General features: G+C 66.5%; 44 protein-coding genes, 5 tRNA genes and 1 pseudogene (1 of these 50 running past the window's edge). 34 read left to right on the forward strand and 16 right to left on the reverse strand.

Features of this window, described 5'->3' with window-relative positions; translation table 11 throughout:
* Positions 1-702: 702 nt before the first annotated feature.
* The 4 genes from IB230_RS00005 to IB230_RS00030 all read right to left on the reverse strand — a co-directional run bounded on the left by IB230_RS00005 (position 703) and on the right by IB230_RS00030 (position 3,680).
* Complete coding sequence (locus tag IB230_RS00005; protein WP_192267567.1) at positions 703-1,137, reverse strand: hypothetical protein; 435 nt, start codon at positions 1,135-1,137, stop codon at positions 703-705.
* Positions 1,138-1,231: 94 nt separating this feature from the next.
* Positions 1,232-1,591 (reverse strand): hypothetical protein, encoded by a 360-nt coding sequence (locus tag IB230_RS00010; protein WP_192267568.1) that lies wholly within the window; start codon positions 1,589-1,591, stop codon positions 1,232-1,234.
* Positions 1,592-2,960: 1,369 nt separating this feature from the next.
* The gene (locus IB230_RS00025; RefSeq protein WP_192267571.1) at positions 2,961-3,197 is read right to left on the reverse strand and encodes a hypothetical protein; all 237 of its coding nucleotides are present in this window, start codon (positions 3,195-3,197) and stop codon (positions 2,961-2,963) included.
* A gap of 75 nt (positions 3,198-3,272) precedes the next feature.
* The gene (locus IB230_RS00030; RefSeq protein WP_192267574.1) at positions 3,273-3,680 is read right to left on the reverse strand and encodes a hypothetical protein; all 408 of its coding nucleotides are present in this window, start codon (positions 3,678-3,680) and stop codon (positions 3,273-3,275) included.
* Between the two features lie 183 nt (positions 3,681-3,863).
* Here IB230_RS00030 and IB230_RS00035 point away from each other — a divergent pair, with 183 nt between their 5' ends.
* The 15 genes from IB230_RS00035 to IB230_RS00105 all read left to right on the forward strand — a co-directional run bounded on the left by IB230_RS00035 (position 3,864) and on the right by IB230_RS00105 (position 16,875).
* Complete coding sequence (locus tag IB230_RS00035) at positions 3,864-4,871, forward strand: integron integrase (RefSeq protein ID WP_192267575.1); 1,008 nt, start codon at positions 3,864-3,866, stop codon at positions 4,869-4,871.
* A gap of 1 nt (position 4,872) precedes the next feature.
* Complete coding sequence (locus tag IB230_RS00040) at positions 4,873-7,263, forward strand: DNA internalization-related competence protein ComEC/Rec2 (RefSeq protein WP_225589094.1); 2,391 nt, start codon at positions 4,873-4,875, stop codon at positions 7,261-7,263.
* Between the two features lie 2 nt (positions 7,264-7,265).
* Entirely contained in the window at positions 7,266-7,931 is a 666-nt protein-coding gene (locus IB230_RS00045) for a MotA/TolQ/ExbB proton channel family protein (protein WP_192267576.1), read from the forward strand.
* A 9-nt stretch (positions 7,932-7,940) separates the two neighbouring features.
* A complete protein-coding gene (locus IB230_RS00050; RefSeq protein WP_192267577.1) occupies positions 7,941-8,363 on the forward strand; it encodes a biopolymer transporter ExbD in 423 nt (140 codons plus the stop codon).
* Positions 8,360-10,108, forward strand: coding sequence for a lipid A export permease/ATP-binding protein MsbA (gene msbA, locus IB230_RS00055; RefSeq protein ID WP_192267578.1), 1,749 nt, complete (start codon positions 8,360-8,362; stop codon positions 10,106-10,108). The genes IB230_RS00050 and msbA overlap by 4 nt, the downstream gene beginning before the upstream one ends.
* Positions 10,105-11,121 carry a tetraacyldisaccharide 4'-kinase gene (gene lpxK, locus IB230_RS00060; protein WP_192267581.1) on the forward strand — a complete coding sequence of 339 codons (1,017 nt, stop codon included), beginning with the start codon at positions 10,105-10,107 and terminating at the stop codon, positions 11,119-11,121. Before msbA ends, lpxK begins: the two co-directional genes overlap by 4 nt.
* 31 nt (positions 11,122-11,152) lie before the next feature.
* Positions 11,153-11,914 (forward strand): 3-deoxy-manno-octulosonate cytidylyltransferase, encoded by a 762-nt coding sequence (gene kdsB, locus IB230_RS00065; protein ID WP_192267584.1) that lies wholly within the window; start codon positions 11,153-11,155, stop codon positions 11,912-11,914.
* On the forward strand, positions 11,911-12,375 hold the full coding sequence (locus IB230_RS00070) for a low molecular weight protein-tyrosine-phosphatase (protein WP_192267586.1): 465 nt from the start codon (positions 11,911-11,913) through the stop codon (positions 12,373-12,375). The genes kdsB and IB230_RS00070 overlap by 4 nt, the downstream gene beginning before the upstream one ends.
* Before the next feature lie 31 nt (positions 12,376-12,406).
* Complete coding sequence (locus IB230_RS00075; protein ID WP_192267588.1) at positions 12,407-13,822, forward strand: redoxin domain-containing protein; 1,416 nt, start codon at positions 12,407-12,409, stop codon at positions 13,820-13,822.
* A complete protein-coding gene (uvrC, locus tag IB230_RS00080) occupies positions 13,819-15,666 on the forward strand; it encodes an excinuclease ABC subunit UvrC (RefSeq protein ID WP_192267590.1) in 1,848 nt (615 codons plus the stop codon). The genes IB230_RS00075 and uvrC overlap by 4 nt, the downstream gene beginning before the upstream one ends.
* A gap of 7 nt (positions 15,667-15,673) precedes the next feature.
* On the forward strand, positions 15,674-16,321 hold the full coding sequence (gene pgsA, locus IB230_RS00085) for a CDP-diacylglycerol--glycerol-3-phosphate 3-phosphatidyltransferase (RefSeq protein WP_192267592.1): 648 nt from the start codon (positions 15,674-15,676) through the stop codon (positions 16,319-16,321).
* Positions 16,312-16,387, forward strand: a tRNA-Gly gene (locus tag IB230_RS00090). The genes pgsA and IB230_RS00090 overlap by 10 nt, the downstream gene beginning before the upstream one ends.
* A gap of 109 nt (positions 16,388-16,496) precedes the next feature.
* Positions 16,497-16,570 (forward strand) — tRNA-Cys (locus IB230_RS00095).
* 28 nt (positions 16,571-16,598) lie between these two features.
* A tRNA-Gly gene (locus IB230_RS00100) sits at positions 16,599-16,674 on the forward strand.
* A 114-nt stretch (positions 16,675-16,788) separates the two neighbouring features.
* Positions 16,789-16,875, forward strand: a tRNA-Leu gene (locus tag IB230_RS00105).
* 16 nt (positions 16,876-16,891) lie between these two features.
* On the opposite strand, the gene IB230_RS00110 is transcribed toward IB230_RS00105, so the two are convergent.
* Positions 16,892-17,038, reverse strand: coding sequence for a hypothetical protein (locus tag IB230_RS00110; RefSeq protein WP_192267594.1), 147 nt, complete (start codon positions 17,036-17,038; stop codon positions 16,892-16,894).
* A gap of 155 nt (positions 17,039-17,193) precedes the next feature.
* Between IB230_RS00110 and IB230_RS00115 the strand changes: the two genes are divergently transcribed.
* The 6 genes from IB230_RS00115 to pbpC all read left to right on the forward strand — a co-directional run bounded on the left by IB230_RS00115 (position 17,194) and on the right by pbpC (position 29,866).
* Positions 17,194-18,816: an FMN-binding glutamate synthase family protein gene (locus IB230_RS00115; protein WP_192267596.1), complete on the forward strand. Its 1,623-nt coding sequence runs from the start codon at positions 17,194-17,196 to the stop codon at positions 18,814-18,816.
* A gap of 59 nt (positions 18,817-18,875) precedes the next feature.
* Positions 18,876-18,950: transfer RNA gene (locus IB230_RS00120), tRNA-Val, on the forward strand.
* A 290-nt stretch (positions 18,951-19,240) separates the two neighbouring features.
* Positions 19,241-21,931: a DNA gyrase subunit A gene (gene gyrA, locus IB230_RS00125; RefSeq protein WP_192267598.1), complete on the forward strand. Its 2,691-nt coding sequence runs from the start codon at positions 19,241-19,243 to the stop codon at positions 21,929-21,931.
* Positions 21,932-22,069: 138 nt separating this feature from the next.
* A complete protein-coding gene (locus IB230_RS00130; RefSeq protein WP_192271151.1) occupies positions 22,070-26,965 on the forward strand; it encodes an alpha-2-macroglobulin in 4,896 nt (1,631 codons plus the stop codon).
* On the forward strand, positions 26,962-27,498 hold the full coding sequence (locus IB230_RS00135) for a hypothetical protein (protein WP_192267600.1): 537 nt from the start codon (positions 26,962-26,964) through the stop codon (positions 27,496-27,498). Before IB230_RS00130 ends, IB230_RS00135 begins: the two co-directional genes overlap by 4 nt.
* Positions 27,485-29,866, forward strand: a complete 2,382-nt coding sequence (gene pbpC / locus IB230_RS00140) for a penicillin-binding protein 1C (protein ID WP_192267603.1) — start codon at positions 27,485-27,487, stop codon at positions 29,864-29,866. Before IB230_RS00135 ends, pbpC begins: the two co-directional genes overlap by 14 nt.
* 4 nt (positions 29,867-29,870) lie before the next feature.
* On the opposite strand, the gene IB230_RS00145 is transcribed toward pbpC, so the two are convergent.
* A complete protein-coding gene (locus tag IB230_RS00145; RefSeq protein WP_192267604.1) occupies positions 29,871-30,617 on the reverse strand; it encodes a hypothetical protein in 747 nt (248 codons plus the stop codon).
* A gap of 3 nt (positions 30,618-30,620) precedes the next feature.
* Complete coding sequence (locus tag IB230_RS00150; protein WP_192267605.1) at positions 30,621-31,100, reverse strand: peroxiredoxin; 480 nt, start codon at positions 31,098-31,100, stop codon at positions 30,621-30,623.
* Between the two features lie 153 nt (positions 31,101-31,253).
* Between IB230_RS00150 and IB230_RS00155 the strand changes: the two genes are divergently transcribed.
* Positions 31,254-32,138: a DnaJ C-terminal domain-containing protein gene (locus tag IB230_RS00155; protein WP_192267606.1), complete on the forward strand. Its 885-nt coding sequence runs from the start codon at positions 31,254-31,256 to the stop codon at positions 32,136-32,138.
* 214 nt (positions 32,139-32,352) lie between these two features.
* Here IB230_RS00155 and IB230_RS00160 read toward each other — a convergent pair whose 3' ends face one another.
* Positions 32,353-34,542, reverse strand: a complete 2,190-nt coding sequence (locus IB230_RS00160; protein WP_192267607.1) for a M3 family metallopeptidase — start codon at positions 34,540-34,542, stop codon at positions 32,353-32,355.
* Positions 34,543-34,687: 145 nt separating this feature from the next.
* On the opposite strand from IB230_RS00160, the gene IB230_RS00165 reads away from it, so the two are divergent.
* Positions 34,688-36,721, forward strand: coding sequence for an amidohydrolase family protein (locus IB230_RS00165; RefSeq protein ID WP_343227235.1), 2,034 nt, complete (start codon positions 34,688-34,690; stop codon positions 36,719-36,721).
* A gap of 96 nt (positions 36,722-36,817) precedes the next feature.
* Here the strand turns inward: IB230_RS00165 and IB230_RS00170 are convergent, their stop codons facing one another.
* Positions 36,818-37,414 (reverse strand): hypothetical protein, encoded by a 597-nt coding sequence (locus IB230_RS00170; protein WP_192267609.1) that lies wholly within the window; start codon positions 37,412-37,414, stop codon positions 36,818-36,820.
* A gap of 125 nt (positions 37,415-37,539) precedes the next feature.
* Here IB230_RS00170 and IB230_RS00175 point away from each other — a divergent pair, with 125 nt between their 5' ends.
* Together IB230_RS00175 and IB230_RS00180 are read left to right on the forward strand one after the other, a co-directional pair.
* On the forward strand, positions 37,540-38,022 hold the full coding sequence (locus IB230_RS00175) for a glutathione peroxidase (RefSeq protein ID WP_192267610.1): 483 nt from the start codon (positions 37,540-37,542) through the stop codon (positions 38,020-38,022).
* A 10-nt stretch (positions 38,023-38,032) separates the two neighbouring features.
* Positions 38,033-38,428, forward strand: a complete 396-nt coding sequence (locus tag IB230_RS00180) for a hypothetical protein (RefSeq protein WP_192267612.1) — start codon at positions 38,033-38,035, stop codon at positions 38,426-38,428.
* Here IB230_RS00180 and IB230_RS00185 read toward each other — a convergent pair.
* The 7 genes and pseudogenes from IB230_RS00185 to IB230_RS00215 all read right to left on the reverse strand — a co-directional run bounded on the left by IB230_RS00185 (position 38,413) and on the right by IB230_RS00215 (position 45,428).
* The gene (locus IB230_RS00185) at positions 38,413-39,159 is read right to left on the reverse strand and encodes an alpha/beta hydrolase (RefSeq protein WP_192267614.1); all 747 of its coding nucleotides are present in this window, start codon (positions 39,157-39,159) and stop codon (positions 38,413-38,415) included. The genes IB230_RS00180 and IB230_RS00185 overlap by 16 nt on opposite strands.
* 97 nt (positions 39,160-39,256) lie before the next feature.
* A complete protein-coding gene (locus IB230_RS00190) occupies positions 39,257-39,799 on the reverse strand; it encodes a TlpA disulfide reductase family protein (protein ID WP_192267616.1) in 543 nt (180 codons plus the stop codon).
* A gap of 67 nt (positions 39,800-39,866) precedes the next feature.
* Positions 39,867-40,646 carry a ferredoxin--NADP reductase gene (locus IB230_RS00195; protein ID WP_192267618.1) on the reverse strand — a complete coding sequence of 260 codons (780 nt, stop codon included), beginning with the start codon at positions 40,644-40,646 and terminating at the stop codon, positions 39,867-39,869.
* Between the two features lie 68 nt (positions 40,647-40,714).
* Positions 40,715-41,827: an NAD(P)/FAD-dependent oxidoreductase gene (locus tag IB230_RS00200; RefSeq protein WP_192267620.1), complete on the reverse strand. Its 1,113-nt coding sequence runs from the start codon at positions 41,825-41,827 to the stop codon at positions 40,715-40,717.
* Positions 41,828-41,963: 136 nt separating this feature from the next.
* Entirely contained in the window at positions 41,964-43,652 is a 1,689-nt protein-coding gene (locus tag IB230_RS00205; RefSeq protein WP_192267622.1) for a pseudouridine synthase, read from the reverse strand.
* A gap of 8 nt (positions 43,653-43,660) precedes the next feature.
* Positions 43,661-44,476, reverse strand: a pseudogene (gene scpB, locus IB230_RS00210) (SMC-Scp complex subunit ScpB); the annotation flags it as partial.
* Positions 44,477-44,522: 46 nt separating this feature from the next.
* A complete protein-coding gene (locus IB230_RS00215) occupies positions 44,523-45,428 on the reverse strand; it encodes a ScpA family protein (RefSeq protein ID WP_192267624.1) in 906 nt (301 codons plus the stop codon).
* A gap of 376 nt (positions 45,429-45,804) precedes the next feature.
* Here IB230_RS00215 and IB230_RS00220 point away from each other — a divergent pair, with 376 nt between their 5' ends.
* From IB230_RS00220 to IB230_RS00260, 9 genes are all read left to right on the forward strand, one after another.
* On the forward strand, positions 45,805-46,104 hold the full coding sequence (locus tag IB230_RS00220; protein WP_192267626.1) for a YciI family protein: 300 nt from the start codon (positions 45,805-45,807) through the stop codon (positions 46,102-46,104).
* The gene (locus tag IB230_RS00225; RefSeq protein WP_192267627.1) at positions 46,101-46,370 is read left to right on the forward strand and encodes a BolA family protein; all 270 of its coding nucleotides are present in this window, start codon (positions 46,101-46,103) and stop codon (positions 46,368-46,370) included. Before IB230_RS00220 ends, IB230_RS00225 begins: the two co-directional genes overlap by 4 nt.
* A gap of 87 nt (positions 46,371-46,457) precedes the next feature.
* On the forward strand, positions 46,458-48,722 hold the full coding sequence (locus tag IB230_RS00230; RefSeq protein WP_192267629.1) for a glycoside hydrolase family 3 N-terminal domain-containing protein: 2,265 nt from the start codon (positions 46,458-46,460) through the stop codon (positions 48,720-48,722).
* A gap of 184 nt (positions 48,723-48,906) precedes the next feature.
* The gene (locus tag IB230_RS00235; RefSeq protein WP_192267631.1) at positions 48,907-49,947 is read left to right on the forward strand and encodes a LacI family DNA-binding transcriptional regulator; all 1,041 of its coding nucleotides are present in this window, start codon (positions 48,907-48,909) and stop codon (positions 49,945-49,947) included.
* An 84-nt stretch (positions 49,948-50,031) separates the two neighbouring features.
* Positions 50,032-52,992, forward strand: a complete 2,961-nt coding sequence (locus tag IB230_RS00240; protein ID WP_192267633.1) for a TonB-dependent receptor — start codon at positions 50,032-50,034, stop codon at positions 52,990-52,992.
* Positions 52,993-53,103: 111 nt separating this feature from the next.
* Positions 53,104-54,744, forward strand: a complete 1,641-nt coding sequence (locus IB230_RS00245; protein ID WP_225589097.1) for a glucoamylase family protein — start codon at positions 53,104-53,106, stop codon at positions 54,742-54,744.
* A gap of 81 nt (positions 54,745-54,825) precedes the next feature.
* Entirely contained in the window at positions 54,826-56,109 is a 1,284-nt protein-coding gene (locus IB230_RS00250) for a sugar ABC transporter substrate-binding protein (RefSeq protein WP_192267635.1), read from the forward strand.
* Complete coding sequence (locus tag IB230_RS00255; protein ID WP_192267637.1) at positions 56,106-56,990, forward strand: sugar ABC transporter permease; 885 nt, start codon at positions 56,106-56,108, stop codon at positions 56,988-56,990. Before IB230_RS00250 ends, IB230_RS00255 begins: the two co-directional genes overlap by 4 nt.
* A protein-coding gene (locus tag IB230_RS00260; RefSeq protein ID WP_192267639.1) for a carbohydrate ABC transporter permease crosses the window boundary here: on the forward strand, positions 56,987-57,671 show its 5' portion. 137 nt of this gene lie beyond the right edge of the window; the window shows 685 of its 822 coding nt (coding positions 1-685); its start codon is at positions 56,987-56,989; its stop codon lies beyond the right edge, outside the window. Before IB230_RS00255 ends, IB230_RS00260 begins: the two co-directional genes overlap by 4 nt.

Genomic DNA, 57,671 nt, shown 5'->3' on the forward strand with positions numbered 1-57,671 from the left:
CGAGAAGCGAGTGGGTGCCGGCCAGCCACTGTGCGACTCGCGCCAGAGACGTGCATCCGATAGCGGATTGGGCCTTTGAAAGAGCCACACGCCGTAGTGGTCTTGCACCATGAGCCCTAACGCCTGAGTTAAGCCGACCCGCGAAGCGGGTTCGGCTTGAAGGAATTGTTAGGGCCCATTGCCGCGAACCTTTGCGCGTGATCTCTTGTTCCATGGCAGCGTGCCAGCTTGCCGTGTAGTCTGCCTAATTAGCTCGTCTTCTATGCTGAGTCTTAGATAGTCAGGTTCTATCAGAATGGCCGTGACGCCGAACTCCTGTCCGGCGTTCAGCGCCTCACGGACACGGTGCAGCTTTGACTCGGTCCCGGCGGGGGTGTGGAAGAGGTGTTGGCGGATCCTCTCCCAGCCACTTTTCACTGATCTTTGCCCGATGTATTGGAGGGCCCATGAGTCTGAGCCCTTTTGTCTTGACCATATCGCATACAAGTTGATTGGCAACGTGCCAAGCGTTTCTGGAAGTTTATTCTTGCGCAAATCGTTCAGGTCGGCGTGCACGACAACTGACGGAGTCGTCTCAAGTAGTGCGGCCCTGCAGAGTTCTAGGAGTTGCGTCAAATCTGCCTGGAATTTACCCATTGGCCCTAACGCCTGAATTAAGCCGACTTGGCCGCGCCAGCGGACAAGTTCGGCTTGAATGAATTGTTAGGCGGCAACAAACTGAACTTTGAGTGCCGCCACGAACTTCATGGCCTCATCGGCCATGTGCTGAGCATACCGAGGAGCCGGATCAATGACTTTGCCAAGCTCTACAGCTTTCTCATGTACCAATTCCTTCCGGATACCGCGAAACTCCTTAGCCATGGTGAGCAGCCCGGGATCGGCAACGCCCAGTGCGACCAGGCGCTCTTCATAAAGCATGCGGTCGATCTTCGTTGCCGCGGGCTTGCCGAAGCGTTGAAGCGATATTAGGTAGGTCAGCGCCTCAAAGAACATGGCGGAGAAGGCGATGACGATGCATGCGTGCTTGAAGGCGCTGCGGGTCGCGTCATAAGTGATGATGTAGCCCGAACCATCCGGCTTAGGTGTTCGGCCCGCACTCATTGCCTCCTGCATAGCAGCGTAAGACTCTTCGGCCATCGCTAGGAATACGTCAACGTTGCTGAGGTATGGCATTGCCGCCTAACGCCCGAATTAAGCCGTGCCGTGAAACGGCATCGGCTTGAATGAATTGTTAGGCCGCGGGCCCACGGTATTGGAGCTGCCACAACCTGCCTCTAAGAATCTTGATCGTCAGCCAGCCGAACAAGAGCGATGTTGCAGCATATGGCCAAGCTTGGTGAAGCGAGAAGAAGGCGTGATCTTTGTAAGGTCCGCTGCCGGCAATTGCTTGATAGAGCAAAACAAAGACCCCAAGTACACAGCCGAGCGCTACCAATGACCAAAGGGCTGTCATTGCCCAGTAGCGAATAGGTGCAGTCTTGCGTTTGAGCACGATGCTGCCCATAACCCAGACGCGGCGTGTCTCGATGGCGTCGACGACGAGATCAACGAGGAAAATTGCTAGAAACAGAAGTGAAAGGAAACGAAACATTGTTTTCAGCGGCCTAACGCCTGAATTAAGCCGCGCCGCGAAGCGGCGTCGGCTTGAATGAATTGTTAGGCGGCATGGTTCCCTACTTAGTTGTGAACGAGGTTAAACATCTTCAGGATGATGGTGCCCTCACGGAACAGGCCAAAGAAGGAATAGCCAGGGGCCCCGACATAATTACCGGATGAGCACGAGACCAATCTGTACTGATCACCGATTTGGTAGAGGGCTTTCATCCTAAACCAGTCCTCTTGGGTCTCGGGTTCTTCGACGCCACCGAGGCTGGCGTACATGAGCATTTCATAGCGACGTAACGGGGCTGAAACTCTGCAGCCGTCCTGCAGTCCCATGCCAGTCGACACGCGAGTTGGCTCCATCGGTGGTGCCATTGGTGTGTGGACACATCCCGCTGCCAGTGCGGTTACGATCAGAAGGATCGTGTACTTGACGATGCTCTGTAAGCGCTCAAATCGACGTATCACCTCAGCCTCCCGCGGATGCCGCCTAACGCCAGAATTAAGCCGCGCCGCGAAGAGGCGTCGGCTTGAATGAATTGTTAGGCCGCGGGGCCGGGAGTCCTGCCATCTTGTGAATCGTTGTGCCACGTGATGAATAGTGGTGGCAGGCCTGTTGATCGAAAGTGCTCGATCGCTTGCATGACAAGCGGCAATGGCAGTGCCCATGAAGCTGGGTACTGATCAAGTTGCCCGTTGTCTATGACGTAGTCGACAAACGCATCATCCGGACCAACGTACTCTGGATTGCGAGAACTAAAACCCGCGTCCCCGGGCTCGCGCAAATACATCAGCCAACCAAGGTCCCCGCTTATCATGGCGCTCAACGCTTCGCCATGTGGCCCGTCAAACCATAGATGTTGGTGGAATGGTTGAGACATATCGCCCGAGGCCTAACGCCTGAATTAAGCGGCGCCGCGAAGCGGCGTCGGCTTGAATGAATTGTTAGCTGTCAACTCTGACGGTACCCGTCGAACTCCCACAGCAGCTCGTGATTGAGAGCTTGAGCAACGTCTTGCCAACTTGGGCGGGAAGCGTGCGCAAGGAGGCGATTGACCGAGTGCTCCACCTGATACCAAGAGAACGAATCAATGATCAGTGTGCCACGCCTCCAGCCGAATCTCCCCGACTCAGCTAAGGCGCTTGGCGTGACAACAGTAAAGGAAAAGCCGTCTCCGACGGTGCCAGAACTCGGTCCAATCGTAGCTAGCATTGGAACGAGGCAGTGCGCTGGGTCTGGAGGAAGCTCTCCGGCGGCAAGATCGGAGCTTGAGAGGCTGAGCAGCTTAGGAACGATCATTGACGGCTAACGCCTGAGTTAAGCCGACCCGCGAAGCGGGTTCGGCTTGAATGAATTGTTAGGCGCCATGGCCGGCCGGCCCCAACACCTGATCTGCGACTCTCAGAAAGTCCGAGAGTTGGGCTGGATCGCCGCTGCCGCCATCGCTCCAGACCGTCATGGAAAGATCTCCAAGCAAGTCCAACGTACTGCTCTCACCGCGCGCATTGTATTGCTCGACAAATTGAACAAGCAGCATGTATGCCTGCTCAAGCGTGAGGGTGCGTTGGAAGTTCGGGTCGCTGAGCTTATGCATGCAAAGCTGTTTCTCCATGGCGCCTAACGCCTGAATTAAGCCGTGCCGCGAAGCGGCATCGGCTTGAATGAATTGTTAGCCCTCTGCTGGATTACGTACGAGAGCCCGGTACTTTGGATCTTCACCTTGGAGAATGCGGCCGTCGGATTTCCTGGAGGCTATGGAAATTAGTTGACGGGCCTCTTCTAGATTGCCTTGTTCATATGCGACCTTGGCAATAAGAAACTCCGCTTCACCAAGGTCGTGGCGCTTCTCGCGAAAGTCGAGGCTGCGCTCTGCCCAAGTATGCGCCTCGTCCAAGCGACCTAGTCGTAGCAAGATGGCTACGGCGTATTCAATCACCATGTACGCATTGGGCTCTTCAAGCTTGTTGCGCGGTAGGCCGTCCCAGATTTCTTTTACCTCAGCAAAGGCCTGCTCATAGTGTCCGCTCGCGTAGAGCGCTCCGGGCGATTGCAAAGACTTCATGACGGAGTCAAGCAAGAGACTCTCCATTGAGGGCTAACGCCTAATAGACCCCATTTCGGGGTGATAGCGCCGAGTATTCAGATTGCGTGCGGGCGCGTCAATCGGGATTTTCCCAGGTGGTTTCAGTGACTTGTCCGATGGTGGGGCGCGATGGTCCATGCGAGTTTGGCTGCGTTATTCGCATGGAATGCGGTGGTCATGGATTATCAGGGCAGGGATGGGGTGGTATCGGAAGCCGCTGCGGTGGTGCGGCGTCCGGGCTTGCTGGAGGAAGTGGCCCGCAGGTTGCGGGCAGGGCATTACAGCCTTCGGACCGAGCGGGCCTACCTGGGCTGGATAAGACGGTTCGTCGTGGCCAATGGCAGGCGTCATCCGCGCGAACTCGGGGCGGGAGAGGTCGAGGTGTTCCTGACCGGCTTGGCGGTCGAGGGAAACGTCGCCGCCAGCACGCAGAACCAGGCCTTGTCGGCGTTGCTGTTCCTGTACCGCGAGGTGCTGGGCCTGAAGCTCGCGTGGATGGACGAGGTGGTCCGCGCCAAGCGACCGCAACGGGTGCCGACGGTGCTGTCGCAGACGGAAGTGCGGGCGTTGCTCACGCAGATGGATGGCCGCATGGCCTTGCTGGCGAAATTGCTGTACGGCACCGGCATGCGCTTGATGGAGGGCGTGCGGCTGCGCGTGAAGGATCTGGACTTCGCCCGCAACGAGATCACCGTGCGCGAGGGAAAAGGTGGCAAGGACCGGCGGACGGTGTTGCCCGCATCGCTGGTGGCCGGCCTGCAGGCGGAGGTGCAGCGGGTCCATGACCTGCACCGGCAGGATCTCGCACTGGGCGCGGGTGAGGTGTGGCTGCCGCATGCCATGTCCCGCAAGTATCCGAATGCGGCGCGTGAACCGGGATGGCAGTACGTGTTTCCCGCGCAGCGCCTCAGCCACGACCCACGCGAGGGCTGCTGGCGACGCCATCACCTGGATGAGGCAATGCTCTCACGCTCGCTCAAGCGCGCGCAGCACTTGGCAAGCATCGCAAAGCCGGTGACGGCGCATGTGCTGCGCCATTCCTTCGCCACCCACCTGATCGAAAGCGGCTACGACATTCGCACGGTGCAGGAACTCCTTGGCCACAAGGACGTGGCCACCACGCAGATCTACACGCACGTCCTCAACCGCGGCGCAGGTGCCGTGCTCAGCCCGTTGGACCGCTGACATGCGGGCACGTTGGCAGGCGTCTCCGCCGCCCGCGGGCCTGGCATGCGTGGCGGCGCTGCTGCTCGGCATGGTCGGCATGCTGTGGCAACCACGATTGCCTGCGTCCTGGGTGCTCTGGCTGCTGCTGGTGATGGGCCTGTCCGCGTGGTGGTGGCCCTCTCGCGGGCGCTGGGTCGGCGCATGGCTTACGGGGCTGGCATGGGCTGGCCTGCACGCGACGTGGAGCCTGGGCGTCCAACTACCGATAGCGTGGGAAGGGCGCGAGGTGATCGTGGTCGGACAGGTGGTCGGACTGCCGGAACCGCAGGCGCGACGCACGCGCTTCCTTCTGCGTGTCGATGACGAGTCCGGTCAGCCGGCGCCGCTGCGGGGGCGGCTGCTGCGGCTCGCCTGGTACGACGATTTCGGTGCGATCGAGCCAGGACCAAGAATGCAGCTGCAAGCCGGTGAACGTTGGCGGTTCCGCATCCGTGTGCGGGCGCCGCGCGGGTTGGCGAATCCGGGGGGCGTGGACGCCGAACGCTACGCGGCAGCGCAGCGCATCAGTGCCACGGGTTATGTGCGTGACGGAGGCGAAGTAAACAGGCTGTCGGCAGGCCGGGGCATCGATGCCTGGCGCAGCGGCATGTCGGACCGCATCGTCGCGGGCGTTCCGGATGGCCCGGCACGCTTCGTGCGGGCATTGGCGCTTGGCGATACGCGAGGACTCGACGATCGGGACTGGCAGGTGCTTCGTGCCACCGGGCTGACCCATCTGGTCGCGATCTCCGGCTTCCATGTCGGCATGGTGGCCGGCGCGTGTGCGTTGGCAGCGGCCGGGCTGTGGTGGCTTGTTCCGGCGTTGGCCCGTCGTGTGCCGCGCCCGCAGGCGGCGGGTGCCGCCGCCCTGATCGGTGCATTGGCCTACGCGGCGGTGGCGGGGTTCGCGTTGCCGACGGTGCGGACGGTACTGATGATCGCGGTGGTGGTACTCGCACGCTTGGCCCGCCGCCATGTCCGCATCGTGGATGTCCTCGCGCTCGCCATGCTGGTGGTTCTGCTCTTCGATCCCCTGTCGTTGCTGGCGGCCGGCTTCTGGTTGAGCTTCGGCGGCGTGGCGTGGCTGGCGTGGTGCCTGCCTTCGTCGTTGCACTGGGCGAAGGCGTTCCTGCCTGCGCAGGGCGTCGCGACCGTGGGGTTGCTGCCATTCACCGCGGTGCTGTTCGGACAGGCATCGCTGGCCGGACCGCTGGCGAACATGGTGGCGATTCCGTGGTGGAGTCTAGTGGTCGTGCCGCTGTCGCTGGTGGGCTCCGGTCTGGAAGCCATGCATCCCGGTGCGGGCGTCTGGGCGTGGCGTGCGGCAGCGGCCTGCTTCGCCCCGAGCTGGCAGGTGTTCGAACAGGTGGCGCAGCATCGCTACGCCTTGTGGTGGCTCCCCGAGAGTCCGTCGTGGGCCGTGTGGCTGGCGCTGGCAGGAGGATTCTGGCTGCTGTTGCCGCGCGGTGTGCCCGGCAAGGCGCTTGCCCTGCTGTTGTGGTTGCCACTGCTGTGGCCCGACCGGGAGCAGCCGCGTGAGGGTGAGGTGGAACTGGTGGTGATCGACGTGGGGCAGGGCTTGTCCGCGCTGGTGCGCACGGCCAACCATGCACTGCTGTTCGATGCGGGCCCCGCGGTGGAAGAGGGATTCGATGCTGGCGAGCGCGCCGTCGTACCGGCCCTGCGCGCGCTCGGTGTGTCCCGGTTGCACGCGCTTGTGGTCAGTCATGGCGACAACGACCATGCCGGGGGCGTCGATGCCGTGCGCGACAGCTTGCCGGTGCGCACGGTGCTGGCCCCACCGGGTAGCCCGGTGGATGCACGGGCGGCGTGCGTCGCCGGCGCATCGTGGACGTGGGATGGCGTTCGCTTCCGTTTCCTGCATCCGGGCCTGCATTTCCCCTATCTGGGCAACGAAGCGAGCTGCGTGCTGAAAGTGGAGGCACCGCAAGGCGGCGGCCTGCTGTTGCCGGGCGATATCGGTGCCGTCATTGAGCGCGGGCTGGTCCATCGTGATGCGGACGCGCTGCGCTCCCAGGTGGTCGTGCTGCCGCACCACGGCAGCGCCGGGTCCTCCGATCCGGCCTTCATTGCCGCCACCTCGCCCCGGCTGGTACTGAATGCCAGTGGCGCAGGCAATCGCTTTGGTCACCCGCGGGCCGACGTGGTGGCGCGCTGGCGCAGGCAGGGGGCCGAGGTGCTGGATACCCAGTCCGGAGGCGCGCTGCGCGTGTGGCTGGGCGAAGGCGGGCTGCAGGTGCGTGAACGGCGTCACGACCGGGCGCGCTGGTGGGACGCCGTGCGGCGCCGGCAGGCCGGTGGGCTATCCTATCGGCTGGAAGAAGGACGGCCCGATGCGCCGGAGGACTGAACGTGCTGGAACTGGTGAAGGCCGGCGGTTGGCCGATGATCCCGCTGCTGCTGCTCGGCGTGCTGGCCCTGGCCATCGTGGTGGAACGTTTCTGGTCGCTGCGCCGCAAGGAGATCCTGCCGCCCGGGCTGGGCGAGGAAGTCCGCGCCTGGGCCGGCCGTGGCCAGCTGGAGCCGGCCCATATCGAGTCGCTGCGCCGCAACTCGCCGCTGGGTGAACTGCTGGCCGCAGCGCTGGACGTCCGCAACAAGCCGCGCGACCAGATCCGCGAGCGCATCGAGGACACCGGACGCCACGTGGTCCACCGCATGGAGAAGTTCCTCAATGCGCTGGGCAGCATCGCCTCCGCCGGTCCGCTGCTGGGCCTGCTGGGCACCGTGGTCGGCATGATCCAGATGTTCCTGGGTATCCAGGACAGTGGTGTGGGTGACGTCAATGCGCTGGCCGGCGGTATCGGCAAGGCGCTGGTGTGCGCGGCGGCCGGTATGATCGTCGCCATCCCGGCGCTGCTGTTCCATCGCTACTTCCGCGGCAAGGTCACCGGCTACGTGATGGAGATGGAGAAGGAAGCCACCGCGCTGGTCGATGCGCTGGAAGCCCGCCATCCGCGTCCCGCCGCCCGTCCGTCCGGCGCGGTCGCGCCGGCAGCGGCGCCGACCAACGCCTGAGGCCGGCGCATGCGCATCCGCGACGACCGTTCGCAGGAAGAACCCGAGATCAACCTGGTGCCGTTGATCGACGTGATCCTGGTGCTGATCATCTTCTTCGTCATCACCACCACCTTCGATGCGCGCTCGATGCTGCAGCTGCAGTTGCCGAGCGCGACCGGCGAACCGGTCGCCGCGCAGGTGAAGGCGCTCAGCGTGCTGGTCAATGCCGATGGGCGCTACTTCGTCGACGAGCATGAAGTGCTTCGCCCCGACATCGATGCGCTCAAGCAAACCGTGCAGCATGTCGCCGGCAGCGACCGCAGCCGGCCGGTGCTGTTGCGCGCCGATGCCCGCACGCCGCACCAGGCGGTGGTGACCGCGCTGGATGCGCTGGGCCAGCTGGGCTTCCGCAAGATCAACATCGCCACCGCGCCGGAGGCGCAGAAGTGACCGCGACGGATTCGCCCTGGCAGGTCTACAAACGGCTGCTCGGCTTCGCCAAGGCGTATCGCGGGCTGCTGGCGCTGGCGGCGCTGGGCGCACTGCTCGAGGCGGCTGCGGGCAGCGGGTTCCTGGTGCTGATGAGTCCGATCACCAACAACCTGGTGACGCCGGAGGACATCAACCAGTGGATGCCGCTGGCGATCATCGGTTTGTTCGTCGTCCGTGGCGTCGCGGGTTACATCACCGACATGAGCATGGGCAAGGCGGCCCGCAGCATCTCGCGGGACCTGCGGGTGAAAGTGCTGGCGAAGTACCTGCGCCTGCCGGGCCAACGCTTCGACAGTGAGCCGGTCCCGTCGATGCTGGTGCGCCTCGGCTCCGACAGCGATCAGGTGTCGCAGGCTGCGATCGACGCCATGAAGGTGATGGTGCAGCAGTCCTTGCAGGTGATCGGTGCCCTGGGCGTGATGCTCTGGTACAGCTGGCAGGTGACGCTGACCATCCTGGTGCTGGCGCCGCCGCTGGCGTGGGTCATGGACAAGGTAGCCAAGCGCTACCGCCGCATCAGCCACCGCATCCAGGAGAGTGCCGGGCACATGCTGCAGGCGGCGGACCAGACGCTGTCCAACCAGCAGGAAGTGAAGGTCTACGGTGCGCAGTCGGTGGAGATGACGCGCTACACCTCGCTCGCCAATACCAACCTCAACCTCTCGATGAAGGTGGAGTCCACCCGCGCCATTTCCTCGGCGATGGTGCAGTTGATGGGCGCGACGGGCCTGGCGGCGCTGCTGTTCATCGCGGGTCGGGAAGCGATGGCGGGCCGGCTGACCGCCGGCGATTTCGTCTCGCTGATGACGTCGATGATGGCGATCATCCCCGCGCTCAAGCAGCTGACCAACGTGCAGAACATGCTGCAGCGGGGCGTGGCCTCGGCGCAGCGGCTGTTCTCGGTGCTCGATGCCGACGACGAGCAGGACGCGGGCACGCGGCCGCTGGATCGCGCCCAGGGCGTGCTGGAGTTCCGCGACATCACCACACGCTATCCCGGCCAGAGCCGGCCGGCGCTGGAAGGCATTTCCTTTACCGCGCGCCCAGGCACGGTCACCGCGATCGTCGGCCGTTCCGGCAGCGGCAAGTCCACGCTGATCAAGCTGATTCCTCGCTTCTACGAAGCCGAGTCCGGCAGCATCCTCCTCGATGGCCATCCGCTGCAGGACTATCGCCTGGCCGACCTGCGCCGGCAGATCGCGCTGGTGGGCCAGCAGGTGATGCTCTTCGACGGTACCGTCGCCGCCAACGTCGCCTACGGCGAGTTGCAGGGTGCCGAAGCGATGGCGATGGAAGAGGCCATCCGGGGCGCCAACGCGATGGAGTTCGTAAGCGAGTTGCCTGAGGGCATGCAGGCGTCGATCGGCAACAAGGGCGGGCGCCTGTCGGGCGGCCAGCGCCAGCGCCTGGCGATCGCGCGCGCGATGTTGAAGGACGCGCCGATCCTGATCCTGGACGAAGCCACCGCCGCGCTCGACAACGAATCCGAACGCCTGGTGCAGAACGCGCTGCAGAAGCTGATGCCCGATCGCACCACGCTGGTCATCGCGCACCGCCTGTCGACCATCGAACACGCCGACCAGGTGCTGGTGCTGGATCAGGGTCATCTGGTCGAACAGGGCACGCATGCCGAACTGCTCGCGCGCGGCGGGCTGTACGCCCACCTGTACCAGATGCAGTTCCGCGAGGGCGAGGCGGGGTGAGTCGCCGCACGATGCCCCAGCCCCCGGCCTACTGGTTCGGCGATGGCCCGGTGCCGGCATGGGCGCGTGCGCTGGCGGGCGTGTACAGTGCTCTGGTCGCAGTGCGGAGCCGTCTGTACCGCATCGGCGTGCTGCGTCGGCACCGTGTCGGGGTGCCGGTCGTCGTGGTCGGCAACATCACGGCCGGCGGCACCGGCAAGACGCCGCTGACGATCGCACTGGTCGAACGGTTGCGCGCGGCCGGCTTCAAGCCGGGTGTGGCCAGCCGCGGTTACGGCCGCAGCGGCGAAGCGCAGGCGCGCTGGGTGGATGCGGCGACGCCGCCCGCCGACGGCGGTGACGAGCCCGTCCTGATTGCACGCCACACCGGCACGCGCGTACGCGTGGATCGCGACCGCGTCGCGGCGGCGAAGGCGCTGGTCGCGGCAGGGTGCGACGTCGTGATCTGCGACGACGGCCTGCAACACTACCGGCTGCAGCGCGATGTGGAGATCGAAGTGATCGACGGCGCGCGCCGTTACGGCAACGCGCGCATGATGCCGGCCGGTCCATTGCGCGAACCCGTCGCGCGGGCGGCGGCATGCGACTTCCGCGTGGTCAACCTGCCGGAACCCGACAGTGCCGCGGAATTCGGCGAATGGCCGATGCGCCTGCAGGCCGACGATGCGTTGCCCCTGCGCGGGGGGCGGCCGAAGCCCTTGTCGGCGTTCGCGGGCCAGCGCGTGCACGCGGTGGCCGGCATCGGCAATCCCGGCCGCTTCTTCACCATGCTGCGCAACGAGGGGCTCGGGGTGGTGCCGCATGCCTTCGCCGACCACCACGATTACCGTGCGGAGGATTTCGCGTTCGGCAGCGAGTTGCCCGTGCTGATGACCGAGAAGGACGCGGTGAAGTGCGCCGCGTTCGCCAATGCGTGGTTCTACAGCGTGCCGGTCACCGCGAAACTACCCGAAGCGTTCTGGATCGCCCTGCTGGAGAAGCTCGGGTCGTCCGCGAACGTCGTTGCGAAGTAGCACCCACTCTCCGACCCGGATACGGATTCCGATGACCGATTTCATCGTCGCCATTCCCGCCCGCTATGCGGCGTCCCGTCTGCCCGGCAAGCCGTTGCGGCTGCTCGGTGGCACGCCGCTGGTCGTGCATGTCGCCCGGCGCGCGCTGGCCGCCGGCGCCCGCGAGGTCTGGGTGGCCACCGACGACACGCGCATCCTCGACGCCCTGCAGGGTACCGAGGTCCGGGTGGCGATGACCTCCGAGCGGCACGCCTCCGGCAGCGACCGCCTCGCCGAGTGTGCCGACATCGCGGGTTGGGCCGACGATGCGCTGGTGGTGAACCTGCAGGGCGATGAACCGTTCGCGCCCCCGGCCGGTATCCGCACCGTCGCCGACACGCTGGCCGCCAGCGGCGCGGAGATGGCGACGCTGGCGGTGCCGGTGGATGACGCGGCCACGCTGTTCGATCCCAATGCGGTCAAGCTGGTGCGCGCGGCCAATGGCGATGCGCTGTACTTCAGTCGTGCGCCCATTCCGTGGCACCGCGATGCGTTCGCGCAGTCGCGCGACGCGCTGCCACCCGGGCAATGGTTGCGGCATATCGGCATCTACGCCTACCGCGCCGGTTTCCTGCGTCGCTTCTCGGCGATGCCACCGGGCCGGCTGGAGCAGATCGAATCACTGGAACAGTTGCGGGTACTGGAAGCAGGGCATCGCATCGCGGTGGCGCTGACGCCGGAACCGTTCCCCCCTGGCGTCGATACGCCGGAAGACCTCGCGCGCGCCGAGGCGATCCTGCAGGCGCAGGCGTGAACCTGCTGGTCGTCTGCCTCGGCAACATCTGCCGTTCGCCGATGGCGGAAGGCGCGCTGCGCGCACGACTGGCGGCCTCGCCGTTTGCCCGCCAGGTGCGGATCGACTCCGCGGGAACCGGCGGTTGGCATGCGGGCGAGCCGCCGGATCCGCGCGCCATCGCCTGTGCCCGCCGCCATGGCGTGGATATCAGCGGACAGCGCGCGCGCCAGCTGTCCGTGCGCGATTTCGAAACGTTCGACTGGATCCTGTGCGCCGACCATGCCAACGTCCGTGACGTCCTGCGCGTGGCGCCGGTGCCGCCGCGCGGGGGCGTCGGCCTGCTGCTGGAGTGGGCCGGGGTTGAGGCGGCCGGTGAGGTGCCGGACCCCTACACGGGCGGGCCGGAGGACTTCGAGAGGGTGTGGCGACTGGTCGATTCCGCGGCACAGGCGGTCGTGGCCAGACTCGCCGTGAACTGAGACTGCGGCATAATCAGGGACGATGACCGACATGACCATGGCTCCCGAACTGCCGCGTGGCCTGCAGTGGCTGAATGCGCCGTCGACCTCGCTGCACGAGCAGCGCGGCCGCATCGTCGCGCTGGCCTTCGTCAACAGCGCATCGGCCTGGTGCGCGCAGCGGCTGAACGACCTGGCCGTGCTGCAGGCCCGCTATCTGGGCCGCCTGCAGGCGCTGGCCGTCCATGTGCCGCGCTTCGACAGTGAGCGCGATCCACAGGCCGCCCTCAAGCGTCTGCGCCGCCATGGGCTGTCACTGCCGCTCGCACATGACGGCGATTGGGTCGCCTGGCAGCGGTTCGGTGTGGAGGCCTGGCCGACCGTCCTGCTGATCGACGGCGAGGGCCACGTGCGGCACCGCGCCGTGGGGGCCGAAGGACTGGCGGACCTGGAGCGCCAGGTGGCCCGCCTGTGCGATGGCCTGCATGCGCCGCCGGACGATGACTTCCGCACCTTCCGCGAGGCTCACCCGGAGCCGCGCATGCCGCTGTGCTTCCCGACCGGACTGGTCGCCACGCCCGACCGCCTGTTCGTGGCCGACAGCGGCCATCACCGCGTGCTCGAATGCAACCACCACGGCCGGGTGATCCGGCAGTTCGGCATGGGCACACCGGACTTCGCCGATGGCGAGTTGAACCATGCCGCCTTCCGCCGCCCGCAGGGTCTGGCACTGGTGCGCGAATCGCTCTATGTGGCCGATACCGGCAACCATGCCCTGCGGCGCATCAATCTGCCGACCAGCACGGTCGACACCCTGTGCGGCAACGGTCGCGCGGGCGAGCCGACGGAGGGCGTGGTCACGTCGCCGCGCGATGTGGCGCTCCACCAGCCCCAGGCGATCGTGGTGAACAACAACCAGATTTTCCTGGCGATGGCAGGCGACAACCGGGTATGGAGCTACGACCTGGGGACCCGCGAGATCCGCGCACGCGCAGGTTCGGGGCAACTCGACGTCCGCGACGGCAGCGGTCCGATGGCGGCATTCGCGCAACCGGCCGGTCTCACGGCCGCGCTGCAGACCCTGTACGTGTGCGATGCCGTGGGTTCGGCCGTGCGGTCGCTGCAGTTGCGCGGCGACACGGTGCAGACGCTGATCGGGCAGGGAGCGTGGAGCTTCGGCGACGAGGACGGCCCACGCGACCGTGCGCAGCTGCAGCACCCGCAGGCGCTGGCCTTGAGCCCGGATTCGCCGGTCATGTGGATCGCCGACAGTGGCAACGGCACGCTGCGCACGCTGCGGCTGGGTGGCGGTGAACTGACCACCATCACGTTGCCGCGGCGCCTGCAGGGTCCGGCCGGCCTGTCCGTGGCGGCGGGCGCGGTGTGGATCGCCGAGACCGATGCGCATGCCGTGCTGCGCTACGATATCGCCACCGGCGAGCTGAGCCACGTTCCGATCGACGAATGAGCGGCAGTCCCCAGGCGGAATTCGACGGCAAGGTCTTCGCGGCCGGCCTGAGCACCGCGCCAGGCGTGTACCGCATGTATGCGGCCGGCGACGCGCTGCTTTATGTCGGCAAGGCCGGCGCGCTGCGCAAGCGCGTGGCCAGTTACTTCAACAGTTCGCCCAAGTCGCCGCGCATTCTCTCGATGCTGTCGCAGGTCGTGCGGATGGACGTCACCGTCACCCGCACCGAAGCCGAGGCGCTGCTGCTGGAAAACCAGCTGATCAAGTCGCTGACGCCGCGCTACAACGTGCTGCTGCGCGATGACAAGAGCTATCCCTACGTCCTGCTCACGCGAGAGGAATGGCCGCGCATCGCCTTCCATCGCGGTGCGCGCGCGACGCCGGGCCGTTACTTCGGCCCGTATCCAAGCGTCATCGCGGTGCGCGAGACGCTGAACCTGATGCAGAAGCTGTTCCGCATCCGCAATTGCGAGGACAGCGTGTTCCGCAACCGGTCGCGGCCCTGCCTGCAGTACCAGATCGGTCGCTGCAGCGGACCGTGCGTCGGTCTGGTGCAGGAGACGGACTACGCCGAATCCGTGCGCCAGGCCACGCTGTTCCTGGACGGGCGCAGCGACGAACTGACGCGCGAGCTCGGCAGCGCGATGGAGCAGGCCAGCGCGAACCTCGAGTTCGAGCAGGCCGCCCGGCTGCGCGACCTGGTGGCCTCGATCCGCACGCTGCAGGCGCGGCAGTACGTGGACGGCCATGCGGCCGACCTCGACGTGCTGGCCTGCGCCATGCAGGGCAGCCAGGCCTGCGTGCTGCTGCTCGCCTTCCGCGACGGCCGCAACCTGGGGACGCGCACGTTCTTCCCGAAGACCAATGGGGAGAATTCGGCCGAGGAAGTCCTCGGTGCCTTCGTGTCGCAGTACTACGCCGAGCAGCCGGCGCCGCAGGAAATCGTCCTCGATCGCGAGATTCCCGACGCGGAGCTTATCGAGCACGCGTTGGCCACTGCTGCGGGACGCAAGGTGCAGCTCAAATGGAACGTCCGCAGCGAGCGTGCGGGTTACCTTGACCTGGCCCGTCGCAACGCCGAGATCGCGCTGGTCACCGAGCTCGGCAGCCGCAACGCTCAGACCGCGCGCAGCGAAGCGCTGAAGGAACTGCTGGGCCTGCCCGAGGTGGCCAAGCGCATCGAGTGCTTCGACATCAGCCATACGATGGGCGAGGCGACCGTCGCGTCCTGCGTCGTGTTCGATGCCAACGGTGCGGTGCGCTCGCAGTACCGTCGCTACAACATTACCGGGATCACCCCGGGCGACGATTTCGCCGCCATGCACCAGGCCATCGAGCGGCGTTTCCGGCGCGCGGTGGAGGAGGGCGGCGTGCTGCCCGACGTGCTGCTGATCGATGGTGGTGCGGGGCAATTGGTGCAGGCACAGGCGGCGCTGGCGGACCTGGGCGTGGATGGCGTGACCCTGGTGGGCGTGGCCAAGGGTGTGGAGCGCCGGGCCGGACACGAGACGCTGGTGCTGCCCGACGGCCGCGAGCTGCGGCCAGGCGCGGCTTCGCCGGCACTGCAGTTGATCCAGCAGGTGCGCGACGAAGCGCACCGGTTCGCCATCACCGGCCATCGCGGCAAGCGGCAGAAGGCGCGCATGACCAGCAAGCTAGAGGATATCCCCGGCATCGGGCCGCGCCGGCGCGCAAGCCTGCTCAAGCATTTCGGCGGACTGGCGGGCCTGAAGGCGGCGGGTGCCGACGAGATCGCCCGCGTCGACGGGGTGAACGCCGCACTGGCCGAGCGAATCTACGCTAACCTGCACGGGCTGCCGTCCCCCGAGGCAGGAAAAGAGTAAGCCTGCGATGAAGTTGACCGTCCCGACCTGGCTCACGCTGCTGCGGATCGTGCTGATCCCGGTGCTCGTGCTGGTGTTCTACCTGCCGTACTCGTGGACCAACTTCGCCGCCGCCTTCATCTTCGTGCTGGCAGCGGTCACCGACTGGCTGGATGGCTGGATCGCGCGCCGTTACCACCTGTATTCCGCATTCGGCGCCTTTCTCGATCCGGTGGCCGACAAGCTGATGGTGGCGGTGTCGCTGTTCCTGATCGTGCAGGACAACCCGACCATGTGGATGGCCATTTGGGCGGCGGTCATCGTCGGTCGCGAGATCGCGGTCTCCGCATTGCGCGAATGGATGGCGGAACTGGGCCAGCGCGCGACGGTGAAAGTCGCCGCGTTGGGCAAGATCAAGACCATCGTGCAGATGGTGGCGCTGTCCTGCCTGCTGTACGCCTCAACACCGGGCGACCAGGCGCTGGGCGATATCTGGATGGGGCGCTGGGTGTTCCTGCTGGGCGACTGGCTGCTGGCCATCGCGGCGTTGCTGACGCTGTGGTCCGGCATCCAGTATCTGCTCGCGGCGTGGCCGATCCTGCGCGAGGGCGAGAAGAAGAGTGTTGACATGCCCAAACAAGACGCTACAATTTCGTCTCTCTCGACGCGGGAATAGCTCAGTTGGTAGAGCACGACCTTGCCAAGGTCGGGGTCGAGGGTTCGAGTCCCTTTTCCCGCTCCAGTTTTTCGTCCTGAGAGGGACGGTCCACCAAACCCCGTTCGCGGGGTTTTGTGTTGTAGGGCGCCTTGAAAACGCGTCCTGATTGCGCCAGTCTGGCGCGGTCGCCATCGGCCTGGTGGCAGAGTGGTTATGCAGCGGACTGCAAATCCGCGTACGCCGGTTCAATTCCGACCCAGGCCTCCAAACCAGAAGGACCACCATGTCCTTCCACGCGGGAATAGCTCAGTTGGTAGAGCACGACCTTGCCAAGGTCGGGGTCGAGGGTTCGAGTCCCTTTTCCCGCTCCATACATGCTCCTCGTCGAGCACGCACGAAGCCCCGCTTGCGGGGCTTCGTCGTTCCTGAGGGTGCGATGTGCCGCCGCTTTCCAAGGCGGCGGGACTGAGGCAGGCTATCGCCGGGCCCGGATGGCGAAACTGGTAGACGCATCGGACTTAAAATCCGCCGGCCGCGAGGCCATGCCGGTTCGATTCCGGCTCCGGGCACCACCGCGTCGCTGTCGCCTCAGCGGCGCTGCTTCTTCTCTTCCTCGCGCACTTTGCGGCGTACGAACAGCGCAACGAAGACGCTGATCCCCACCATGACGATGCTGCCCCCGATGGCCAGCCAGCCCACCGGCTCCATCAGGATCTCGCGCAGGATCGGATGCATGTCGTGTTCTCCCCGTTTGTGGTGGCGCCAAACTCGCATCGTGTGCATCGAGCGGCATTGATCCGGATCAACCGTGCAATGGCGACCCGAAGGCGCTGCGGCGTGCGGTCGCAGGGCATGGCTTAGAATCCACGCTGGCCCACGGGAGACTGCCGATGCAGCGTTACCTCGCCTACGCCGCCAGCATCATGTTGGCTTTCGCTTCATTGCTGCTGGCCCCGGCGTGGCCTGCCGCGTGGTGGGGTGTCGTCGCTTTCGGTGCGCTGGCGCTGCTCGGGACCTGGGACGTACTGCAGACGCGCAGCACGCTGCGCCGCAACTATCCGGTGCTGGCGCATTTCCGTTATGGACTGGAGTCGGTCGGTCCCGAGATCCGTCAGTACTTCATCGAAGGCGATACGGCGGAAGTGCCGTTCTCGCGACAGCAGCGGGCGCTGGTGTACCAGCGTGCGAAGGGCGTCAGCGACGTGGTGCCGTTCGGCAGCCAGCAGGACGTCTATGGCGTGGACTACGAATGGATCAACCATTCGATGGCGCCCGCCAGCGTGGATTCGCATGACTTCCGCGTGGTGATCGGTGCGGGCACGGCGCAGCCGTATTCGGCCAGCGTGTTCAATATCTCGGCGATGAGTTTCGGTTCGCTGTCGGCCAACGCGGTGCGCGCACTGAACGAAGGAGCGCGGCGCGGCAACTTCTACCACGACACGGGCGAGGGCTCGATTTCGTCGTACCACCGCGAGAAGGGCGGTGACCTGGTGTGGGAAATCGGCTCCGGCTACTTCGGGTGCCGTGACGACCAGGGGCGTTTCAGCGAGGAACGCTTCATCGAGAACGCGCACTCGCCGCAGGTGAAGATGATCGAACTGAAGCTGTCTCAGGGCGCCAAGCCCGGCCACGGCGGCGTGCTGCCGGCCGCCAAGGTCAGCGCGGAAATCGCGGTGACCCGCGGCGTGCCGATGGGGCACGACTGCGTGTCGCCGGCGAAGCATTCGGCGTTCTCCACGCCGGTCGAACTGCTGAAGTTCGTCGCCAGATTGCGCGAGCTGTCGGGCGGCAAGCCGACCGGCTTCAAGCTGGCGATCGGGCACCCGTGGGAATGGTTCGGCATCGCCAAGGCCATGCACGAGACCGGGCTGCTGCCGGACTTCATCGTGGTGGATGGCGCGGAAGGTGGCACGGGTGCCGCGCCGGCCGAGTTCATCGATCACGTAGGCGTGCCGATGCACGAGGCGTTGTTGCTGGTCCACAACACGCTGGTGGGCCTGGGCCTGCGTGACCGTATCCGGATCGGTGCGGCCGGCAGGATCATCAGCGCCTTCGACATCGCCCGCACGATGGCGATGGGGGCCGACTGGTGCAACGCCGCCCGCGGCTTCATGTTCGCGCTGGGATGTATCCAGGCGCAAAGCTGCCACAACGACCGCTGCCCGACCGGCGTCGCCACCCAGAATCCCAAGCGCTGGAATCACCTGGACGTGCCCGACAAGTCCGTGCGCGTGCAGCAGTTCCACGACAACACGCTCAAGGCGCTGCGCGACATGCTGTGCGCGGCAGGGCTGGAGCATCCGCAGCAGGTGGGCCCTGAACACATCCTGCGGCGGGTGTCGCCGATCGAGGTGCGTTCGCTGTCCGCGCTGTACAAGTTCCTGGAGCCTGGCGAACTGCTGGACCGTGTGCCGTCGCACGCGGTGTTCCGCGACTTCTGGCCGGAGGCGCGCAGCGACGCATTCGCGCCGCCACGGCGGGTCAGCGCCCTGTGCGACACCAAGGACCGCTGACCGGTGATGCGTTGACCCGCCCCCCGGTCCACGGCTATCATTCGCGCCCCGATGATTTCGGGCGGTTAGCTCAGCGGTAGAGCACTGCTTTCACACGGCAGGGGTCACAAGTTCGAAACTTGTACCGCCCACCAGTTCCAGCGAGAAGCCCGGCCTTGGCCGGGCTTTTTCGCGTCTGGAGCCCGGGTGGCCGGAGACCGGTCGGGGGCGATGCCTGCGGTCATCCGCCGCGGGTTCCGATCAGGGGCTTAAGTGCTTGTTTCTCGGGCCGAAACGGCCCGGCCAGCGTGGCCGCTGTGATACACTCGGCAGGCTGCAGAACCCGCCGGAATCCCCGCCTGTCGCTGCCTCGCCGGCCCCCGCCGGCTAGGCCCGTTTTGGCCGCGATTCCGGCCCGAGACAACCTGAGAAACACGGAACCCGAATGGCCGATACCGCCAAGGAAATCATCCCCGTCAACCTCGAAGACGAGATGCGACGCAGCTACCTGGATTACGCGATGAGCGTGATCGTGGGGCGCGCGCTTCCGGATGTCCGCGACGGTCTCAAGCCTGTTCACCGGCGCGTCCTGTTCGCGATGAACGAACTGGGCAACCACGCCAACAAGCCGCACGTGAAGTCAGCCCGTATCGTCGGTGACGTGATCGGTAAGTACCACCCGCACGGCGACCAGTCCGTCTACGACACGCTGGTGCGCATGGCGCAGCCCTTCTCGCTGCGCTACATGCTGGTCGACGGCCAGGGCAACTTCGGTTCGGTCGACGGCGACTCCGCCGCTGCCATGCGTTACACCGAAGCGCGCATGGCCAAGCTCACCCATGAGCTGTTGGCGGACATCGACAAGGAAACCGTCGATTTCCAGCCCAACTACGACGAGAAGGAACAGGAGCCGACGGTCCTGCCGACGCGTTTCCCGAACCTGCTGGTCAACGGTTCGGCCGGCATCGCGGTGGGCATGGCCACCAACATCCCGCCGCACAACCTGTCGGAAGTGGTCAACGGCCTGATCGCGCTCATCGACAATCCCGAACTCGATGTCGACGGGTTGATGCAGTACATCCCCGGCCCGGATTTCCCCACCGGCGGCATCATCAACGGCACCGCCGGCATCGTTGCCGGCTACCGCACCGGCCGCGGCCGCGTGCGCATGCGCGCCAAGGCCGACATCGAGGTCAACGACGACAACGGCCGTGAGTCGATCATCGTCACCGAGATCCCGTACCAGGTGAACAAGGCGCGGCTGATCGAGAAGATCGCCGAGCTGGTGAAGGACAAGAAGCTCGAAGGCATCAGCGAGCTGCGCGATGAGTCCGACAAGGACGGCATGCGCATCTACATCGAGGTCAAGCGCGGCGAATCCGCCGAGGTGGTCCTCAACAACCTGTACCTGCAGACGCCGATGGAATCGGTGTTCGGCATCAACATGGTCGCGCTGGTCGACGGCCGTCCGCAGCTGCTCAACCTGAAGCAGATGCTGGAAGCCTTCGTGCGCCACCGCCGCGAAGTGGTGACCCGCCGGACCATCTTCGAACTGCGCAAGGCGCGCAACCGCGCCCACATCCTGGAAGGCCTGACGGTCGCGCTCGCCAACATCGACGAGATGATCGAGCTGATCAAGACGTCGGCCAATCCGCAGGAAGCGCGCGAGCGCATGCTGGCCAAGACGTGGGAGCCGGGCCTGGTCGGTTCGCTGCTCGCCGCCGCCGGCGCCGAGGCGTCGCGTCCGGAAGACCTGCCTGCGGCGATCGGCTTCGTCGACGGCCGCTACCAGTTGAGCGAGGCGCAGGCCACGCAGATCCTGGAAATGCGCCTGCACCGCCTGACCGGCCTGGAGCAGGAAAAGCTGACCGAGGAGTACCGCCAGCTGCTGGAAACCATCGCCGGCCTGATCCGCATCCTCGAGAACCCGGATGTGCTGCTGCAGGTGATCCGCGACGAGCTGCTGAACGTCAAGGCCGAGTTCGGCGACGAGCGCCGCAGCGAGATCCGCCACAGCGAGGAAGACCTCGACATCCTCGACCTGATCGCCCCGGAAGACATGGTGGTCACGCTGTCGCACGCGGGTTACGCCAAGCGCCAGCCGGCCAGCGCCTATCGCGCCCAGAAGCGCGGCGGCCGCGGCCGCAGCGCAGCGGCGACGAAGGAAGAGGATTTCATCGACCAGCTGTGGCTGGTCAACACGCACGACACGCTGCTCACCTTCACCAGCAGCGGCAAGGTGTTCTGGCTGCCGGTGTACCAGTTGCCGGAGGCCGGCTCCAACGCGCGCGGTCGTCCGATCATCAACTGGATCCCGCTGGAAGCCGGCGAGAAGGTCCAGGCCGTGGTGCCGGTGCGCGACTACGAGGACGGCAAGTTCGTCTTCTTCGCGACCAGGAACGGCACGGTCAAGAAGACCCCGCTCACCGAATTCGCGTTCAAGCTGGCGCGCGGCAAGATCGCGATCAACCTGGATGAAGGCGACGCTCTGGTCGGCGTGGCCCTGACCGACGGCGAGCGCGACGTCATGCTGTTCGCATCCAACGGCCGTGCGGTGCGCTTCTCCGAAGGGCTGGTGCGTGCCATGGGCCGTACCGCCACCGGCGTGCGCGGCATGCGCCTGGCCGAGGGCGCGGATGCGGAAGCCGAAGGTGAGCAGGACCAAGGCGAGACGGCCGACGGCGAGGGGACGGCGGCGATCGCCGATACCGGCTCCGAGGTGGTCAGCCTGGTCGTGGTCGATGGCGATGGCGACATCCTGACCGCCAGCGAGCGCGGCTACGGCAAGCGCACCCCCGTGGCCGACTACCCGCGCAAGGGTCGCGGCACCCGTGGCGTGATCGCGCTGAAGACCACCGAGCGCAACGGTCGCCTGGTTGGGGCCATCCAGTTGTCCGACCATCACGAGGTCCTGCTGATCTCCGACGGCGGAACGCTGGTGCGTACGCGTGCGGCGGAAATTTCGCAGGTCGGTCGCAACACCCAGGGTGTCACCCTCATGCGCCTGTCCGACGGCGAAGCGCTGCAGGCGGTGGAACGCCTTGATGCGTCGCTGGACGAGGACGAGGTGATCGACGGCGTCGCCGGTAGCGCGGCTACCACGGCCGAGGCCACCGACACGCCGCCGGAGGCCTGACGGTCGACTCGCATGAAAGCGTGTGGGGTGTGACCCCGCCGCTTTCATCCCTGCGTTCTATACTGCCGATACGACCACGGCAGGGAACGGCACATGGGATCGGTACGTCGGAATTCGAAGAGCGCGCGCAGCCACTGGATGCGCGCGTTTTTTATTGGCCTGATCGCGGCGGCGGCGCTAACCGGCTGCAAGCGCAACGAGTCCGGGCAGCTGCCTGAAGCGAGTGGCGATCCCATCAAGGCGCAGGCTGCCAAGGTGGAAGGCTTCGCCCTGGTCGGTGCCTTTCCCGACCAGCATGACGGCGACCTCGCCATCGCGCTGGAATTCAGCCGGCCGCTGGTGAGTTCGCAGGACTTCGACACGCTGCTGGTGGTAAAGGACGCCAACGGCGCCGCCGTGAAGGGCAGCTGGGTGCTCGACGACAAGGGCCTGGTGCTGCGCTTCCCGTCGGTGGAGGCTGCCAAGGATTACGAGGTCACGCTGAAGGCCGGCCTGTCCGCCGCCGACGGCACGCGCCTGGGCAAGGACGAGACCCGCAAGGTGCATACCGGCGAACTCGACCCGGCGGTCGGCTTCGCCTCGCAGGGCAGCGTACTGCCGGCGCGCGAGAGTCGGGGCTTGCCGGTGGTGTCGATCAATGTGCCGGAAGTGGACGTGGAGTTCCTGCGCGTCACCCAGAAACAATTGCCGAAGTTCTTCGCCGAGTACCAGCGCGGCGGCCGCCGCGGCAGCTGGGATCTCGACAGCGAGTACGGCGACAGCACGCCGCTGGGCAAGCTGGCCGAACCGGTCTACCTCAACCGCTTCGTGCTGGGCGGCAAGCCCAACGAGCGCATGCTGACCTACCTGCCGATCCAGGACATCCGCGAACTGCAGGACCCGGGTCTGTACTTCGCGGTGATGAAGCGCACCGGCAAGTTCGCCGGGGAGTTCGAGACCGCCTTCTTCACTGTCAGCGACATCGGCCTGCACACGCGCGCGTACAAGGACAAGCTGTTCGTCCATACCGCGTCGCTGCAGGATGGATCCGCCACCGGCAGCGTCGAACTGAAGGTGCTCGACGCACGCGGCGAAGCCATCCTGAGCGGCAAGACGGACGGCAACGGCAATGCGCTGCTGAACTACACGCTGGACGCCGGCCACGTGCTGGTCGCCACGCGCGGCAAGGACGTGTCGATGCTGCCGTTCAACCAGCCGGCGCTCGACCTGTCCGAGTTCGCCGTCGCCGGCCGTGAGCAGGCGTGGTTCGACGTGTTCGCCTGGTCGGGCCGCGACCTGTACCGCCCCGGCGAGACGGTGCGCATCTCCGCGCTGCTGCGCGACAACGACGGCAAGCCGGTCCCGGCGCCGAAGCAGGGCGGTGGCCAGCCGGTGTTCCTGCGCCTGAAGCAGCCGGACGGCAAGGTGTTCCGCGAAACGCGCCTGCAGCCGGGTGCGCAGGGTTACTTCAGTTTCGAACAGGCGATCCCGGTGGAGGCCCCCACGGGCCGCTGGCAGGTCGAGTTCCGCACCGATCCGGCGAGCAAGGAAGCGGTGCAGGGCATGACGCTGCGCATCGAGGAGTTCCTGCCCGAGCGCATGAAGCTGGACCTGGACGCGTCGCCGGTACTGAAGCCGGGACAGCCGCTGAAGCTCAAGGCGACGGCCGCCTACCTGTATGGCGCACCCGCCAGTGGCAACCGCTTCACCGCCAAGCTGGCGGTGGCGGTGGAACAGCATCCGCTGGAGCAGTTGCCGGGCTACTTCTTCGGCGACCCGACGATGGAGTTGCCGAAGGAAGCCAAGGACGTCATCGACACCACGCTCGCCGACAGCGGCGTGCTGGAAGAAGAGATCGCGCTGCCGGCGGAAGCCAAGCCGCGCAGCCCGATCGCCGCGATCGTCTCCGGCAGCGTCTACGAGACCGGCGGACGCACGGTCAACCGCACGCTGAAGCGCGTGCTGTGGCCGGCCGACGCGCTGGTCGGCATCCGCCCGCTGTTCGACGACAAGGACGGCGCCGATGCCAACGCCAATGCCGGCTTCGAAGTGGTGCGCATGGACGCCGCCGGCAAGCCGCAGCCCGGCAAGGGGCTGAAGGCCACGCTGGTGCGCGAGCTTCGCGATTACCACTGGAACCATTCGGACGATGGCGGCTGGGACTACGACTTCACCCGCCGCTTCGAGAACAAGGACACGCGCACGATCGATGTGGGGACCGGCGCGTCGAAGATCGATTTCCCGGTGGAATGGGGCGAGTACCGGCTGGATGTGTTCGATCCGGCCACCGGCCTGACCACGCGCTACCCGTTCCGTGCGGGCTGGAGCTGGGATGACCAGAATCGCGGGCTGGATGCGCGCCCCGACAAGGTCAAGCTGTCGCTCGACAGGACCGGCTACAAGGCGGGCGACACGCTGAAGGTCACCGTCACCCCGCCGCATGCCGGCAAGGGCCTGCTGATGGTCGAGAGCGACCGCATGCTGTACGTGCAGGCGATCGACGCCAAGCCCGGCAGCACGTTCTCGATTCCTGTCACCAAGGACTGGGAGCGGCACGACGTCTACGTCACCGCGCTCGTGTTCCGCGGCGGCTCGGCACCCAGCAAGATCACGCCGGCGCGCGCCGTCGGCGTGGCGCACGTGCCGATGGACCGTCGCGACCGTCGCGTCGCCGTCGGCCTGTCGGTGCCCAAGCAGATGCGTCCCGAGCAGAACCTGCCGGTCACCGTCAGCGTGCCCGAACTCGCGGGCCAGACGGCGCACGTCACCGTGTCCGCGGTGGACGTGGGCATCCTCAACATCACCCGTTTCCCGGTGCCGGATGCCAATGCACAGTTCTTCGCGCAGCGTCGGCTGGGCGTGGATGCCTACGACATCTATGGCCGCGTGATCGAGAGTTTCGAGGGCGGCAGCGCGAAGATGCGTTTCGGCGGCGACATGGCGCTGGCGGCCCTGCCGCAGGCGAAGCGGCCGACCTCGCGTGTGCAGACCGTCGACCTGTTCTCCGGTCCGGTGAAGCTGGACGGCAAGGGCAATGCACGCGTCGCGCTGAAGGTGCCGGATTTCAACGGCACGCTGCGCGTGTCGGCGCTGGTGTATTCGGATACACGCTACGGCAATCGTGACCGCGAGACCGTCGTGCGCGCGCCGATCGTGGCCGAGGCCAGCCTGCCGCGCGTGCTGGCACCGGGCGACAGGAGCACGGTGACGCTCGACGTGCAGAACTTCACCGGCAAGGCCGGTGCGTTCAAGGTGCTGGTGAACGGCGGAGGTCCGCTGAATATCGGTGAAGGCAGCAAGACCGCCGATCTGTCGGTGGATGCCAAGCGTACGCTGACGTTCCCGATCACCGCGGGCGAGGGCTACACCACCGCGCAGGTGCGCGTACGCGTCGAGGGCAACGGCTTCAAGGTCGACCGCCGCTACGACGTGCCGGTGCGTGCGGGCTGGCCGGCGGTGTTGCGCTCGCGCACGCAGGTACTGGACAGCCTGGGGCCCGTGGAGATGGGGGCGGGCTTTGCCGACGGCTTGATGCCGGGCTCGGTGACCGCACGCATGACGGTCAGCGCGCTGCCGCCGATTCCGTTCGCCAGCGCGCTGAAGGGCGCCCTGGAGTATCCGTACGGCTGCGCCGAGCAGACCACCAGCAAGGGCTACGCCGCGCTGGAACTGGACGACGCCACGGCGAAGCTGCTCGGTATCGATGGACTGGAGGTGAAGAAGCGCCGCGAACGCATGGAAGGCGCCTTCGGGCGGCTGGCCTCGATGCAGGTGGCCAACGGCCACTTCTCGATGTGGGGCGACGACGACTACGTCAATCCGGGCCTGACGCCGTACATCGCCGAGTTCCTGCTGGATGCGCGCGAAGGTGGCTTCGCGGTGCCGGATACGGTGCTGCAGAAGGCGCTGACCCGTCTCAACGAGGATCTGCTGGCGGGTGGCGCGCAGTTCTACGGTTACGACCGGCGAGACCACCTCAAGTTCGCCAACCAGGCCTATGCCGGCTACGTGCTCGCACGCGTCAACCGCGCGCCGCTCGGCACGCTGCGCGCGCTGTACGACAACGAACGCGGCAAGACGCTCACCGGCCTGCCGCTGGTGCACCTGGGTATCGCGTTGACGCTGCAGGGGGACAGGACCCGCGGCGCGAAGGCGATCGCCGAAGGCTTCGCCAAGACCGGCGACCGTCCGGAATACCTGGGCGACTACGGCACACGCCTGCGCGACGATGCGCTGATGATCGCGCTGGTGCACGAGCGCAAGCTGGCCAAGCCCGAGTACGACCGCCGTGCGATCTCGCTGGGCCGCGAGCTGGATGCCCGCCGCAACAGCGGCTGGATGTGGCTGAGCACGCAGGAGCAGGTCGCGCTCGCTCGCCTGGGCAAGGCGCTGATGGTCGACCAGAAGAAGCTGGTGTCCGGCCAGTGGAGCATCGGCGGCGATGCCGAGGCGATCGCGCCGGTGCGGCTGTTCGGCCGCAGCGTCGACCATGCGGCACTGGCACGTGGCCTGCGTTTCACGCCGGAAGGTTCGCCGCCGCTGTACGCGTCGCTGGACGTGGCCGGCATTCCGCGCAGCGCGCCGGCACCGGACGATCGCCAGATCGGCATCGAGCGCCGCTACTACACGACCGATGGCCAGGAGTGGAAGGGCGGCACGCTGAAGGAAGGCGAGGCGCTGATCGTTCGCGTGGGCATCACCGCCAACGTCGCGATCCCGGATGCGCTGTTCACCGACCTGTTGCCGGCCGGACTGGAGATCGAGAACTTCAATCTCGGCGACGCCAAGCAGTGGGCGGAAGTCGTGGTAGACGGCATCGCGATCAGCGATCGTGGCGGCGCGGCGGACGTGAAGCACGAGGAGTTCCGCGACGATCGATATGTCGCGGCGCTGAAACTGGATCGCCGCAACACGGCCAAGCTGTTCTATCTGGTGCGGGCGGTAACGCCGGGCACGTACACGGTGCCGCCCTCGCTGGTGGAGGACATGTACCGCCCGGATATCCGTGGCGTCGGCAGGGCCTCGCCGGCGACGATCACGGTGGTGCAGCCGTGAAAATCGCGGGTATCCGCTTCTTCGCATCGGTGACCTTTCTTGCGGCCCTTGCCGCGCCGGCGGCGGCGGATCTGCCGCTGGCCCTGGTCGTTCCGGAGCAGTCCGGGCTCGCGCTGTCGAAGCGCGAGCCGGCCCCGGCCATCCAGGCGCAGTTTGCCGGCCGGACGGTCGTGACCGGCACGTTGATGGCGGTATGGGAAGAATCCACCGCGGGCGGCTACGGGGATGCGCGCTTCGAACTCCACCCGGACGCGGCCTCTGCCGCCGCGCTGCCGCACTACACGGGATACGTTGTCGGAAAGATCGACGTTGTGAACGGCGCTCGGGCGCTGGCGATGGCGGTGGGCGAGGAACGAGCCCGCCGTTTCGTTGAGCAACGCGTTCCACGGATCAGTGCGACGGGCGTGTTCCAGGTCTCCGGATACTCGGTGAAGGTGGAATGCAACGCGCTGTGGGCGGAGGCCAGCGTCGTGTCGGCCGAGATTCCCGATCCGACCGCGGTGCGCAAGGTGCCGGTGATTGAAACCTGCTGACGTCGTGAGCGGGCGGGGACGCGCGGTGCGTGCCTGGGGCCTCCTGTCCTGGCTGCGGTGGAGTGCCGTCGCCTTGCTGTCGACGGTGCTGATACTCGATCTCGCATTCCCGCCACCACTGCCAAAAACACGCGACACCAGTACGCTGGTGGTCGCGCGCGACGGCACGCCGCTGCGCGCGTTCGCCGATCGCGACGGCGTCTGGCGATATCCCGCCTCGCCCGACACGGTGTCGCCGCTCTACCTGCAGGCGCTGCTGAACTACGAGGACCGCTGGTTCTGGCGGCATCCCGGTATCAATCCGTGGGCGCTGGTGCGTGCGGCGGGGCAGTTCGTACGCCATGGGCGCGTGGTGTCCGGCGGCTCGACGCTGACCATGCAGGTCGCGCGCATGCTGGACCGCCACTCGCGCACGCCGTGGGGCAAGGCCAAGCAGATGCTGCGCGCGTTGCAACTGGAAGCGCATCTGTCAAAGCGCGAGATCCTGACGCTCTACCTGGAACGTGCCCCGTTCGGTGGCACCATCGAAGGCGTGGACGCGGCGAGCTGGGCCTATCTCGGCAAGCCGGCGGCGCGTCTCTCGCACGCCGAAGCCGCACTGCTGGCGGTACTGCCGCAATCGCCCAGCCGGTTGCGCCCGGATCGTCATCCCGATGCTGCCCGCGCGGCACGCGACAAGGTGCTGCAGCGCATGGCGGACTTGGGCGTGTGGTCGAAGACCGACGTCGACGATGCCCGCATCGAACCCGTCGTCGCCCGCAGCCTGCAGGCGCCGCTGAGCGCCGCGCTGCTGGCCGAACGCCTGCGCCGGCAACAGCCGCGCGCATCGCGCATCATCTCCACCATCGATGCCGGCCTGCAGCGGACGCTGGAGGAACGCGTACACGGTTACTTCTCCACGCTGCCCGCGCGCACGTCCGCCGCGTTGCTGGTGGTCGACAACGCGACGATGGAAGCGCGCGCCTACGTCGGCTCGGTGGCATTCGGCGATCGCGAGCGCCTGGGCCACGTCGACATGGTTCAGGCATGGCGCTCGCCCGGTTCGACCCTGAAGCCGTTCCTGTACGGACTGGCGCTGGACGACGGCCTGATCCATTCCGAGAGCCTGTTGATCGATGCGCCGCAGTCGTTCGGCGGTTACCGGCCGGGCAATTTCGATGCGGCGTTCAACGGCCCGGTCAGCGTCGCCGATGCGCTGCGCCTGTCGCTCAACGTACCGGCGGTGGACCTGCTGGACCGCGTCGGCCCGGCGCGTTTCTCCGCGCGGCTGGCGAACAACGGCCTGGTGCTGCGCTACCCGCGCGGTGCGCAGCCGAACCTGTCGTTGATCCTGGGCGGCACCGGTGCGCGGCTGGAAGACCTGGTGGGTGCGTATGCGGGATTGAACCGCAGCGGGCTGTCCGGCCGCGTGCGCTACACCGCACAGGATTCCGCCTCTGATCGTCGCCTGCTATCGCCGGGCGCGGCGTGGATCATCCGCGAAGTGCTGGAGGCGCACCCGCGTCCCGGCTATGGCAGTGGCGTGCTGGATACCGGCAACCGTCCGCGGGTGGCGTGGAAGACCGGCACCAGCTACGGCTTCCGCGATGCCTGGGCGCTGGGCAGCACGCGGCGTTACACGGTCGGCGTGTGGGTGGGGCGACCCGACGGTACGCCGTTGCCCGGCCAGTACGGCGCGGTCACTGCATTGCCGCTGATGTTCGAGGTGATCGACAGCCTGCCGCGTGCGCCGGCCGACGCGGGCCCGTCACCACCACCGGCCGAGGTGGCCGGCCACGCGATCTGCTGGCCGCTGGGTACGCTGGCGGAAGCGGAGTCGCCGCCGCTGTGCCAGCGCAAACGCGATGCGTGGACGCTCGGTGGCAACGTGCCGCCGACATTCGCCGAACGCGACGCGCGCCTGTGGAGCGCCGGCCGCGAGCGCTTCGAGGTGGATGCGCACACCGGCCTCCGCTTGTCGGGCGAATGCGCACGCGCGCACGAAGCACGCAGCACCGAGATAGCGCGTTGGCCGGCACTGGCGTCGCCGTGGCTGCCGGCACGCGAGCGGACGGCGTCGCGCCTGCCGTCGCTGTCGCCGGATTGCCAGCCCGACGGACGCGATGCGGCCGAGGAACTGCGCATCGACGGACTCAACGATCTCGCCACGCTGGCGCGTGCGCCTGGCAGCGAGCATGGCGTGCGCCTGCAACTGCGTGCACTGGGTACCGACACGCGCGTGCAGTGGTTGCTGGACGGTCGCTGGATCGCGGAGACGCAGGGCGCGCAGGCGTTCCAGCAGGATTTCACCACGCCGGGCGAACACCAGCTCACCGCCCTGGCCGACAGCGGCGCGTGGGCGAGGGTGCGGTTCAACGTGCTGCGCTGACGCGTCAGCGGTAGTGGGCGAGGAATTCGCCCAGCGAGGTGGCGTCGGGAACCAGAAGGTTCATCAGGGCACCGGCAATCAGCAGGGAGATCGTGGCCGCCACGAAGGGTTTTCCGGTGTGCCGCAGCGTGGTCGACAGCCAGTGTTCGCCATGGGGCGGGCGCTTCAGGCGCCGGTAGAGACCGGCCGACAGTGCCGCGTCCAGCGCCAGCTCCGCCAGCAGCGCAGGGGCGATCAAGATCACCCAGAACACCGCGAGCAGCGCGCCTCCCAGCACTGCCATCACCATGACGACGGGAAGGGACTCGTCGGCTTCGAGGGAGTCGTCCAGCGATGGGCGCTCGACCGAAGGCGGCACCTGATCGAACGCGGTGAGCGGAACAGGTGCCGCAGGCGCGTCGAACGATGCGCTGGCGCCGCCACCGCCGGAGCCGCCGCCGGATCCTTGCCACTCGCTATTTCCGGGCCCCTGTGAAGACGGGGCGTCGCCATCGCCGGGCACGCCCAGATCCCATTCGCGGTGGCGGCGCCAGATCCAGACCAACCCGAGGAATGCGCCGTAGGCGATCAACACGCAGACCGGATAACGCAGCCACAGCGCCTGCATGCCCGCCGCCGACAGTGCCACCGAGGCGAGGAACCCGGTGGCGGCGGTCAACAGCACCAGCAGGCTCATCTGCAGCCGCGGCACGCTGACCCGTGTCGCGGCCAGCGCCCTCAATGCGTCGTGCGATCCGTCACGACGTGGCATGCGTCAGCCCAGCTGTTCCAGCATGTGCTCCGCACCGGACACCTTGTACTCGCCCGGCGCCTCGACGAACACGTGCTTCACCACGCCGTCCTCCGCATACAGCGCGAAGCGCTTGGCGCGCACGCCCATGCCGTAGGCACTGGCGTCCATTTCTAGGCCGAGTGCCTTGGCCAGGTCGGCGTTGCCGTCGGCCAGCATCTGCAGGCCGTCCGGCACGTGCTGGGTCTTGCCCCAGGCCTGCATGACGAACGGGTCGTTGACCGAGACGCAGAAGACCTCGATGCCGCGGCTGCGGAAGTCGTCGAAATGCTGCACGTAGCTGGGCAGGTGCTTCTCCGAGCAGGTGGGGGTGAACGCGCCGGGCACGGCGAACAGCACCGCCTTGCGGCCATCGAACAGGGCGGCGGTATCGATCGTCTCGACGCCGTCGCGGATACGCTTGAGGGTGACTTCGGGAATGCGCTGGCCGACCTGGATACTCATGGGGGTGCCTGGGTGTGGGGAAGGCGGGCAGTGTAGCGTGGCGCCGTTGGCGTCCGGCGACCACGCGCGTCGATGCCGCCCGCGCGGCCGCCGATTAGAATGGACGCATGGCGCGCGCTGGTGCGGGGCGCCCCCGATGATGGCGGAGATCGCATGCAGTTCAAGGATTACTACGCGGTGCTGGGCGTGGAGCCCTCCGCGGGCGACGCGGAGATCAAGACGGCGTACCGCCGGCTGGCCCGGAAGTACCACCCGGATGTCAGCAAGGAGCCTGGTGCGGAGGACCAGTTCAAGGCCGTCAACGAGGCCTACGAAGCACTGCGCGACCCGCAGAAGCGTGCCGCCTACGACCAGTTGCGTGCACGTGGCTACCGCCCGGGCGAGGAGTTCCGCCCGCCCCCGGATTTCGGGCGTGGCGGCGCGGGGGTGCCGGATTTCGACTACGAGGAGATCTTCGGCGGCGCGGGGGGAAGCGGTGGCGGCTTCAGCGATTTCTTCGAGGGCCTGTTCGGCCGTCGCGCACGCCCGGACCAGGGCGGCCCGCGGGGACCGCAGCCGTCGCGGGATTCGCGCGCCAAGCTGGCCGTGCCGTTGCCGGCCGTGCACGACGGCGGCAGCGTGCGGGTGAACGTCAACGGCAGGCAACTGGACGTGAAGGTGCCGAAAGGCGTCAAACCCGGCCAGGTCATCCGGTTGGCCGGACAGGGCACCCAGGGCGGCAACCTGCTGCTCGAAGTCGAGTACGCACCGCATCCGCAGTTCGAGGTGGACGGCCGCAACATCATCCACGTGCTGTCGTTGACGCCGTGGCAGGCCGCGCTCGGCGCCACGCTCAGCGTGCCCACGCTGGGCGGTGCGGTGGAGCTGAAGATTCCCGCCGATTCCGATTCGGGCCGCAAGCTGCGGTTGCGCGGCCGCGGCCTGCCGGGTACGCCTGCGGGTGACCAGATTGTGGAACTGGAGATCACGGCGCCGCGTGCGGAAACCGATGCGCAGCGCGAGGCCTACATGGCGCTCGGCAAGGCCTTCGACGCCTGAGCCGCATCTTGCGCAGGATGTGGCGATAATTTCGCCACCCATCTTGACAGGGCCGTGCTACAAGGCCGTTCGATGGTTATCCACAGTTTCGTGCAGGTTCCATCCACATGCACTGTGGAAAACCCATGCGGGCTGCACGCATGCCGGACCCTGAAAGCACTATGCCACCCGAAGGTGGCGTAGTGGACTCCTCACGACGGATCCGCCGTGTCGATCAGCGGGCCGACTTGGCGGCTGGCGCCGCCGTCTCCGGCGCGGTCAGGCCACGCTTTTCCAGCAGCGGTTCGATCTTGGGATCGTGGCCGGCGAAATCGCGGAACAGCTTCATCGCATCCTGGCTGCCGCCCTGCGACAGCAGCGTCTTGCGGAAGTGGTCGCCGTTCTCGCGCTTCAGGCCGCCGTTGTTCTTGAACCATTCCACGCTGTTGGCGTCCAGCACTTCCGACCAGATGTAGGCGTAGTAGCCCGCCGAATAGCCGCCCATGATGTGGCTGAAGTAGGGCGTCTTGTAGCGCGGCGGCACCGGCGCGTAGTTGATGCCGTCGGCGGCCAGCGCGGCGGCCTCGAACTTCATCACGCCGTCGGCGGCGGGCACCTGGTCGGCGGTGATCTGGTGCCAGCGCTGGTCCAGCATGGCGGCACCCAGGTACTCGGTGGTCTTGAAGCCTTCGTTGAACTTGGAGGCGGCGATCACCTTGTCCAGCAGCGCCTGCGGCAGCGGAGCGCCGGTCTGGTAGTGCTTGGCGTAGTTGGCCAGGATCGACGGCCAGTCGGCCCACATCTCGTTGACCTGCGACGGGTACTCGACGAAGTCGCGCGGCACGCTGGTGCCACTGAAGTAGGGGTACTTCACGTCGGAGAACATGCCGTGCAGCGCGTGGCCGAACTCGTGGAACGTGGTGGTCACTTCATCCCACGTCATCAGCGTCGGCTCGCCGGCCGGCGGCTTCGGCACGTTCAGGTGGTTGGCCACCACCGGCTTGTCGCCGCTCAGGCCCGACTGCGAGACATACGAGTTCATCCACGCGCCGCCGCGCTTGGAGTCGCGCGCGTACGGATCGAAGATGAAGATCGCCAGCTGCGACCCGTCGGCGTTGAACACGTCGTAGGTCCAGGTGTCGGCGTGGTACTTCGGCAGGTCGGTGCGCTCCTTGAAGGTCAGGCCATAGAGCTGGGTGGCGGCGAAGAACACGCCGTTCTCCAGCACGTTCTTCATCTCGAAGTAGGGCTTGAGCTGCGATTCGTCGAAGTTGTACTTCGCCGCGCGCACCTTCTCGCTGTAGAACGCCCAGTCCCACGGTTCCAGCTGGAACGTCGGCTGACCCTTGGCCTTCTGTTCCTGGTCGATCATCGCCTGCAGGTCGGCGGCCTCGCGTTTGGCGTTGGCCACGGCGGCCGGGGCCAGCTTGCCCAGCATCGCGTTGACGGCTTCCGGCGTGCGCGCGGTCTGGTCTTCCAGGCCGTAGGCGGCATGGTTGGGGTAGCCCAACAGCTTCGCGCGGTCGGCGCGCAGCTTCATGATGCGCGAGACCAGCGCGGTGGTATCGAACTCGCCGCCGCGGCTGCCGCGTGCGACCGAGGCCTCATGCAGGCGCTGGCGCAGCGCACGGTTGGTCAGCTGCGACTCCGGCGGCTGACCGGTGGTGTTGAGCAGGGTCAGCACGTACTTGCCTTCATGGCCGCGCTTCTTGGCGGCTTCGGCCGCGGTGGCGATCTGGCCGGGGGTGAAGCCGTCGAGCTGCTTCACGTCATCGACCACGATGGCCGAGGCATTGACTTCCTTCAGCACGAAGTCGCTGAACTGCGTGCCCAGCGAGGCGAGTTCGGCGTTCATCGTCTTCAACGTCGCCTTGTCGGCATCGTTGAGGTTGGCGCCGGAGCGCACGAAGCTGGTGTGGTAACGCTCGATCAGGCGCACGCCCTGCGCGTCCAGGCCCAGCGTGGTGCGCTTGTCGAACAGCGCCTTGATGCGGGCGAACAGCTTGGGATTGAGGCTGATGGCGTCGCCGTGCGCGGCGAACTTGGCGGAGTAGTCGGCGCGCAGCTTGTTGCGGGCGTCGTTGGTGTCGGTGCCGACCAGGTTGAAGAACACCGTGGTGGCGCGGTCCAGCACCTGACCGGACTTCTCCAGCGCGATGATGGTGTTGTCGAACGTCGGCGCCGCGGTGTTGTTGGCGATCGCGTCGATCTCCGTCAGCTGCTCGGCCATGCCGGCGTCGAAGGCGGGGGCGAAATCGCTGTCCTTGATCTTGTCGAACTGCGGGTAGTGCAGCGGCAGCGGGCTTTCGGCGAAGAAGGGATTGGCCGCCTGGGCGGTCTGGGTGGCCGGCGTGGCGGCCTGGCTGTAGGCGGGCATGGCGAGTCCGAGGGTCGCGGCAAGCGCGATGGCGAGGCGGGTGGTCATGGAGCGCTACGTCCTTACAAAGGTGGATTCCCAAGGGTAACCCAGGGGGGAAAGCGGGGACCCATGACGAAAGGCATGGGCGAGCGGCCGGGAGGCGCCCCCAAGCTGCGGCAGAATGGCGCTTTCGCCCCTGCCGGAGAGTCCTGTGAAGCCTGTCCTTGCCTTCTGTTGCGCGTTGTTGCTGGCCCCGTCGGCGCTGGCCGCCGAGACCCTGAAGTACGTCGCGCTGGTCGACGGCGGCAAGCAGGCCGGTGAGCAGACCGTCAGCGTAGGCGACGACGGCACCACCCGCGTGGACTTCATCTTCAAGGACAACGGACGCGGGCCGGAATTGAAGGAGGAATTCCGGCTGCGGGCGGATGGCACCTACGATCGTTATCAGGTCAAGGGCGCCTCGACGTTCGGTGCGCCGGTGGACGAGACGTTCACGCGCGACGGCAACACCGGCACGTGGAAGAGCACCTCCGACAGCGGCAATCATGCCTTCACCGGCACCGCGCTCTACACGCCGCTGGGCGGCACGCCGGCGTCGATGTCGGTGGCGCTGGCGGCGCTGGCCAAGCGGCCCGACGGCAAGCTGCCGCTGGTGCCGAGCGGCACGCTGACGCAGCGTATCGTCACGTCGATGGACATCACCAGCGGCAAGAAGATGCAGACGGTCGACCTGGTGGCACTGACGGGGATCGGCTTCACGCCCAGCTTCGTCTGGGTGACGCGTGGCGCCGAACCGCGCCTGTTCGCCTACATCTATCCCGGGTTCCTGCAACTGATCGAGGATGGCTGGCAGGGCAGCGCCAATGCGCTCGAAGCGCGCCAGAAGACCGCCGAGCGCGAAGCGCTGGTGGCGCTGCAGCAGCGCCTGGCGCATCCGTTGCCGGGTACGACGCTGATCCGCAATGCCCGCGTGTTCGACAGCGAGAAGGCCGTGCTGGGCGCGGCCTCGGATGTCGTCGTGCGCGACGGCAGGATCCTGTCCGTCTCGCCGGTCGGCCAGTCGAGGGTTGCCGCCGACAACGTGGTCGATGCGGGCAATCGTGTACTGCTGCCGGGGCTGTACGACATGCACGTGCACGCCGGCGCCTGGGAAGGCGGGCTGCACCTGGCCGCAGGCGTGACCAGCGCGCGCGACATGGGCAACGACAACGCCACGCTGCAGCAGCTGATGGCCGAAGAGAAGGACGGTACGCTGATGCATCCGCGGGTGATTCCCGCCGGCTACATCGAAGGCCAGAGCCCGCATTCCTCGCAGGGAGGATTCGTGGTGAAGGACCTGGCCGGCGCGAAGCAGGCGATCGACTGGTATGCCGAGCACGGCTATCCGCAGATCAAGATCTACAACTCCTTCCCCAAGGAGATCCTGCGCGACACCACCGCGTACGCGCACCAGCGCGGCATCCGCGTCAGCGGCCACGTGCCGGCGTTCCTGCGCGCGCAGGACGTGGTGGAGCAGGGCTACGACGAGATCCAGCACATCAACCAGGTGATGCTGAATTTCTTCGTCACCCCGGAGACCGACACGCGCACGCTCGCGCGCTTCTACCTGGTGGCGGACAGGACCGACGCGCTGGATTTCGACAGCAAGCCGGTGCAGGACTTCATCGCGCTGCTGGCGGAGAAGCAGATCGTCATCGACCCCACGCTGGCCACGTTCGAGTTCATCCACCAGCGCGAAGGCCAGTTGTCGCCCATCGTCGCCGATGTCGCCGACCATCTGCCGCCGGACGTGCAGCGTGGTCGCCGCGCAGCGGAGATGGACATCCCCGACGATGCCACCGGGGCGCGCTACAAGCGCAGCTTCGACAAGCTGGTCGAGTTCACCGGTCGCATGTACCGCGCCGGCGTGCCATTGGTGGCGGGCACCGACGAACTGCCGGGCTTCACCCTGCAGCGTGAGCTCGAACTGTACGTGCAGGCGGGACTGACCCCGGCGCAGGCGCTGCAGGTGGCGACCTGGAATGGCGCGAAATACAGCCGCACGCTGGACGACGCCGGTTCCATCGTGGCCGGCAAGCGCGCGGACCTGGTGCTGGTCGACGGCGATCCGACCAAGGACATCGCCGACATCCGCAAACTGGCGCTGGTCATCAAGGGTGGCCGCGCGTACTACCCGGCCGAGATCCACGACGCGCTGGGGATCGCACCGTTCGCGCCGGCCATCAAGGTGCAGCCGGCGCGGTGAGATTGCTGTGGCAGGAGCGACATCGGTCGCGACCGCAGACCAGGAGTGCGTCGGCCGTGCGGTCGCGACTGACGTCGCTCCAGCAGAAGGGCGGGCTTACGTCAGGATCTCGTAGCGCCGCCAGATCCACGACAGTTCGTACAGCAGCGCCGCCACGGCGAACGCGCCGTGGAAGCGCGGGTTGCGCGTGGCGGCGGCAACCAGACTCGCGAGCACGAACGCCGTGTTGCGGACCCAGTACTCCGGCCCGAGCTGCTGCAGGTAGGCCGTACCCTTGATCAACGTATCGCCGACGTCGACCACGAACATCATCGCCAGCAGACCGAAGAACCAGCGCCGCCGTCCGTAGTAGTAATCCCGGTAGCCGACGCCGTCGGCCAGCGATTCGGGGAACACCAGTGCGCACAGCAGGTACAGCAGCAATGCGTAGAGGGTGACATACAGGTAGAGGTTGAAATTCCAGTGCGCCTGGTGCGACAGGCTGAACTGCCACCACCAGAAGTGCAGCAGGTAGACGAATATGAAGCCGGCCCAGAGCAGGTGCACCGCGTACACCGCATGCGCGCGCGGACGCTCGATGATGCGCGCCGCATGGCGCAGCAGGTGGGTCAGGCCGAGGCCCACGACCATCCCCAGCAGGATGCGGACGTGGATGTAGAGGTTGGTGTGGCTGGCGGGATCGGCGGCTTGCATGGGGGCGTCCATGGACCGGTACGGGCGCCACGTTAGCCGATCGTCAGCCGCCTGCCCATCCCGCCGGAGGAGCCTTGCCCTGTCGGCGCCGTGGGTGTCTGATAGCGCCTTTCCGGGAGAGCCTGATGACCACCGCCTACGATTTCTCCGCCCAGGACCTCGATGGTCGCGAGCGTTCGCTGTCCGAGTACCAGGGCAAGGCCCTGTTGATCGTCAACGTGGCGTCCAAGTGCGGCTTTACGCCGCAGTACACCGGGTTGGAGGCGTTGTGGCGCGAGTTCGGCCCGCAGGGCCTGGTCGTGCTGGGCTTCCCCTGCGACCAGTTCGGGCACCAGGAGCCGGGCGATGAGGCCGAGATCCGCAGCTTCTGCTCGCTGAACTACGACGTGACGTTCCCGATGTTCGCCAAGATCGACGTCAACGGCAACGACGCGCATCCGCTGTGGAAGTGGCTGAAGCAGGAGAAGAGCGGGCTGCTCGGCATCAGCGCGATCAAGTGGAACTTCAGCAAGTTCCTCGTCGGCCGCGACGGCAAGGTGATCAAGCGCTATGCGCCTACGGACACGCCGGAATCGCTTGCCGGGGATATCCGGTCCGCACTGGGCTGAGCGCGACGGCATGGGCAGTGCGGAGGCGCGGTTGTTCCATATCGAGTTCGGCACGACCGACTACGGCCTGCGCGCCTGGGTGACCGGTACCAACGGCACGTTGGAGACCACCCTGGCGTACTGGCGGACCATTGCCGAAGAGGTTCGCAGGCTGTCGCCATCCGGCCTGTTGGTGGTCGACGACATGGATGGCTTGCCGCCGCCGCCCGAGCAGTTGCTGCAGTTCGTGCAGGCCATGCGGGGCCAGGGCATGGAAGCGGTGCGCATCGCGTATGTCGAAAAGCATGCCGAGCAGATACCCGAAGTGGAGTTCGCCGGTTTGCTGGCCAACGAAAACGGTTTCGATGCCCGCGTGTTTCCGGATGAGGACGCTGCCGTCCGCTGGCTGCGCTACGGCGAGCGTTGAGCGTCCAGGCGCATCGGGCCCGCCGTCGTGAGCATGCGCTGGGTCAACGGTGACCACACCGTCCATGCGTGTCCGCCTTCCGCCACGACCACATGGTCTTCCGGCAGCAGCCCGGCTAGGGGCGGCATCGCCTTCGCCAGCCGATCTCCTGCACCGTAGCCCAGCCAGACCGAGCGGGTGCGCGCCGGATCGTGGTGCCAGCCTTGCAGGTGGCGCCACAGTTCGCGCTGGTAGTTGCCGGCATCCACCTCGGCGGGCACCGGGCCCGCATTCCACTGTGCCAGCCCGCGCGCGCTGATCTCTTCCACCAGCGTGCGATCGCCCAGGTAGGGGGCAAGCAGCACGAGGCCGTCGGCATCGCCGGGATAGGCGCGGTCGTACATCAGCGCGCCCATGCCACCCATGGAGGCACCCGTCAGCCAGATCTCGCGATAGCCGCGCGCACGTGCCGGCACGATCACTTCATCGTGAAGCCGCTGTGGCGCGCGTCCCTGCATGTAGTAGCCGAAGCCAAGCCCGGTGAGGACGACATCGGCATCGGGCCATGCCGACTGGATGGCGTCGGCGATGCCGCTCTCGCGCAATGCCTGGATGTCGTCGCCGCGCCCCGGCAGCACCACGACCAGGCGCGAGGGTGTTTCATCCGCCGGGAGCAGCGCTTGCGGCACCGGCGCCTGCGGATTGACCGCGGGCAGGCAGCCGGCGAACGCGACCGCAACCAGTAACGCCATGGCCCATCTGCGCACCGCCATCGTCATTTCCCCTTGCTGATGCGCCGAGACTACCCGCGACCGTGCAAGGGGCGCGTGTACCCGCGCGTTGGCCAGGCTATGGGCTGCGCGGCGGCGCGCGGCCCTGCAACGCCTCTTCGGGCAACAGGGCGAGCAGTTCCTTGGCGAAAGACTCCAGCACCGCTTCGGAATAGCCCCGGTGGGTGCGGACGATCAGGCCGTCCTGTCCGATGATGAACATGTTGGGCAGGGCGGTGACGCCGTAGCGGTCGGTGACGATGCCGCGGACGTCGTGGACGAAGGTGAGGTCGAGGTCCTTGTTGGCGCGCAGCACGCTCGTATAGTCTTCGCGCGACTCCTTCATGTTGATCGCGATCACTTCCAGGTGCTCGCGGCCGACCAGCTTCTGTACGTGTCCGAGCATCGGCAGTTCGCGCCGGCACGGTCCGCACCACGATGCCCAGAACGTCACGACGACGACCTTGCCCTTGAGCGCATCGAGGTCGACGGCGTTGCCCTTGCGATCCTTCATGGCGATGGGCGGAGGCACGTCGCCGATGCCGGGTTGTTTGACGGCATCGCCCGCGTACGCGCAGGGCGCCAGGGCCAGCAGTGCGGCCAGCAGCAGATTCCGGATCACGGTGTGTCCTCCCCAGGACGTCGTGGGCGCAGCGTAGCACCCGCCGCATCCATGGGGCGAGCGGAAGCTACTTCTCGACGAAGGCCCGCTCGAACACGTACTGGCCAGCCGTGCCGATGCGCGGCGCGGCGGTGAAGCCGCGGCCGTCCAGCAGCTCGCGGAAATCGGCCAGCATCTGCGGGCTGCCGCAGATCATCGCGCGGTCGTGTTCCGGATCCAGGGCATCGATGCCGAGGCTGTCCATCATCGCGCCGCTGGCCATCAGATCGGTCAGGCGACCCTGGTGGACGAAGTCCTCGCGGGTCACGGCCGGGTAGTACAGCAGCTTCTCCCGGATGGTCTCGCCGAGGAACTCGTGCTGCGGCAGTTCCTTCTCGAAGTAGTCGCGGTAGGCCAGGTCGTCGGCGTGGCGTACGCCGTGGGTCAGGATGACCTTGTCGAAGCGCTCGTAGGTTTCCGGGTCCTTGATCACCGACAGCCACGGCGCCAGGCCGGTGCCGGTGCCCAGCAGGTACAGGTTGCGGCCGGGGTGCAGGTCGCTGATCAGCAGCGTGCCGGTGGGCTTGCGCCCGATCAGTACGCTGTCGCCGGGTTTGATGTGCTGCAGGCGGGAGGTCAGCGGGCCGTTCTGCACCTTGATGCTGAAGAACTCGAGCTGCTCTTCCCAGTTGGCGCTGGCGATCGAGTAGGCGCGCAGCAGCGGCTTGCCATTGACCTCCAGTCCGATCATCACGAACTGGCCGTTCTCGAAGCGGAAACCGTCGTCGCGGGTGGTGGTGAAGCTGAAGTAGGCGTCCGTCCAGTGACGGACGTCGAGCACCGTCTCGGTGCCGAACGCAGAGGACATGGGGGATGTGGGCGATTGAAGCGACGCGCCATTGTAGCCGACCGGCACCGGCCGGCCCTTGATCGTGCTCAATGCCTGTCTGCCGCATCGGGCGCCGTGTCGCCGCGCTGGTGGAAGCACAGTTGTTCGACTGCGCGACGCACGGGACGTGCTGTCAGCAGCAGATCCACGGGCAGGTCGAACTGGCCATGATCGAACGCCCAGCGCAGCAGGCGCTTGAAGCCGAAGCCGGGTACCGCCGACGGCCATGCCGGTGCCGGCGTCACATCGTGCAGTAGCCGGCGCGCGAGCATCCGACCCACGCCGGCACCGTGGCGCAGCCCGGCATGGATGCCGCCCGCCGTCAGCGGGGACACCATGCCCGCTGCATCGCCGGTCAGCACCACGTCGTCGCGCTGCGCCGGTCGTACCGGACCGCCACAGGGGATCAGGCCGGCGCGGATGCTGTCCGGCGCGCGGGCGGTCGGCAGCCCGGTCATCGAGGCGACGTGGTGCAGGAAGCCGGCCATGTCGGGGGCGATAGCCTTGCCCGGGCGGTGCCGACGCGCGAGCCCCGCTTGCACGCCGGTCGGTGTCTGCGCCACCCAGCCCAGATAGCCGGGGGCGAAGCGCTTGCTGATGAAGCAGTGCAGGGCATCGGGTTCGCGCAACGCCATGCCGTCGAATTCGTACTCCACGCCGTAGAGGAACTGCGTCACCTGGCCCAGGCCGAGCCGTTGTGCGACCCGCGATCGCGCGCCGTCCGCACCGACGAGGATCCGTGTGTGGCCCACACCATCCGCCGCCCAGCCTGTCTGCGTGCGTACCGCGTTGCGGAACGCCTGTCCGCGCCGCAGCTCGACGCCGCACGCTTCCACGCGCTCACCCAGCCAGCGCATCAGTGCGGGCGTGTCGGTGGTGTAGAAGCGGTAGCCTTCGGCGCCCAGTCGGACGCTGCGCAGGTTCGGGGCGTACAGGCGGACATGCGGAACGGCGCGCAGCAAGGAGGGCGGCAGCCCTGCAAGCAGCGGTGCATCGCAGGCTTCCTGTACCAGGATGCCGGTGGTGTGCATGCGTTCACCGAGGTCCTGCTTGCGGTCGATGACGCAGACACGAAGACCGTGGGTGGCGAGTTCGTACGCGCAGGCGAGACCGGCGAATCCGGCGCCGACCACGATCACGTCATGGCGGTTGTCCTGCATCTTCGGGCATGCGCTCCATCAGGGAATGGTGGGCAGCGTGCCGGCGATGCGGGGAGTCGCGATGAAGTCGCCATGAAGTCAGCGGCGATCCGTATCCATAAAGAAAGAAGGCGCTCATGGGCGCCTTCCGTGTTGCTCAGCCGTGGCCGCCACCGCGTGGGCCGCGTTGTCCGCCGCCACCGGGCCGGCCACCGCCGCCCGGACGACCGCCGGGACCCCGTCCACCGGCAGGACGGCCGCCGGGACCGGGACGCGGACCTGCATGCTGCGGACGATTGCCGCCGCCACCGGGACGTCCCTGCGGACGCGGGCCGCGCGGCTGCTGGCCGTACGGGTTGAAGCCGGGGTTGGCGTGGTCGGAGGGGAAACTCGGTGCACTGGCGGGATGACCGTACGGACGCGCCGCACGCTGCGGCTTGCCGGCACCCTGGCCACCACGCGGACCACGCTCGGCACCGAAGCCGGCACCGGCACCGCGATCATTGCCGAAGCGGTCGCCGCCAAAGCCGCCCTGGCCGCCGCCCGGACCGCGCTTGCCCGCGCCGCCACTGCCTGGCTTGCCACCGGCACCGGGACGACCGCCCGGCTTGCCGCCATAGGGCTTCTTCGGGCCGCCGGGACCGGCGTTGCGGTGGCCGGCCGGGCCGGTATCGACACCGTCCGGCACGTACCAGCTGCGGAATGCGGCCGGGTTGCCATCCGGCAACGGCTTGGGACCCTTCGGCGTGCGCTGCTTGAACGGACGCTGCGACTGCTTGGCGGCCTGTTCTCCGCTGACGGTCAGACCGCCATGCGGCTTCTTGCCGCGGCCACCGCGGCCGCGGTCCTCGCGCACGTGGTCGAAGCGGCGCAGTTCGCGGCCTTCGTCGGCGCTGTTGTGGCCGTTGACGTAGGCGCTGCCGCTGCGGCCGCCACCCACGTGCACGGTGGACTTGGCGGCCTTGCGCTGGCCGATCACCGGTTGCAGCGTCAGGGCGGCGGGCGTGCCGACTTCGAGGCCCAGGTCCTTGCGCAGCGCCTCGACCTGCGCGTCCGGCAGTTCCTGCGTCTGGCCGCGCAGCAACGGCTGCGGCAGGCTGACCTTGCCGTAGCGCACGCGCTTCAGGCGGCTGACCTGGCAGCCCTGCGATTCCCACAGGCGGCGGACTTCGCGGTTGCGGCCTTCCTTGACGACCACGCGGAACCAGTCGTGCGAATCGGTGCCGCCGATGCGTTCGATCTCGTCGAACTTGGCCGGGCCGTCGTCCAGTGCCACACCGCGGCGCAGGCGGTCGACGATGTTGTCCGGCACGCTTTCCTGGCCTTCCGGCGCACGCACGCGCACGACGTACTCGCGCTCGACTTCGTACGACGGGTGCATCATCGCGTTGGCGAGTTCGCCGTCGGTGGTCAGCACCAGCAGGCCGGTGGTGTTGATGTCCAGGCGGCCGATCGCGATCCAGCGCGCGCCCTTGAGAGCCGGCAGCGCTTCGAAGATCGTCGGGCGGCCTTCGGGGTCTTCGCGGGTGGTGACTTCGCCTTCCGGCTTGTTGTAGATCAGTACGCGCGAGGGCTCGGTCAGTGCGCTGGCGACGAAGGTCTTGCCGTCCAGCTCGACGCGGTCGCCGCCCTTGACCGACATGCCGGTCTGCGCGGTTTCACCGTTGACCTTGACCAGGCCGTCGGCGATGCGCTGTTCCAGCGCGCGGCGCGAGCCCAGGCCGGCCTGCGCCAGCACCTTGTGCAGGCGCTCTTCCAGGCGGGTGGTGTCCGGCGTCTCGGCGCCTTCGCCACGCTTCAGCGACAGCTTGCCCAGGGTGGTTTTCTTGGTGGGGGTGTTGCTCATTGTTTCTGCTCCGACGGTGCCCGGTCTTCCTGGTCGGAAGCAGCGGCGTCGTCATCTTCGGGTTGAGGTTCATCGTGATCGTCGGCGTCGCCGCCGGCGTCATCAGATGCGGTGTCTTCGTCGGCATCGCCCGATGCCGGGGTGCTCTGTTGTCCGTCGTCCGTGTCGTTGCCGTCATCTGCGGCGTCCGTGCTTTCGTCCGGCGTGCTTTCGTCCTGGGCGCCGTCGACGGCATCGCCGCTGGCGATGCTGACCGGCAGTGGCGCGCCATCCAGCGGCAGCTGCGGTTCCAGTTCGCCGATGTCCTTCAGCTCGGACAGCGGCGGCAGTTCGTCCAGGCGTTTCAGGCCGAAGTAGTCGAGGAAGCCCTTGGTGGTGCCGAACAGCGCCGGCTTGCCCGGCACGTCGCGGTGGCCGACCACGCGGATCCATTCGCGCTCTTCCAGGGCCTGGATGATGTTGCTGCTGACCGCCACGCCGCGGACCTGTTCAATCTCGCCGCGGGTGATCGGCTGGCGATACGCGATCAGGGCCAGCGTTTCCAGCGTGGCGCGGGTGTACTTGGTCTTGCGCTCCGTCCACAGGCGCGCGACCCAGGCGTGCACGTCGGCCTTGACCTGGTAACGGTAGCCGGAGGCCACTTCGACCAGTTCCACGCCACGGTCGGCACAGGCGTCCGTCAGCTGCTGCACGGCGGCCTCGACGCTGCCTTCCGGTGCCGGTTCCTCCTCCGGGAACAGGCCATGCAGCTGCGCCAGCGTCAGTGGCTGGGTGGCGGCCATGAGGGCGGCCTCCACGATGCGGTTGATGAGCGATTGATCCATGCGGTCCTGTCGTTCGGAAAGGCGGTGGGCGTGTGGCCCGACCGCGTCACGGGCTGTCGTTGGCGGCGTCGCTGTCGTCGAACTCGCTGGAGAACTGCAGCGGCTCGTTGGTGTTGTTCAGTGCCAGCGACTTGATGTAGATCGGGGCGAGCGGGGCTTCCTGCACGATGTCGAGCAACTGTTCCTTGGCCAGTTCCAGCATGGCCAGGAAGGTCACCAGCACGCCCAGCTTGCCTTCCTCGGGCGTGAACATGCTCTCGAAACGGTGGAACCTGCCGTCCTCCAGCCGCGTCAGCACGTCGCCCATGCGCTGGCGCACGCTGAGCGCCTCGCGCTTGATCGCGTGGCCGGTGAACAGCTCGGCGCGCTTGAGCACGTCGTGCAGCGCCAGCAGCATCTCCTTCAGCTCGACCGGCGGCGGCAGCTTGACCGCGGCACGGTCGGGTACGTCTGCGCTCACCGGCGTGGTGTCGCGATCCTGACGGGGCAGGGCGTCCAGGTCCTCGGCCGCCTGCTTGAAGCGTTCGTACTCCTGCAGGCGGCGCACCAGCTCGGCGCGCGGATCGCCTTCCTCGCCGTCCTCGCTGACCGGCCGCGGCAGCAGCATGCGCGACTTGATCTCGGCCAGGATGGCTGCCATGAGCAGGTACTCGGCGGCCAGTTCGAACCGCAGCTCCTGCATCACGTTGATGTAGTCCACGTACTGCCGGGTGATCTCGGCGACGGGGATGTCCAGGATGTCCAGGTTCTGCCGGCGGATCAGGTACAGCAGCAGGTCCAGCGGACCTTCGAACGCGTCGAGGATGACCTCCAGCGCGTCCGGCGGGATGTACAGGTCCTGCGGGATCTGCAGCACCGGCTGGCCATGCACCACCGCCAGCGGCATTTCCTGCTGCTGTGGGTGGGTGGTCGGGGTTTGTGGGTTCGCGTCGGACGCGAGTTCTGGGCTCATCAAGAAACAGCCATCGTGCGGATCACCATGCGGGCCTGCGCGCGGCAGGACGGCGCGGCACCGGCATTGCACCAACCAAGATCATCATGCGTCGCAGGGCGAACGCTTCCCTTACAGCAACCAGCAAAGCTCACCGCAGGGATGCGGCGGCGGACAGCGAGAGGTCGTCGGGCGCGGGCGGATGGGGGCAGCGAATCGAACGTCCCGGTGATCCCTCGATGGGGCAGGGAGGTCGGCGTGGCCGGGTCTTCCCCTGGACGGGCCGCTGCTTCCGGCCGTGCAATGGAGGACAGGGTAAGCCCTGTCCCATACGGTGTCCAGCGCCGGGTGGCGGGACCGCCAGTACAATTCAGACTTCGCCTGCGGAGTGAACACCATGTGGTATGCCATTGAAGGCCATGATGGCCCCGACGTCCTGGCCCAGCGACTGGCCGCGCGCCCCGAACATCTGGCCCGCTTGATCGCCCTCCGCGACGACGGCCGGCTGCTGTTGGCCGGGCCATGTCCGGCGATCGACGCCGAGGACCCGGGTCCGGCCGGCTTCAGCGGCAGCATCGTGATCGCCGAATTCGACTCCCTGGAGGACGCGCGCGCCTGGGCCGACGCCGACCCGTACGTGGCGGCTGGCGTTTACGTCCGCGTCGACGTACGCCCGTTCCGCAAGGTCCTGCCGTGAGCCGGGTGGAGCGGATCCGGGCGGCGCTGGAATCGGCCCTGCAGCCGCTGTCCCTGGATGTGCTGGACGACAGCCACAAGCATGCCGGTCATGAAGGTGCGCGTGACGGACGCGGCCATTTCACCGTCCGGATCACCAGCGAGGCGTTCGCGGGCAAGGCGCCGCTGGCCCGCCACCGTGCGGTCTACGCCGCCCTGGGCGAGATGATGCAGACCGACATCCACGCCCTGGCCATCGAGGCGCGTACGCCCGACGAGGCCGGCTGACCGGAGACATCCGATCTGGCGCTGCGGCATGCAGCGTCCGCTGAAAACGTTTACATTCGCCCCCTTTCGTTACGCCGGGAGGGCGACATGAACCGGGAAGTCCCCACTTTTTCGCCGCGACCGCTGCTGGTCGGCATGATCGCTGTCCTGCTGGCGGCGCCAGCCGCCGCCAAGCCTCCGGTCTACGCGACCCCGGCCGAGAAGGCCTTCGTCGACGCCCTGATGGCGAAGATGACGGTGGAGGAGAAGCTGGGCCAGCTGAACCAGCCGGCCGGCGTGGGCAACAACACCGGCCCGGCGGCCATGACCGGCAACGAGGACCAGATCCGCAGGGGCGAGATCGGTACCTATCTGGGTACCCAGGGGGCGGTGCTGACCTGCCGCCTGCAGCGGATCGCGGTGGAGCAGTCCCGGTTGGGCATCCCGCTGATGTTCGGCTACGACGTGATCCACGGTCACCGCACGGTGTTCCCGGTGCCGCTGGGCGAGTCGGCCAGCTTCGATCCGGTCGACGTGCAGCATGCCGCCCGTGTCGCGGCGATCGAGGCCTCGGCGCACGGTATCCATTGGACCTACGCACCGATGGTCGACATCGCACGCGACCCGCGCTGGGGTCGCGTGGTGGAAGGCGCGGGCGAGGACCCGTATCTGGGGTCGGTGCTGGCGGCGGCGCGCGTGCGCGGCTTCCAGGGCGACGACCTGCGCAAGCCGGATGCGGTGCTGGCCACGGCCAAGCATTTCGTCGCGTACGGAGCGGCCGAAGGAGGCCGCGACTACGACGTGGCCGACATCTCTGAACGCACCCTGCACGAGGTCTACCTGCCGCCATTCAAGGCCGCAGTGGATGCCGGTGCGCAGTCGATCATGGCGGCCTTCAACGAGGTGGGCGGGGTCCCGATGCATGCGCATCGGCCGCTGATCGAGGACCTGCTTCGCAAGGAGTGGGGCTGGGACGGCCTGCTGGTCAGCGATTACACCGGCGTGATGGAACTGATGCCGCACGGCGTTGCGGCCGACCGCAAGCAGGCGGGTGCGCTCGGTCTTCGTGCCGGCGTCGACGTCGACATGGTCAGCCAGATCTACGTGAAGGACCTGCCGGCCGAAGTGAAGGCGGGCCGGGTGCCGATGGCGCAGGTGGATGCGTCGGTGCGCCGTGTGCTCAACGCGAAGTACCGGCTGGGCCTGTTCGAAAATCCCTACCGGTCCTGCACCGACGACGGTGCCCACGAGCGTGCGATGACGCTGACGCCGGAGCATCGTGCCGACGCGCGCCGGATGGCGCAGAAGTCGCTGGTGCTGCTGGAGAATGACAACGACGTACTGCCGCTGTCGAAGTCGGTCCGCACGCTGGCCGTCATCGGCCCACTGGCCGACCATCGTCGCGCGATGTTGGGCAACTGGGCGGTGGCCGGTCGCGAAGAGGATGCGGTCACGCCGATCCAAGGACTGAAAGCCGCGCTGGGCGAGCGCACCCGGCTGGTGGTGGCCAAGGGCGCCGACATCGACAGCCAGGACACGTCCGGCTTCGCCCAGGCCGTCGCGGCGGCGAAGCAGGCCGATGCGGTGGTGATGTTCCTCGGCGAACACCCGGACATGAGTGCGGAAGCGAACAACCGCACCTCGCTCGACCTGCCGGGCGTGCAGGAGCAACTCGCGCTGGCGGTGGCGGCCACCGGCAAGCCGGTCGTGGCCGTGCTGTTGAACGGACGCCCGCTGTCGATCGGCGGCTTGAAGGGCAAGGTGCCGGCGATCCTCGAAGCCTGGTTCCCGGGCGTCGAGGGCGGTCATGCGATCACCGACGTCCTGTTCGGCGACGTGAATCCCTCGGCCAAGCTGCCGGTGACGTTCCCGCACAACGTCGGCCAGGTGCCGATCTACTACGCGCACAAGAACACCGGCCGTCCGCCGAGCGTGGAAGAGAAGTACACCAGCAAGTACCTCGATGCGCCGTGGACGCCGCTGTACGCGTTCGGCCATGGACTCAGCTACACGACGTTCCGCTACGACGCGCCGACCATCGCATCGCCGAAGCTGGCACTCGGGTCGTTGCAGCAGCGGGTCAGCGTGCGTGTCACCAACACCGGCAAGCGGGAGGGCGTCGAGGTGGTGCAGCTGTATGTCCGCGACGACGTCGCCAGCATCACCCGCCCGGTGAAACAACTGCGCGGCTTCCAGCGCGTGGCATTGAAGCCGGGCGAATCGCGGGTGGTGACGTTCGATCTCGGCTTCGAGGATCTGGCCATGTACAACGACCGTATGCAGCAGGTGGTGGAGCCGGGCACATTCACGGTGTTCACGGGTGGCAGCTCCGACCGGACCCGCGACGTCGCCTTCGAGGTCGTGGCCAAGTAAATGTGCGGCGTTGCAGTAGGTGTGAATATGCTGCGATGCAAAATATCCGCAGATACTCGCGATCTGTGCAAGTGCATGATTTTCAGGTGTTTTCGGAGTGGAATAACGCGGGCTTTACACGTTTCCGTGAAAACGGTTACAGTCCGCGCCACTTAAGGCAGTCATCACCGCGGAGGGGCGGGGAATGGCGCGAACCTCGGTCACCATCAAGGATGTCGCACGTGAGGCACGGGTTTCCGTCGCCACCGTGTCGCGTGCCTTGAACGGTCACGAGAACGTCGCCGAATCCGTCCGTCAGCAGGTCCTGGCCACGGCGGATCGCCTCCGCTACCAGCCGCACGCCGCCGCGCGCAGCCTGAGCAGCCGGCGCACCCAGACCATCGGCGTGGTGCTGCCCGACCTGTACGGTGAGTTCTTCTCCGAACTGATCCGCGGCATCGACCAGATCGCGCGTGCACGGCGCCAGCACCTGCTGGTGTCCAGCTACCACGGCCATCCGGAAGAGCAGGGCGAAGCCCTGCGCGCGATGCGCGGCCGCGTCGATGGCCTGCTGGTGCTGTCGCCGTATACCGATCGCCCCGGCTTCCTCGTCGACAACCTGCCGTCGTCGCTACCGGTCGTCTTGATCAATACCGATGTGCAGGATGCGTCGTACCCGGCATTGACCATCGATAACTACGGCGCGGCCGTGGCGATGGTCGAGCACCTCGTCCAGGCAGGGCATCACCGCATCGCCTTCATCGGCGGACCCGAGGGCAACTTCGATGCGCGCGAGCGCCTGCGCGGTTACCGCGATGCGATGGCGCGCCTGGTGCCAGGCACGCCGCCGCAGGAGTTTGCCGGCGACTTCAGCGAATCCTCCGGCTACGAGGCAGGCAAGCGCATCGCGCAGTCGTCGGACAAGCCGCAGGCCGTCTTTGCCGCCAATGACATGACGGCATTGGGCTGCCTCTACGCCTTCAACGAAGCCGGCGTGCGCGTTCCGCACGACGTTGCGCTGGCCGGCTTCGATGACATCCCGCTCGCGCGCTTCGTTCACCCGACCTTGACCACGATGCGGGTCAGTATTGCCGAGCTCGGTGGGCAGGCGATGGGCCGGCTGCTGGACGCGATCGACTCCGATGGAGCGCGCGTGGCGCCGTCGGCGATGCTGGTTCCCGAATTGATCGTCAGGGCTTCAAGTGTGGGAGAGGGTCGCCACACCGAAAAACAGGCAAAGGCGTGACCGCTTTTTTTTGGGCGGAGATGTAATCGATTACAAGCGGCACCAAGCCGACAAGCAATATTTCTATCTTTGGAGGGAGAGCCAATGAAACAGCGCAACCGCACCATGTTCCGCCCCAATCGCAAATTACTGTCATGCGCTCTGGCCAGTTGCCTGGCCATGGCCGCACCGCACGTGATGGCACAGTCGACGTCCGCCACGCTGCGAGGCGCGGTGACCGCGGATTCCACCGTGACCGTCACCAACGTGGACACCGGCCTGACCCGCACGACGAAGGCAGCGAACGGCAACTACAACATCGGCGGTCTGCCGCCGGGTACGTACCGGATCGAAGTGAATTCCGGCGGACAGACCAGCAGCCGCGCGGTGACGCTGGCCGTGGGTCAGACGGCCACGCTCAACCTGCAGGATGCGCCGCCCGTGTCCGCGCCCACCGGCGATGCGACCACGCTCGACACTGTGCGCGTGACCGCACCGTTGCTTGTCGAGACCAAGACGTCCGAACTCGCCACCTATGTCACGCAAAAGCAGATCGATGCGTTGCCCCAAGGCAATCGCAATTTCCTGGCATTCGCCGAGCTCGCGCCTGGTGTGCAGTTCCAGACGGGTACCGATGGTTCTACGAAGCTGAGGGCCGGCGCGCAAAGCGCGAACGGCATCAATGTCTACATCGATGGCGTCGGTCAGAAGAACTACGTGCTGCAGGGTGGCGTCAGTGGCCAGGATTCGACTCGCGGCAATCCGTTCCCGCAGTCGGCTATCGGCGAATACAAAGTCATTACCCAGAACTACAAGGCCGAATTCGATCAGGTCAGCAGCGCGGCCATCGTGGCGACGACGCGTTCCGGCACCAATGAGTTTGAAGGCAACTTCTTCTGGGACCGCACATCGACCGACTGGCGCAAGGCGACAGAGTTCGAAGAGCGCTCTGGTAGCAAGGCTGAATCCAAGGACGAACAGTACGGTGTCTCGTTCGGCGGCCCCATCATCCGCGACACGGCGCACTTCTTCGTCGCGTACGAAGCCAAGGAAATTTCCTCGCCAAGGACGATCATCCCCGGCCGTGGCTACACGTACGACGAGTTGCCAGCGGCAATCCAGGAGCAGATCGGTTCGGGCCTGTTCAGCGCGCCGTTCAAGGAGGATCTGTACTTCGGCAAGATCGATTGGCTGTTTGGTGAGAACCACTATTTCGAACTGACCGCGAAGTACCGCGAAGAGGCCGAAGTCACCAGTTTGGGCGATCAGAACCTCCCGAGCTATGCGACCGACAAGGTAAACGACGAAACTCGCGTGGACCTGAGGTACCAGCTCACTTCGGGAAACTGGCTCAACGATGCGCATCTGACATACGAGGACACTAGTTGGGGTCCGCGTCCGCGCACGTCCGGACTGGGTTACATCCTGAGCGACATTACCGATACGGATCCGTCGGACGGCGTGAACTGGCGCGACTCGATCATCCGCACGGGAGCCGGTCCCGACTACCAGAACAAGGGCCAGGAAGGTTACGGCTTCCAGAATGACCTGACCTTCACCGGTTGGACGGGCCACACGCTGAAGATGGGTGTGAAGTACAAGCGCGTGGAGGTGAGCGCCCAGGAACAGTCACCCTACAACCCGGCGTTCTACTACGACATCAATGGCAGCCTGACTCAGCCGATCCATGTGGTCTTCGGCAGCCCGGTGGCCGGTGTCGGCGATGGTAGCGCGAAGTCCCGCAACAACCAGTTCGGCATCTATCTGCAGGACGACTGGGAAGTCAACGACAAGCTGATCCTCAACTTCGGCGTTCGTTGGGACTACGAAGAGAGCCCAACCTATCTCGACTATGTCACCCCTGCGGATGTCGCCGCGTCGCTGCGTTCGTCCACCGCGATCAACAATCCGAACTCCGGTGTGAATGTCGAGGAGTACATCAGCAACGGCAGCGACCGGAAGGCAGACAAGAACAACTGGGCGCCCCGTCTGGGCTTCTCCTACGACTTGAACGCCGACCAGCGCCACGTGATCTACGGTGGTGCCGGCCGCTCCTACGACCGGAACCTTTTCGACTGGCTGCAGCTTGAAGTCACCAAGGCCAGCTACACGACCGTCGACTTTGCGTTCGCTCCCTCGTGCACGACGCCGGGCGTAGGCAACTGCCTCGCCTGGAACCCTGCCTACTTCGATCCTGCAGTGCTGGCGACGCTGGCATCGACCTCGGGCACGGGTCGTGAGGTGTTCATGCTGAACGACGAAGTCCGGACGCCTTACTCCGACCAGTTCAGCATCGGCATGCGAAATGCGCTCGGCAGCTGGCATACCGACGTGACGCTGTCGCGCGTCGTCAGCAAGGATGGTTTTGCCTTCCTGCTCGGCAATCGCCGCCCGGACGGAAGCTTCTTCCCGCCGGGAAGCACGTGGGATCCGAAGCCCTGGGGTCAGGGTTTCCCGGGCTTCGGCAATCTGATCCTTGGTACCAACGGAATTGAAACGCGTGCCAACTCGCTGTTGCTGAAAGTCGAGAAGCCCTACACCGCGTCCTCCGGCTGGGGGGTGACCTTCGCTTATACGTATACCGATGCGGAGGAGAACCGGCAGTCAGGCGAGGTGTTCTCGCTCGATAAACCCACCATCGCCGACTATGGGTGGAAGAAGGCCGGCGGTGTCGCCGACCATCGCTTGGTGGCGTCGGGCATCTACGACGCACCGTGGGGCATCACGCTCAGCGGCAAGCTGATCTTGGCAAGCCAGGCCCCTCGCTATGCGACCAACTGCCTGGATGCGCCGGACTTCAACAACTGCTTCTTCGATCAATACGAGCCGGATGGAACGCTGGGCTTCAAACAGTTCGACCTGGCGGCGAGCAAGGAGTGGGACACGGGTTCCGACATCAAGCTGCGGGTCCGTGCAGACGTCTTGAACGTGTTCAACTGGGTGAACTACGCCGGCTACGACGATTGGTTCGGTGGTCCGGGTAGCCCCAACGCGAACTTCGGTACGCCCAATAGTCAGTTCCTCCCGACACGTACCTTCAAGCTGTCGTTTGGTCTGAGCTGGTAAGTCCCAACGAATCGCCCGGCCATCGTACTGATGGCCGGGCACTTCTATCTCCGCTCTAGTAGCGGATTTATTTGAAGCTCCTCTGTAATCGGTTACAACGGGAAAAACGTTTTGAACAAGATCACCCCAGCCCCGCGCGCGTCCTGGTTCATCGGCGTTGCGCTGACTCTGTTGATCGCCGGTTGCCAGAAGGCGCCGGAAGAGAAAGCGGCACCTGTTGCCGCCAAGCCCGCGACGCCCGCCGTCGCCGCCAAACCGGAGCCGCCGGCGAAGCCGGAATTGCCGCCGCTGTTCCGCGACATCGAACGCCGCACGTTCCAGTTCTTCTGGGACACCACCAATGAAGTGAACGGCATGACGCCGGATCGCTATCCGTCGCGTCCGTTCGCCAGCATCGCATCCATTGGTTATGCGCTGACCGCGTATCCCATCGGCATCGAGAACGGTTGGGTCAGCCGTACGCAGGCGGTCGATCGCACGCTGACCACGCTGAAGTTCCTGCGCGACGTGCCGCAGGGCCCGCAGAAGGAAGGCAAGGGCGGCCACAAAGGCTTCTACTACCACTTCCTGGACATGAACACCGGGCAGCGCTTCAATTCCTGGGTGGAACTGTCCAGCGTCGACACCTCGCTGTTGCTGATGGGCGTGCTGTTCGCGCAGTCCTACTACGACCGCGACGACCCGCGCGAACGCGAGATCCGCTGGATCGCCGACACCATCTACAAGCGCGTCGACTGGACCTTCCTGCAACAGAACAAGCCGCTGATCTCGATGGGCTGGTTCCCCGAGAGCGGCACCATCCCGCACGACTGGAAGGGCTACAACGAAGCCATGATGGTGTACATCCTGGCGATGGCCTCGCCGACGCACCCGGTGGGCCAGGACGCGTGGGAAGTTTGGACGCGCAGCTACAGCGAATTGTGGGGCGTGTTCCAGGGCCAGGAATACCTGACGTTCGCGCCGCACTTCGGCCACCAGTACAGCCACGTCTGGATCGACTTCCGCGGCATCCAGGACGCGTACATGCGCGAACGCGGCATGGACTACTTCGAGAACAGCCGTCGTGCCACGTACGCGCAGCGCGCCTACGCGACCGAGAACCCGATGAAGTGGAAGGATTACGGTGAGAACGTCTGGGGCCTGACCGCTTCCGACGGTCCGCAGCAGACCTTGCAGGAATACCGCGGTGAGCAGCGGCCGTTCCGCCACTATTCCGCACGCGGCGCCGGCTTCCGCGAGAATTTCGACGACGGCACCATCGCACCGACCGCCGCCATCGCGTCGCTGCCGTTCGCGCCGGAGATCGTGATTCCGGCGACGGAAGAGATGCACCGGCGCTACGGCGACTACCTGTACTCGAGCTACGGCTTCCTCGATTCGTTCAACCCCAGCTTCGATTACGACATCCCGCTGAAGACCGGACGCATCGTTCCCGGCAAGGGCTGGGTGGCCAGCGACTATATCGGCATCGACCAGGGCCCGATCCTGGCGATGATCGCGAACTACCGGAGCGACTTCGTCTGGAGCGTGATGAAGAAGAATCCGTACATCCGCGATGGCCTGAAGAAGGCGGGCTTCCAGGGCGGTTGGCTGGACGCGAAGCCCGATCAGCAGGCAACGACCGGTGGCGCCACGGCGCCGATCGCGCCGCCGGACCTGGATGCGGCCGCTGCACGCGCGCTGGGCACCGCGGAATCGCGCGCCAACCAGGCGTCACAGCCCGAGGCGGCGCGACCGCAGCAGCCCGAGTAAGCTGTCCGCATGGAACGGCGTGCGCCAGCAAGGGTCTCTCCGGCACGCATCAGGGTCTTCTCCGGTGGAAGGAGGGCCCTGATGCGCTGCTGTTCTCTTGCGCTTCTGGTGTCGCTCGCGCTGGTGATCGCCGGCTGCGCGCGCACGCAGGATGACCGCACCACCGTGCGTTTCTGGGTGATGGGTTATGAAGGCGAAATCGTCGCCAAGCTGTTGCCCGAGTTCGAACGCCAGCATCCCGGCATCCATGTCGACCTGCAGATCGTGCCGTGGCTGTCCGCCCACGAAAAGCTGTTGACGGCGTTCGCCGGCGAGTCGTTGCCGGACGTCAGTCCGATCGGCAATACCTGGATTCCGGAGTTCGCCGCACTCGGCGCGCTCGAGCCGCTGGACGACGAGATTGCGGCGACACCGGATTTCGACCAGCCGGATTTCTTTCCCGGCGTCTGGGATACAGGCGTGATCGATGGCCGTGCGTATGCGGTGCCGTGGTATGTCGAGACGCGCCTGCCGTTCTACCGGCGCGACATGCTCGCCAAGGCGGGCGTGAAGACGCTGCCGGCGAGCTGGGACGAGTGGCGCGTCGCGATGCGCGAGGTGAAGCAGGTTGCAGGGCAGGGCAACTATTCGATCCTGCTGCCGCTCAACGAATTCGAGCCGCTGCTGAGCCTCGCCATCCAGCAACCGGAGCCGCTGCTGCGCGACGACGGCCGCTACGGCAACTTCCGCAGTGCGGGCTTCAGGCAGTCGCTCGGGTTCTACAAGGAAATGTTCGACCAGCAGTGGGCGCCGGTCGTCACCAACAACCAGATCTCCAACGTCTGGGACGAGTTCGGCAAGGGCTTCTATTCGTTCTACATCTCCGGCCCCTGGAACATCGCCAAGTTCAAGGAGCGCTTGCCGGCCGCGCAGCAGAAGGACTGGATGACGATGCCGCTACCGGGTCCGAACGGCCCCGGTGCGTCGCTGGCCAATGGCACCAGCTTCGTGGTGTTCAAGGATTCGCCCAACAAGGACGCGGCCTGGCAGCTGATCGCGTGGCTGTCGTCGCCTGCGGTGCAGGCCGAGTTCCATGCGCTGACGGGCGACCTGCCGCCGCGTCGTTCGCCGTGGCTGACGCCGGCGCTGGCCAATGATCCGTATGCCAAGGCGTTCCGCGAGCAGCTGGAACGTGCGGTGTCCACGCCGAAGGTGCCGGAGTGGGAGCGTATCGCCACCGAGATGCGGCTGGTCGGCGAGCAGGTCGCCAACGGCCGGTTGAGTGTCGACCAGGCGGCCGAAGAACTCGACCGCCGCGCCGATCGCATCCTCGAGAAGCGTCGCTGGATGCTTGATCACGCCGCCAAGCCGGGGACCGCGCCATGAGGTCCACGCATACGCTCGCCGGCTGGCTGTTCGCCGCGCCCGCGCTGACCGTCATCGTGGTGTTCTTCGGCCTGCCGGTGCTGGCGGCGCTGGCGCTCAGCCTGACCGACTTCGACATCTATGCGCTGGCCGACATCGGCAACCTGCGCTTCGTCGGTGTCGACAACTACATCGGCCTGCTGCAGAACCCGATGTTCTGGAAGTCGCTGGGGAACACCGTCTACTTCGTCGTCGTCGGCGTGCCGCTGTCGGTGGCGCTGTCGCTGGGCGCGGCGCTGCTGCTGCATTCCAAGCTCGGTCGCTTCAAGGGTTTCTTCCGTACCGCGTTCTTCGCGCCGGTAGTGACCACCGTGGTCGCGGTCGCGGTGATCTGGCGCTACCTGTTCCACACCAAATACGGCCTGGTGAACTGGGGCCTGTCGTGGGTCGGCATCGATCCGATCGACTGGCTCGGCGATCCCACGTGGGCCATGCCGACGATCATCCTGTTCGCCGTGTGGAAGAACTTCGGCTACAACATGATCATCTTCCTGGCCGGCCTGCAGAGCATCCCGGAAGACCTGTACGAGGCCGCGCGCATCGACGGTGCCTCGCGCTGGGCCCAGTTCCGCCACGTCACCCTGCCGCAGCTCGGCCCGGTGCTGCTGCTGGTCGGCATCCTGACCATGGCCGGCTACTTCCAGCTGTTCGCCGAACCTTACGTCATGACGCAGGGCGGCCCGCTGGAGAGCACCAAGAGCGTGCTGTACCTGATGTACGAAGAAGGCTTCAAGTGGTGGAACCTCGGCAACGCGTCCGCGGTGGCCTTCCTGCTGTTCCTGCTGATGACGGCGGTGACCAGCGGCCTGCTGTGGTTCGCGCGCAAGCGGGGGGTGGAATGAACCAGCGCGTCGCCGCCCTCGTCGTGAACGTGTTGCTGGTCGCGCTGGCGGTCGTCAGTATCGGCCCGCTGCTGTGGATGCTGTCGGTATCCTTCATGCAGACCGGCGAGGCAGGGCACTTCCCGCCGCCACTGCTGCCGTCCGCGCCGACGCTGGACAACTACCGCGAGCTGTTCGTGCGCGCCGGCATGGGACGCTACCTGTTCAACAGCTTCATCGTCTCGACCAGCGTCATGCTGCTGTCGCTGCTCTTCAACACGATGGCGGGCTACGCGTTCGCCAAGCTGCGCTTCAAGGGCCGCGACGGCACGTTCCGCGCGTTGCTGGCGGCGCTGGTCATCCCCGCACAGGTGGCGATGATGCCGCTGTTCCTGCTGCTGAAGCAGATGGGGCTGGTGAATACCTACGCCGGCGCCATCGTGCCGGGCATGGCGGCGATCTTCGGCATTTTCCTGGTGCGCCAGTACGCGCGCTCGATCCCGGACGAACTGCTTGAAGCCGCGCGCATCGACGGCGCCAGCGAGGCGCGCATCTTCTTCCAGATCGTGCTGCCGGGGCTGAAGCCCATCCTGGTGACGCTGGCGATCTTCAGCTTCCTCGGCGCATGGAACGACTTCATGTGGCCGCTGATCGTGTTGAGCGACGATTCGCTGCAAACCCTGCCGGTCGCGCTGGCGGGCC

Origin of the sequence: Pseudoxanthomonas sp. PXM01, assembly GCF_014851815.1 — a bacterium.
Taxonomy (GTDB): domain Bacteria; phylum Pseudomonadota; class Gammaproteobacteria; order Xanthomonadales; family Xanthomonadaceae; genus Pseudoxanthomonas_A.

Bases quoted from the DNA above. Each gene is read 5' to 3' on its own strand.
- IB230_RS00005 (WP_192267567.1), bottom strand. From the start codon at position 1,137: ATGGCCGAAGAGTCTTACGCTGCTATGCAGGAGGCAATGAGTGCGGGC.
- IB230_RS00010 (WP_192267568.1), bottom strand. From the start codon at position 1,591: ATGTTTCGTTTCCTTTCACTTCTGTTTCTAGCAATTTTCCTCGTTGAT.
- IB230_RS00025 (WP_192267571.1), bottom strand. From the start codon at position 3,197: ATGCATAAGCTCAGCGACCCGAACTTCCAACGCACCCTCACGCTTGAG.
- IB230_RS00035 (WP_192267575.1), top strand. From the start codon at position 3,864: ATGGATTATCAGGGCAGGGATGGGGTGGTATCGGAAGCCGCTGCGGTG.
- IB230_RS00040 (WP_225589094.1), top strand. From the start codon at position 4,873: ATGCGGGCACGTTGGCAGGCGTCTCCGCCGCCCGCGGGCCTGGCATGC.
- IB230_RS00050 (WP_192267577.1), top strand. From the start codon at position 7,941: ATGCGCATCCGCGACGACCGTTCGCAGGAAGAACCCGAGATCAACCTG.
- kdsB (WP_192267584.1), top strand. From the start codon at position 11,153: ATGACCGATTTCATCGTCGCCATTCCCGCCCGCTATGCGGCGTCCCGT.
- IB230_RS00075 (WP_192267588.1), top strand. From the start codon at position 12,407: ATGACCATGGCTCCCGAACTGCCGCGTGGCCTGCAGTGGCTGAATGCG.
- uvrC (WP_192267590.1), top strand. From the start codon at position 13,819: ATGAGCGGCAGTCCCCAGGCGGAATTCGACGGCAAGGTCTTCGCGGCC.
- pgsA (WP_192267592.1), top strand. From the start codon at position 15,674: ATGAAGTTGACCGTCCCGACCTGGCTCACGCTGCTGCGGATCGTGCTG.
- IB230_RS00110 (WP_192267594.1), bottom strand. From the start codon at position 17,038: ATGCATCCGATCCTGCGCGAGATCCTGATGGAGCCGGTGGGCTGGCTG.
- IB230_RS00115 (WP_192267596.1), top strand. From the start codon at position 17,194: ATGCAGCGTTACCTCGCCTACGCCGCCAGCATCATGTTGGCTTTCGCT.
- gyrA (WP_192267598.1), top strand. From the start codon at position 19,241: ATGGCCGATACCGCCAAGGAAATCATCCCCGTCAACCTCGAAGACGAG.
- IB230_RS00130 (WP_192271151.1), top strand. From the start codon at position 22,070: ATGCGCGCGTTTTTTATTGGCCTGATCGCGGCGGCGGCGCTAACCGGC.
- IB230_RS00145 (WP_192267604.1), bottom strand. From the start codon at position 30,617: ATGCCACGTCGTGACGGATCGCACGACGCATTGAGGGCGCTGGCCGCG.
- IB230_RS00150 (WP_192267605.1), bottom strand. From the start codon at position 31,100: ATGAGTATCCAGGTCGGCCAGCGCATTCCCGAAGTCACCCTCAAGCGT.
- IB230_RS00155 (WP_192267606.1), top strand. From the start codon at position 31,254: ATGCAGTTCAAGGATTACTACGCGGTGCTGGGCGTGGAGCCCTCCGCG.
- IB230_RS00160 (WP_192267607.1), bottom strand. From the start codon at position 34,542: ATGACCACCCGCCTCGCCATCGCGCTTGCCGCGACCCTCGGACTCGCC.
- IB230_RS00170 (WP_192267609.1), bottom strand. From the start codon at position 37,414: ATGCAAGCCGCCGATCCCGCCAGCCACACCAACCTCTACATCCACGTC.
- IB230_RS00175 (WP_192267610.1), top strand. From the start codon at position 37,540: ATGACCACCGCCTACGATTTCTCCGCCCAGGACCTCGATGGTCGCGAG.
- IB230_RS00180 (WP_192267612.1), top strand. From the start codon at position 38,033: ATGGGCAGTGCGGAGGCGCGGTTGTTCCATATCGAGTTCGGCACGACC.
- IB230_RS00185 (WP_192267614.1), bottom strand. From the start codon at position 39,159: ATGGCGTTACTGGTTGCGGTCGCGTTCGCCGGCTGCCTGCCCGCGGTC.
- IB230_RS00195 (WP_192267618.1), bottom strand. From the start codon at position 40,646: ATGTCCTCTGCGTTCGGCACCGAGACGGTGCTCGACGTCCGTCACTGG.
- IB230_RS00200 (WP_192267620.1), bottom strand. From the start codon at position 41,827: ATGCAGGACAACCGCCATGACGTGATCGTGGTCGGCGCCGGATTCGCC.
- IB230_RS00205 (WP_192267622.1), bottom strand. From the start codon at position 43,652: ATGAGCAACACCCCCACCAAGAAAACCACCCTGGGCAAGCTGTCGCTG.
- IB230_RS00215 (WP_192267624.1), bottom strand. From the start codon at position 45,428: ATGAGCCCAGAACTCGCGTCCGACGCGAACCCACAAACCCCGACCACC.
- IB230_RS00220 (WP_192267626.1), top strand. From the start codon at position 45,805: ATGTGGTATGCCATTGAAGGCCATGATGGCCCCGACGTCCTGGCCCAG.
- IB230_RS00230 (WP_192267629.1), top strand. From the start codon at position 46,458: ATGAACCGGGAAGTCCCCACTTTTTCGCCGCGACCGCTGCTGGTCGGC.
- IB230_RS00235 (WP_192267631.1), top strand. From the start codon at position 48,907: ATGGCGCGAACCTCGGTCACCATCAAGGATGTCGCACGTGAGGCACGG.
- IB230_RS00240 (WP_192267633.1), top strand. From the start codon at position 50,032: ATGAAACAGCGCAACCGCACCATGTTCCGCCCCAATCGCAAATTACTG.
- IB230_RS00250 (WP_192267635.1), top strand. From the start codon at position 54,826: ATGCGCTGCTGTTCTCTTGCGCTTCTGGTGTCGCTCGCGCTGGTGATC.
- IB230_RS00255 (WP_192267637.1), top strand. From the start codon at position 56,106: ATGAGGTCCACGCATACGCTCGCCGGCTGGCTGTTCGCCGCGCCCGCG.